Below are 57671 nucleotides of genomic sequence, written 5' to 3' on the forward strand. Positions count from 1 at the left end.
TGACCTCCGCCATGGGGCGGCCTCGCTGATGCTGGCGGCCGGGGTGGAGATGAAGGTGGTGCAGGAAACGCTGGGCCACACCTCCAGCGCGTTCACCGCCGACACCTACACCTCCGTCTACCCACAGGTCGCCACCGCGGCGGCCGAGAAGACGGCCGCCCTGCTGTTCGGTGAGGAAGACCAGGCCGAATCGGGCAAACTCATCTCGCTGAGAAGCTGAACAGTCGGATTAAGCATCCGGCCCCGCATTCGCCGCCTGCTCGCGGCGAGGCGGGGCCGCTGCTCTTTCGCAGCAGCCGGAGCTGGCGAATGGATCATGGTGTGTGCGGGGTTGGTGCGCGCGAGCACGCAGGGAGCACACAAACGCTAGACGAAAATTCTAGAACGTATCCGATCCCGCATCACCGCAGGTCAGGCCATGATCAAAGCGCGCCCTGCAGGATTCGAACCTGCGACCGTCGGATTAGAAGTCCGGTGCTCTATCCAGCTGAGCTAAGGGCGCTCGAATTCGGCGTCTGACCAGCACGTCGGCCGACCAGGTGAGACGGTAGCATAATCATACACCGGTCGAACAGTATCGGATTTGGAGAGGCTCATGGCGCGATCCCGAAGACAGATACTCCCTTCGTCTCCCCTGCTCGACATGGTGTCCTCCTGGGAATTGTCCCTTCAGGCGGCTGACAAGTCACCCGGAACGATCCGCAGTTACCTCGACAGCGTACGCGTCCTGGCCCGGTTTCTCTCCGAGCGCGGACTGCCCGCGGAGGTGGAGGCGGTCGGCGCCGCGGACGTGCGCGCGTTTCTCGATGCCAGTACGGCCACGACCAGTCCGGGGAACGCGCACAAGCATTTTCGGAACCTGCGGGTGTTCTTCAACTGGCTGATCGCCGAGGAAGAGCGGACCACGGGGACGCCTATGGCCGGGATCGATCCGCCCAAGGTGTCCGGTCGTACGGCCGAGTTGCTGGCTGATCGGGAGCTTGCGGCGCTGCTGGAGGTCTGTTCCGGCGGGTCTTGGGTGGATCGGCGGGATACCGCGATCGTGCGGGTGCTCATGGACAACGGGATGCGGCTGTCCTGGCTGGCGGGGCTGCGGCACAGTCCAGACGTCAAAACCATGACGGGCGGCGAGCGGGTCGGGGATGTGTGGTTGGATCGGCGGCTGCTGCGGATCGCCCGCAAGGGGGAGGACGCGTATCTGGTGCCGATCGGGCCGAAGACCGCCGCGGCGATCGACCGGTATCTGCGGGCCCGTGCGCGGCATCCGCACGCGGCGTCGCCCTGGCTCTGGCTTCCGGTACGCGGCATCACGGCCGAGGGTGGCGAGCGGCGGCTGACCGCCACGGGGATCCAGCAGATGCTGGAACGGCGGGGACGGCAGGCGGGGATCTCGGGGCGGCTGCATCCGCACCGGTTCCGGCAGACGATCGCCCTCGGCGACCGCCTCTAGCCAGACTGAACCTAGCCAGACCAGAACCGGCGGAAGCCAAGCGTCAGTCCGTCAACGCGATCACCACCCACATGAACGCCGCCCCCGCCAGCGTCGCCAACAGCGTCGGAGCAGCAGCGCGGCTCGTGGTGTGGGCCTCGGGCAGGATGTCGGACGTCGCCAAGTACAGCAGGAACCCGGCGAACATCCCCAGGTACGCCCCCAGTATCCCGGCCGGGATCGCCACCAGAGACGTCAAAGTCGCCCCCGTCACCGGTGCGAGCGCATCCAGACCCAGCAGCAGCACGGCCCGGCGGCGCGCGTTCCCGTACAGGGAAGTGATCGTGTACGTGTTGAACCCGTCCGTGAAGTCGTGCGCGATGACGCCGATCGCGACGGCGACGGCGAGCGTGGTGTCGGTCTGGAAGGCGGCGCCGATCGCGGCGCCGTCGAGGAAGCTGTGGACGATGAGCCCGGCACCGGCGACGAGGCCGACGCCCGCGTGCGAGTGGCGGTGTGAGGCGTAGTCGCCTTCGTGGGCGTCGTGCATGCCCATCGAGCGTTCGACGGCATGGATGCCGAGGAACGCCAGCGCGAACATGAGCATCGGCACCGGCACCCCGCCGAGCTTGGCCGGGTCGCGCGAGAGCGCCTCCGGCAGCAGGTCGAACGCCACCACGCCGAGCATGACGCCGGCGGCGGCGCCGAGGACGAGGTGACGGCGTTCCTTGACGCGATGCGCGACCAGCCCGCCGAGCAGCGTCATCAGGAATGCCGCGAACGACAGCAGGATCGGCATGAGGCTCCACGCTAGGGGGCACGTGTGCGCCGCAGAGTCACGACACGCTAAAACGCCAGGCGGGAGGGGTATAAAAGGGTCTAAGCTGTCGTGGCATGGTCGCGACGCTCCTGCACGAGATCCCCTTGCAGGGCGGGGATGTGACAGACGGGGTGGTCCGGGTCGGTGACACCGTGCGCAGGCCGGTGAGCCCGTCGACGCCCGCCGTGCACGCCCTGCTCCGCCATCTGGAAGCCGCCGGGTTCGACGGCGCGCCGCGCGTGGTGGGCATGGACGGGCTCGGGCGGGAGATTCTCACCTATATTCCGGGTACGACCGGGCTCGGCCTGGTGACGGTCACCGACGAGGCTCTGATAGGAGTGGCCGAGCTGCTGCGCGACTTCCACGACGCGACGGAGGGCTTCCCCCTGACTCGCGGCGGCTGGGAGGGCGGTTCGAACGACGACGCAGCACCGGAGGTCATCGGTCACTGCGACCTGACCCTCCAAAACGTGATATTTCGCGATGGAAGGCCCCGGGCGATGATCGACTTCGATCTGGCCCGGCCGACGACCCGGCTGTTCGACGTCGTCACGACGCTCAGGCATTGGGCTCCCATCGCCGACCCCGTCGATCTGGCTCCGCTCGATGGCCGAGGGTCTGTCCAAGGACGAGATCGCCGCGAAGCTCGCCATCAGCCCGCTGACCGCCAAGACTCACATCACCCGCCCCCGCTGAAGTCGAACGTCCGCGACCGGGCGCAGTTGGTGATCCTCGCGTACGAGACCGGTTTCGTACGGCCGGGATCTTGATGGGGTGTTGCGGTTGGCCCAGCTGACACGACTATGTGGGTATGAGGGTGCGGGCCGGGCTGTGGTGGGTGGCGTCGGTAGTGATGCCGGTCGCCGTTGCCGTGGCGGGTAACCAGATTCTCAACGACGGCATCTGGAGCGGGCTCTGGATCGCCATCGCGCTGGGGCTGGCAGGGGCCGGTGCCGTGGTGGCGCAGCGGGCGAGCCGCCCGCCGCAGGCACCGACGACGCTGGACGCGGTGGCCGCCCGGCTGGCTGGGGAGGTGCACAGGCAGTGGACAGCCGAGGCCGCCTGGCGTCGCGTTCAGCCGGTGCCTTTGCAGGTGCGCTGGTCGAGCACCGGACGGCCGGTCGCGGCCGGGCGGGAGGTGGTGATCGACGACGACAGCGGCGCGAGCTGGGCGCTGTTGCCGTTGACAGGGACGGCGGAGGAGACGGTCGCCGCCTTTCGCGCCCTGCCACATCGGCAGCTGGTCGTGCTGGGCGAGCCGGGGGCGGGCAAGAGCGTGCTGGCGATGCTGCTCACCCTGGGCCTGCTGAAGGAGGCCGCGGCGGGCGGGCCCGTGCCGGTGCTGCTCCCGATCTCCTCGTGGAACCCCGCGCTGGAGCCGGTCGAGGCGTTCGTGATCCGGCGCTTGGGTGAGGACTACGACTTTCTGACCGTACGGGACGGCGACGGCCCGGCCTGGGGGCGGGCGCTGGTCGAGGCGGGCCGAGTGCTGCCGGTGCTCGACGGGCTGGACGAGCTGCCGGTGGCGGCGCATGTACGGGCGGTAGAGGAGCTGGACCTGCTGGCCGCGGCGGGCCGACCGCTGGTCGTCACCTGCCGGAGTGAGGAGTACGAGCAGGCGATCAGGACCGGCGGCCTTGTGCTGTCCAGGGCTGCGGTCGTCGAGATCGAGCCGGTGGGCGTCGAGGAGGCCATCGCCTTCCTGTCCCATCCGGCCCCGTCCCGCGCCCGCTGGCAGCCGGTGTTCGAGCACCTGCGCGCTCAGCCCACCGGGATGCTGGCCACGGTGTTGTCCACGCCCTTCATGGTCTGGCTGGCCCGTGCCGCCTTCCAGGCCACGAGCACCGAACCCGACCGGCTGATCACGATGACCGATCGGAGCGAGATCGCGGCCACGCTCATGGACGGGTTCGTCGCCGCCGAATACCGAAGCCGTCCGGCCGGGCCCCGGCGCCGCTACCGGCCGGAGCGCGCGGCGCGCTGGCTGGGGCGGCTGGCCTACCAGCTGCGGGAGACCCGCCTGCGCGACTGGTGGTGGTGGCACCTGGCGGTCAATCCCAACCCCAAATACCCCGATCTTGCCGAGACCGGGCGGGCGATGGCGGCCATGCTCGTGGCCGGGGCGCCCCTGGTGGCGGCGGTGGGCGGTTTCGCTGGTCTGCGGGCGGCGCTGGCGGGGTGTCTGGCGATCGGGTTCGCCGCCGCCCGGACGTTCCGCCCGTTATGGCCGGGCACGTACCCGCCGTCCCCGCGGTGGCGCTATCGCACGACGCAGGCCGACCGCACCCACAGGCGAAGGCGCGCGGCCCTGTTCGGAATCGTGTTCGGCCTAGCCACGGGGTTTGTGGCGGACGCGTGGGCGGCGGCGTTGATCGCCGTGCCCGCCGCCACGCTAGCCACCGTCGTGCTGCCGTGGGCGGCTGCGCGTACCGAACATCCCACACCTCGGCTGACCTTCCGCGCCAACCACCGCAACGCCGTCCTGGCCGCCGCGCGGCACGCGCTGATCGGCGGCCCGGCCTTCGCGCTCGGGGCCCTGGTAACCGGCCCGCCCGGACGGGTGGCCGCCGTGGCGGGGGCCGCGGCACTGGTGTACGCGGGCGCCGCGGCCTTCGGCGCCGGATGGTGGACCTGGACCCGGTTCCGGATCATCCACCTGTTCCTGGCGGCCCGCGGCAAGCTGCCCTGGCGGTTGTGGGCCTTCGTCGAGGACGCGCACCGGCGCCAGGTGCTGCGCCAGGCCGGATCTGCCTGGCAGTTCCGGCACGCCCTGCTCCAAGACCACCTCGCCGACGCCTACTACCTCGATCACCTGGGCGGCCGCGCCAAGGTGGGAGGTCCGCGGGCCCGGCTCGAGCTGGCGCGGCTCCTGGGCGAGCGGGGCCGCATCGACGAACTGCGCGCCCGCGCGGATCAGGGCGATGGCTTCGCCCGCAGTGCCCAGGTCGGCCTTTTGCGGAAGCAGGGCAAGATCGGCGAGGCCATTGCCATCCTGCGGGAGCAGGCCGACGCGGGCAACCTGCCCGCCGCCTACGGCCTGGCCTCGCTGCTGGCCGAACAGGGGCTCGTGTCCGAGTTGCGGGCCAGGGCCGAAGCCGGTGACCTGTACGCGCCCCAGGAGCTGGCGAAGCTGCTGGAGGCACAGGGCCGGCTCGACGAGCTGCGAGCCCTGGCCGACGCCGGCGTCAAGTACGCCGCGTCCGCGCTGGGCAGACTGCTCGCCGCGACAGGGCGGCACGAGGAACTGCGCACGCGCGTCGAGGCGGGCGAAGGGGGCGCGGTCGCCGCTCTGGCGAAGGTGCTGGCGTGGCAGGGCCGGGTCGAGGAGTTACGCGCCCTGTCCGATGCCGGCTGGCGAATGGTCGATCGCCTGCTGGCCGAGGCGCTGGCCGCGCAGGACCGCGTCGAGGAGGCCGTCACTGTCCTTCGGGCCCGCGCCGACGACGGCGATCGCAAAGCGGCCGACCAGCTGATCGACATGCTGATGGAACGGGACCGGATCCAGACGCTGATGCCGATCCTGGAGGACTACGCGGGGCTGAGAGGTTCGGAGGCCAACGTCGCGACGGCCGAACGGCTGGTCGCACTGGGACACGTCGAAGAGGCGATCACGTTCCTTGACGCCTGCGTCAACCCCTCCGGGTACGGCGTCCAGCACGTCGCCGGAGCGCTGGCCAACCTGCTCGCCGCCCAGGGACGCCTGGACGAGGCGATCAACGTCCTGCGGACCCGCGTCCACCCCCTGTACAGTCCCAACGCGGACCAGCAGGTGGTCCACCTGCTCGCCGAGCATGGACGCGTCGACGAGCTGAGGGCGCAGTCCGATGAGGGATCCTGGAGCGCCACGGCCAGGCTGGTCAATCTGCTGGTCGAGCGGGGGCAGACCGAGGACGCCATCGAGATCCTGCGAGAGGTCATCGCGAGGGGCAGGATCGCACCCTTCCTCTCGGCAGACCGGCTGGTCAAACTGCTGATCGGTACCCACCTCCTGGATGAGGCGTTGACGCTGTTGCGCCAGCGGGCCGACGCCGACGACCCGTATGCCACGTATGCCTCCAGAGAACTTGCCCGGCTCCTGGGCGTCGAGGGCCACGTCGACGAACTGCGGGCACGTGCTGCGGCCGGAGACGCGTCCGCCGCCTCCGAGCTGGCCAGGGTCCTGGACGAACAGGGGCTGACGCAGGAACTACGAGCGCGGGCTGACGCCGGAGACATGTACGCGGCGCGGCGCCTGGGCCGCATGACCTGAGCGAATTGTCGGAGCCGACGGCTAGGGTCGCGGCCACGCGACCGCGACGGCATCGGCTCATCCACCAGCCACCGAATCATCGCCATCAGCTGCGGAAGGCTCGGGCCGGCCCAGTCCATGACCTCGGCAGTACGACAAGTACAAGGCGATCCGGCCCGCGTAGGTCTTCTCGGTGTTGAACGCCCGGCCCGCCCCGCGAAGCCCTGCCAGGAACGCGCACGCCTCGACATGCAACTCGAGGTCCTCGTCTACCACCACCCACGACACCGACTCATCGGAGGCCACCGCTCGTTCAGCCCAGCAGTGCCGCACGGCCGCACCCGACCTGCCCAACATGCCGTACGGACCCCCCAGATACTGTGCGCCAAGTAGCCGCCAACACTACTTGAAGCACTTGCTGCACGACTGAGAGTCACCAAAGATAACTGGAATCCTGTCCGGGGCGGGCGCGGCGTTCCTGGCGGACAAGATGCCGATCATCGCCATCGTCCTCGCCGTCGCCGCGGTCCTGGCCTTCACCATGGCCGGCCACCGTAAGGCCACCGGCGCGAGCGGGTGCGGCGACTCGTGCAGCAAGGACACCGGGGGAGGCGGATGCGAGTGCGCATCCAACCGTGTCTGGCCTGGCAGGGAGCTATACGGTACCGACCATGATGATCGTCCGGTCCCTGCTGCTATTCAGCCTCGCCGCCATCGCCGAGATCGGCGGGGCCTGGCTGGTCTGGCAAGGCGTCCGCGAACACCGGTGCGGCTGGTGGATCGGCGCCGGGATCATCGCCCTCGGCCTCTACGGGTTCGTCGCCACCCTCCAGCCCGACACGAACTTCGGCCGGATCCTCGCCGCCTACGGTGGCGTCTTCGTCGCCGGATCTCTGGCGTGGGGCATGATCCTCGACGGCTTCCGCCCTGACCGCTGGGACATCGCCGGCGCGCTCATCTGCCTCCTCGGCGTCGCCGTCATCATGTACGCGCCTCGTACCTGAACAGCCCTGCGTCGAGCAGTGAGGCCGGACGATCCCTGCGATCAGGCCCCGAGAGAACGGCTTCCGCCTCATTCACCATTCGGCAGGTTGTGATAGCCGGGCCTACCAGTATCCGGTGAGGCAGTGAGCACTGCACGACGGTACAGGATCGCCCGCCAGCACAGAGCAGAAGACGCCGAGGAAACGGCCATAGCGGCCGTGACGCTGGTAGACGCGCTCGTCCACCAGCCGCCGCGCGCTGGCCAGCTTCAGGACATGCACCGCGCCACCACCTTCGAGGCCGGTAACCCCCACTCGATCGCCCGCAAGGAGTTCGAAACGATGGCCCAAGCCGCCGACGAGTGCATCACGACCGTCGCCGGCATCGACAAACCCGGCCAGCAGGCGGTCCGGCACGGGAACAACAGTCTGCTCGCCCAGATGATCACCGACCTGGAAGCCCGGCTCACCGAGCCGGCGGTGGGCTGACCAAGGCAGCCTTCGCGTCGTGGGTCGGAGCGAGAACACCCCGATCCGGGCCTACGGCGTGTAACGACCTCATGAACCACAGCAACAATCCGGAGCACCATGATCAAACCTCGTTCGGCTCCGGCATCTGGCCTTTTCTCCCACCCTTGGCGTGATCGGTCAGGGCGTCGATCCACTTGCCGAAGATGGCAGGGTTTTGCGCCACATCCCAGCGCTGCAGCATGGAATCGTTCGTGAGATCAATGTCTGCCACCACCACGCCCGGTTCGTCGCCGTCCGTCTCGCTCATGATCCGGCCATCCGGAGCGATAATCCGAGTCGCCGCACCTCCCTGCCGTCCCTCCGCCCTGCCACAGACATCGGCCGCGATCACCCAGCAGTCGTTCTCCACGGCTCGGGCGATGAGAGCCGACCGCGTCCGCACTCTCCACCCGCGGGTGACCTCCACGGGAAGGTCGTTGTTCAGCGGGCACGCGAGAATGCGAGCTCCGGCCAGCGCCAACAGCCGGGACGGCTCGACAAAATTCGCGTCATTGCAGATCACCACGCCGAAGGCGCGCTGGTCGTGATAGAAGAGCGGCACCTCCTCGCCCGGGGTGAAGGCCGGCTCGCGAGGAAACAGCTTGCGCACGACCCCGAGCAGCTGCCCCCCGCGCACCACCGCCGCCGAGCTGAACAACAGCCCGTCGGCAGCTCGCTCGGTGAAGCCAGCCACCACCGTCAGGTGCGCAGGGCAATCCCGAAACGCCGCGACCAAATCCGGGTAAGGCGCCGTCATCGCAACCGCGTCCGCAGCAGGCCGGGCAGAGCGCATGCCGCCGAAGTAGCACTCGGGCAGCACCAGCAACTCGGCCTTCTGCCGCTCGCACAACTTGATTGCCTCATGAAGGCCGCCCGCCTGCCACCCCTCTAGCTCTGACTGCAAGGCTGCAACGCGCACAGGTCGAGATTAAGGCCTTGACCGCCGTCGGCGACTCGCCGCCCGTCACGCTGACCACGCCGAGCAGGAGGCCGACCGGGAGCGCACCGCCCGCGAGCAACTGACCGAGCCCCGCGACAGCCAGACCTCACTGTTCGAGGAGCAGAGAGCTATGGGCCGAGTTGGAAGGCCGGGTCGAGCATCTGCGCGCCGAGGCGGAGCAGTTGCGCGCCGAAAACGGCCGGGTGGAGTTGACCCGGTTTGGTGGACTCCTTCTTCCGGGAACCAGGGTTCCCCAGAGACCAGGAGTCCACCAAACCGTGTCAACTCCAACCCATCGTTCGCCGCCGACGTCAAGGCCCTGCTCGGCCCAGACGCGATCTCCCTGTAACCGGCGGTCACGACGCCTCGGGTCCCCGCGACGGGCGCGGGCGACCAGCTCGTGGGAGCGGCGAGCGGCGTGTCATGGACGGGGCAAGAGATCACCACTCTTCATCGCCCCCGCTGGGCGCGTGGATCACTCGGCCCGGCGTGCCGCGGCCGAGAGCGACTCGGCCATCTCGTCGACGTCCATCCTCATCAGAGAGCCGATCAGATACTCGCGGGCTTCGGCGACCGCCAGCCGGGAATCGCCGACCACGCAGGCGGGCGGGAGCGTGGCCCGCATCTGCGGGTCCTTCAGTGCCAGCGCGAGGATCTCCGCGGTGAGCTGCTGCGCCGCCCAGTGCGGGGTCCGCTCCTCGATCGCGACCGTCAGGTGCAGCGACGGCTCTTCCCCGACGGTATAGGGGGAGTGCAACCAGCCGCGAGGCAGCCACAGGACATCGCCCGGCTCAAGCGTGAAAGCCTGCTCGGGAGGGGTGTGCTCCAGGAAATGCCGCTGCTGCGGGGTGAACCCGACGATGGCGTTGGAGCCGTATGCGCGGACGGGGTTGTCGATGCACGGGGAGTGCACCGGCCACGCTTTCCGGCCGTGAAGCTGGACGATCAACGTCAGGTAGGGGTCGTAGTGGTAGGTGAGGCCCTGCCCGCCCGCAGGGGTGAGATAGGCGTTGGTGTGGACGCGGTAGCCGAGCTCGTGGGTCAAGGCGGCGTGCAGCTCGGCGATCGCCGGCTTGAACCTCTCCAGGTCACGCAGGGAGAGCGTCCCGCCGTTGTCGAGGTGCGCCCGGACCGCTCCCCGCCGCGGCATCCCCGGCAGGTCGTCGTCGGCGTAGCGGCACGGGTCGGTGATAACGCTGTCTTTGACCAGCACGACATGGCGCAGGGCGAGGCACTCTGCGTCGACGAACTGATCCACCTCCTCCAACGTCAGCAGGTGGCTGAAGGAGACGGGGTCGCGCCGGTACCGTCGCGGCTGGCGCGGCCACGCGGTCATGACGTCGCCGGGGTCGTCGATCAAAGATTTCAGCATCAAAGGCTCCTGTGGGTGGGGGGTGCTCAGCGATCTTGTTGCGGGCCCCCAGTCAGACGTCGGTGCGAACGAGCGGGTCAGGCGTGATCGGTCGGTCACCGCCGGGCGGGGCAGGTGATCGGGGAAGGGGCGTCACGCCGTAAGCGCGGGCGATCAGCTCGTAGGAGCGGCGGCGGTTGGCGTCGCCATGCACATGGCAGGAGATCATCACCTCGTCGGCCCCGACGGCGGCCCCCAGATGTTTCAGCTGGGCCGCAACGTGCGTCCCTTCGCCGATTACCCGATGCGACAGCCACTCCTGCAGTCGTTCCTCCTCCGCCGGGTCACGGGGCCGGGACGCGGAACCGGTGGGCGCGGGAAGCGGCCTGGAGCCGCTGCGCAGCACGGCGAGACCCGCCGCGCAGGCCAGGAGACGCGCATGCTGCTCCTGCTCGGCCGCGACCACGTTGACCGCCAGCATGACGTACGGCTCCGCCAGGACGGCCGACGGACGGAAAACCGCCCGGTACGCCTCGATCGCGGGCCCGGTGCGGGAGGCGTGGCGCAGGAACACATACGGCAACCCGAGTTGCCCAGCCAGCCGCGCACCGCCCTCGCTGGTGCTCAGGAGCCACAGCGGTGGCCGTCCCGCTCCGGGGTTGTGGGCTGTCCCCGGCTGCGCCCGCACCGTCGCGTACCGGTGTCCGGGCGGGAACGAGGCGTCCAGGAACTGGGTGAGCTCGGCGAGTTGCCGCGCGTACTCGTCACCGGCCGGTGCGGCGGCATCGCGGCGCAGCGCCGCTGCGGTGACGGGGTCGGCTCCCGGCCCCCGGCCGACACCCAGATCGATCCGGCCAGGGTGCAGGGCATGCAACGTGCCGAACTGCTCGGCGATGGCCAGCGGGGCGTGGAGGGGGAGCATCACCCCGCCCGAGCCCACCCGGATGGTGCGGGTGAGCGCCGCGATGTGGGCGATGAGGACCGCCGGGGCGGAACCGGCCAGCCCCGGGGCGCCGTGATGCTCGGCCACCCAGAACCGGTGACAGCCCCAGGTTTCTGCGTGGCGGGCGAGTTCGGTGGCGGCGGTGAGGGACCGGGCGGCGCTGCTTCCGGCATCGATGGTGGCCTGATCGAGGATGGACAACCGGGCCGGGCTGCCGGCCGGGTGCACATCGGTGCCGGTCACGGGCATCTCCTCACGTGCGGGGGTTGAGGTGCGGATCGGATGGGTGAGGGCTGCAGAGGGCTGCAGTCACGACAGCAGCAGGACGGCATCCCACCGGGTCGTAACGGCCGGGGCGGCCACCTCGCCGAGATCGGCGAGGACCAGGGCGAGACCAGCCGCACCGATCAACAGGCCCGGCTGGTCGGATTCGACGCCTTTGTCGGAGTGCCGCCACCCGAACCGGAGCCCGGGGTCGAATTCCGCCATGACCCTCTCGGCCGCCCGCCCCGCCGTGACCTCGCTGTCCCGGATGGCGCTTTGGGCGACCCCAGCGGCTCCATGGCACAGCGTGGGTCCCTCGGTGTCCCACGGCCGGTCGGCCAGAGAATCGAGGGCTGTGTGGCCCACTGCGCTGATCGTCTCATCGCCGATGGCCTCGCCGGCGCCGATGAGGACCTGGCCGATCCCGGCCGCGCCGTAACACCAGGCGTCCCGCCGTCCGCGTGTGCTGACAACCCGCATGTCTCCGGCGAGGTTGTCCGCGGTGACCTGCGGCGGCCAGTTATCGCCGGAGCGCCAGCGCAGCAGCCACCCGGCGGCGGCCCTGATCGCCTCATGTTGCCTGTCCTGGGTCAGCCCGGCGCGCTCGCAAGCCGTCAGGAACGCCAGCGGGCCCGCGATGCCGTGCGCGACCCCGGTGTTGGCTCCGTCGGTGTTGTGCGGGTCGGCGATCGCGGCCGGGTGTTGCGGAGGGGGCCGCCACCAGCCGGGACGGGGACCGTCACAGATGAGCATCATGTCCAGGAGGGTGTCGCGGGCCACCTCTAGGCCAGGGACGGCGTCGCGGTGCCCGGCGGCGTCGGCGGCGAGAAGCACCCGGCCGATCCCGGCGAGGCCGTTGATCACGTCGAAGGTGTGCCAGTGAGCGCCCGTGCCGCCGGCCGCGACGTGGTTACGGTGCAACTCCGCGATGTGCAGGGCGCGCTCGGACAGCCAGCGGACCCCGCGCGTGATCGCTTCACGGTAGCGGCCGGGGTCGGGCAGGTACCCTGCCCCAATGATCATCGACGCGGCGACGGCGCCGGGGCCACCGTAGATGCCGTAGATGCCGCTGCCCGAAGCGGTGACCAGCCGCACCGCCTCGCCCCAATGCCGCCCTGCGGCATCGGCGAACGCGGAGTCGACCGCTGACAGGCGGGCATGCAGCAGCGCGGTACCCGCCAGACCGCTGGACAACGACGAGCAGATCAGAGGGAGAACTCTGGCGTCGGCGACCACGTCGCAGACGGCGAAGGGGTCCAGGAGCCGCTCAGCGACGGTCAGAGCCTGCGCGGCGGCGCGGCCAGCGGTGGCGGGGCCAGCGGTGGCGGGGTCTACCGGGACACCAGTGGTGATCATGATGTTCTCCTGTCGGTAGTGCCGGGGTGGAGTCGTGCGGCGCGCAGCAGGTCTGTGGCCAGGAACCGGACCATGGCCTCATCGAACACACCGGGAACCATCCGGTTGCAGTGCAGGTGAACCAGGTCGGAGGCACAGCCGGTGCGCCGATGCGGCGGCAGCGTCTGCCGGTAGGCGCGCAACGCCGTGGTCCTGTCGATCCACGCGGCCCGTCCGCCGCCGCCGATGAGGTCCGGGACCGCGCCGGGAACGCCGGGGGTGTCGGCGGCGCGGACCCTCGCACGTAGCGCGTCCGCGCGGCGGTGCTCGTCCCGGTCGAGCCGCCCACCGGCCAGGGCAGCCACAGCGCCGTCGGCCATGTGCCGGGCGATGGCGGCGGCGGACACGGCGGCGGCAACCAGTCGGCCGTCCTCGTCTGGACGCGGATGCTCGAGCGTGGCCAGGACCAGGGCGCTGTCGGCGCAGAACACCTCTTCGGCGGCGTCGATCGATCCGAGCCCGCCGTACCTCTCGATCTCCTGCTCGTACGGCTCCACCGTGAACCCGCCCGACAGCCGCTGCCGGTGCAGGTCCTGCCCCCACTGCCTCAGCGCGGACAGCAGGGTGCCGCCCAACTCGCTGGGACGCCCGTGGAAGCGGATCCGCAGATGCGAGCCGTGTGACTGGTCGTGGAAACGCAGCCAGAACCAACGGTCGAAGCAGTGCGCCAACCGGCCGGTCAGCGCGCCCAGACTCGCCAGGACCGTGTCCTGGCAGTGGGCGGGGGCGCGCACCGCCAGCGACAGCCACGGCCCGCCAGGCAGATACAGTCCGGCACCGGGCGGCCGGACCGCCGTGACCGCACCGGGGGCCGGGGGCGCGGCCGGTTCCGCCCGGCGACGCAGAGACACCACCACCTCCAGCACGTGCCGCCCTGCCGGGCCACAGGCCACCGCCTGCACGGCGTCGCAGCCGCCGAGCGGTTCGGTGACCGCGCTCACGCCTCGCCCGATGTGGCGGCGCAGCAGTTCCCGGTCATGGCGGTGGGTCAACTCCAACGGCAGACGCCGATCCAGGTACTCGGTCACCACCGTCGGCGGCGGAGCCGGCACCGTGGTGGCCCGCCACGTGTCCAGGGCGTCTGGCCACGTCTTGCGGGAGGCGGCCGCGCCGACCAGCCAGGGGGGCAGCACCCACCGGGCGGGGGCGAGCAGCGTGCGGCCGAACCACACCGCGGGCTGCCACGGCCCATGCCCGGCCTCCCCCCACGACCAGGGGTGCCAAAGCCGTTCGCCGCCGTGGCCGACCAGGCGCAGGAACTGCGCCAGCGGCGGAAGCAACTCCGGGGAGATCCGCGAGTACAGCACCGGGACGATCTGACGGCCGCCGCTGGCCGACCGCAGCACCAGGTGCCGGCCGTTGGAGCCGAGCAGCAGGTCGTCAAGGCCGATGTCGCCGGTTCGTGGCGGCACCCCGACGGGGATCCGATACGCGGCGAACCCGGTCTCCGGCGCGACCGATTCAGCGGTGTGGCTGCGGGGCAGCGCCACAATCTCCGCGACCGCGACCGTGTCGCAGCCGCCCGGCACAGCCGTCGTGCCGGTCGCGCCGGGGAGTAAAGCCGCGAACCGTCCGGTCGTCGCCCCCGCGTCCTGGGAGCCGCCGTAGGGGCACACCGCCAGGAACAGGCGGCCCGCAGCCGCGTCCGGCCCGGTCGCGGCGAGCACCCGGACACAGACCTCAGCGGTGTGAGGCGGCGTGCCGCCGGTCCCGGCGCACAGCTCCTCCACCGTGCGCCGGTCCAGGACGACCTTCGAGCGGCCCGAGGTGAGGGCGTCGGCCACCAGGCGGCTCAGCACGGCGGTGCGCTCCGCACGGGGCGCGGGCTCGGCGGTGGTGAGCGCGTGCGGGGGCAGGCCCAGGCCGATGACCGGGTCGGTGACCTCACGCAGCGGCACGAGACGGTGCAGGCCGTACCGCTCGCGGAACGCCTGATGGTAGACCGACAGAGGAGTCGCCCCCCAGCCGATCCGCCACAGCAACCCGACCGCGTCGGCGGCGGCCCGCCCGAGGGACTGCGGGAGGGTGACCACGGCGTCGGCCACGGTGTCCGCCCGCAGCGGCCGCTCAGCCCAGGCCAGCTCATCGGCCATGTCCCGGGCCTCGCACAGCAGCGGAGCCCGATCGAGGGCACCAGGGGGGTGCCGGTCAGCGTCGGCGAGCAGGGCCCGCAGCCGAAGCAGACCCGGCCGGGCCGGAGCATCCGCCGGTAGTTTGCCCAGCAGATGCCCGAGCGGATCATCGCGCACGTCCTCGGGCAGCAGGTCATGCAAGAGAACTCCGGCGCGGATCATGCTGGTCACCACGCCGGTCACCGTGGCGGGGGCGACGCCGGGCCACCGCTGTTCGACGCGTTCGATCGTCTCCCGGGCGGGAGCTCCGCCCTGGCAGGACTCCGCCAGCAGCTCCGCAGCCGGCGTGGCGCGGACGCTGACCGGGCGGGGGCCGGCTCCCTGCTGCCCCCGGCGTTCGCTCTCGTACCGGTCGCCGCGCCGCGCCAGGGTGGGACTGGTGGTGAGAGTCAGTCCCGCCAGGACCTCGGGGTCGTCCATGAGCTGGTCGGCCAGGGCATGCAGCCACGCCGGGGACGGCGTCGTGACGGCCCGGTGACCGGTGCCCACCCGCAGGTCCGCCGCCTGAGCGGCGAAAGACGCCACGGCCACTCCGGCGAACACTCCGTGCGGCGTTGCGCGGGCATGCGAGCGGATCGCGTAACCGCGCCCCGTCGGGTCCGCCCCAGGATCGCCGACTGTGTGGCGGGTGGCGAGAAAGATCCCCTCCGCCAGGAGCGGATCATCTGCTGGGCCGTCAGCTGAGCGCAACGCGATCCGGGCCAGCGCCGTCGGCTGAGGGATGAACAGTCGGACCACAGCACGTCCCTTCCTGCACGCACAACCACACGAAAACGGGGAGAGCCCCGTCACCGGGGGCCTAGCAGGCGCCCCGGTGACGGGCAGTCAGACCAGGCGGCTAGTACGCGCAGTTGGGCGTCGTGCCGCAGCCGTTGTCGGTGGTCATTTCCTGCGGCCTGTCGGCCTCACCGACGCGGGGATCGATGTCGAACACATTCGCGATCTCCGTGTCCGTCAGCGCAGCAACCATGGAACGCACCTCCAGCAGTGGCGGGACAGCCGATCGGCTGATCGGCTGGGCAGCACTTCCAGAGGCTCCACAAAGCTCTGGAAGTGCTTGTTCGTTACCGCCTGGCAGTTGCTGCCAGGCGGTCTCCTCGTTCAGCGAAGCGCTCACTCAAACGCAAGCGAACGGGAGCTATGAAGGGTCACTCGGCGCGGCGTGCCGCGACCCGCGTCAACTGTCCTGACATGAACCCCAGCGGCTTCGCCATGTGACCTTCTCGCAACGGCGCGCACTCTGCCGGGCATGGTCGAGCGTGGTGCCGATCAGATCCGACCGGTTCACCAGCGCCAGCTCGGCCCGCACGGGCGACCCGCTTGTCGTGGCTCATTGGCTGCTCCTTCCCTAGCCAGGGACGGCGCGTGGGGGGCTGATCACACGATGAGCCGCAGGAGTACATCCCGCTAGGGGAAGCCGCGGTGCGATGGGTGCGGTTAGACGTCGAGTTGGTGCGCTTAGTGCGCTTTATCGTCGAGACGCTGCTGCGCCGCGTACATTCAAGGTCCAGCCCGCCTGTGCTTCGCCACCACCGCCGATTGCTGTTGGAAGGCCACTACATGGCACGCCCCGCCGCCGCTGACCGTCGGCCCCTTGTGCCGAACGAGTCGCTCAAACTGTTGCTCGACGAAGTCGGATGGCGCCCCGAGACCCTTGCTCGGAAAGTCAACGCAGCTCTCCAACAACGTCGCAAGAGTCGCCGCGTCCACGAAAAGACGCCCTACCGATGGTTGCGTGGCGAGATCCCACACCCTCCAGTCCCCGACATCGTGGTAGATCTGCTGATCGACGCCCTCAGGCAACCGGTGCGCTTCGACATGGTGTGGCCCGAAGCAACCCACCCCTGCCCGACGTGGCTGTGGCCCGATGAGGACCCTGACGTACCGTGGGACCACATGGGGCTGCAGAAGCTGCTGGGAGAGTGGTCGCTGAGCATGCTGACACGACGCACATTCCTGACCTTGACCGGCACCGCGCTGACCGGCCCCGCCTGGCAATTGCTGGACGCCCCCACCCCTATCCCAGCACGGACCGGAAAGGGCACCCAAGTCCCGCCCCCGTTGATGGCGCTCATCGAGACCATGGTGGTCAACGCCCAACAACTCGACGAGCGACACGGCAGCGCCGCCGCCGACTTCGTCGCCAGCCAGTTCGCCATGGTGAACCGCCTTGTACGAAACAGCACCTACGACGGCGAGACCGGGCAGCGCCTATGCGCGGCACTTGCCCAACTCGCCCAAACCTCCGGCTGGATGGCCCAAGAAGCCGAGCAGGACGGTCGTGCGCAACGCTGGTACAGGATCGGCGAGCTCGCCGCTCACTGCGCAGGCGACCATGGCCTCACCGCCAGCATCATGGCGTTGATGAGTAACCATGCGACCACGCTCGGCCAGCACCATGACGCGCTCCAACTCGCTGCGGCCGCCACCGAAGCAGCAGACCAGGCCCCCGCTGCTGTGCAAGCGCTCATCGCCGCCCGCAGCTCTCTGGCGCACGCAGGCGCGGGCGATCTCCCTGGGGTCCAGCGTGCCCGTGACCATGCGGCAGAGCTGGCCGAAATCGCTGACCAGCATCCTGATCAGCGACCGACCTGGGCCGGGTACGTCACCCGGACCGAACTGGATGCCATCACTGGGCGCGCCCTCGTCATGCTCGCGCGCCACATCCCCGGCCGCCGCCGGAAGCTCCTGATTCGCGACGCCGAAACGCTCTTGCTCGAGCGTGCCTTAGACCCGTCCGAGGCCCACCAACGGTCAGCGCTACGCCACGGCGCCTATCTCAGCCTTGCCCACTGCCAGGCCGGCGACCTTGATCAAGCCGTGTACACAGGTCATCTCGCGCTACAACGGCTACCTATGGTCACCTCAGCCCGCTGCCTTGCCCTGCTGGCCGAACTCCGCAGTGACCTGGCGCCTCACGCCCAGCGATCCCGTCAGGTGCGGACTCTGATCAGCGAGTTGGATGCACAGGTGCCCCGCTCTCCCGGGCGCTGAACCTGCTCGAGCTGCTGCTCAGCCGCTATGACCTGTTCCTGCTCGACGAGCCGGCCAACGACCTCGACCTCGACGGGCTCGACCGGCTGGAGGGCTTTGTCCACGGCCTGCGGGCCGGCACGGTGGTGGTCAGCCACGACCGGGAGTTCCTGGCCAGGACCGTCACCAAGGTGCTGGAGCCCGATCTGGCCCAGCAGCAGATCCGGCTGTACGGAGGCGGCGATCTGGGAGCTCCCCATATGGAAGAGCTGCGTACGACGGTGGGAGCCGCCGCGATCATCGTCTCCTGTCACGTGCCCGGCGGTATCGACCGCCACCGGCTGTTACGAGCTGATCGTGCACGCCTACGGGCGTGGCGCCGCTCACAAACTGATTGCCTCCGGGCCCAGCAATGCCTTCACATCGCCAGCGAAGGACGGATCCGCCCTGACCGGGTAGTCCGGCACCGCGCACACCACGGTCTTTCCCGTCGGCCGGCGCACGTTGATCCGCAGGGGCACGGTGCCCTGGTGCGTCTTGAGGATGTTCCGCAGATCCTCCAGCAGGGCCGCGGTGATGCGCTCCTCCCGCAACGTGAGCGTGATCGGGTGGCCGGTGTCGCTGGAGACGCCGGAGACATCGATCGGGGTCAGGTCGTTGGCGAAGATTGAGATGGCCTCGTCCCGGATATTGACCATTCCGCTGACCGACACGACGGCGTCTTCCCGCAGTTCCGGCGCGTACAGCTCGTAGTTCTTAGGGAAGAACAGGCATTCGACAGCACTGTCCATGTCCTCGACAACGAGGATCGCCCACACGTTTCCGGCTTTGTTGACTCTCTTGTCGACCTTGGTGATGAGCCCGCACACCTTGGTATCGGTGCGGTCTTGGCCGTTTTCGAGGAGGTCGGCGATCGTGGTGCTTCGGTTGCGGGCCAGGAGACGTTCGGCGCCGGCCAGCGGATGGTCGGACACGTACAGTCCGAGCATCTCCCGCTCGAACTGCAACAGGGTCTTCTTGTCCCACTCGCCCGCCGGGACCTGCACGTCGAACGTCAGGTCTTCGCCGCCGTCGGCCCCGCCGAACAGGGAGTCCTGGCCGATGGCCTCGTTCTTCTTGATATCGATGATGTCGTCGACGGCCTGCTCGTGCACCATGACCAGCCCCTTGCGCACGTGCCCGAGCGAGTCGAACGCCCCCGCCTTGACCAGCGACTCGATCACCCGCTTGTTGCAGACGATCGCGGGCACCTTGCGCAGGAAGTCCTTGAAGTCGGCGAAGCGGCCCTTTTCCTTGCGCGCGGCGATGATGCCGTCGACGACGTTGCCGCCCACGTTGCGGACTGCTGACAGGCCGAAGCGGATGTCGGTGCCGCGCGGGGTGAAGTCGAAGTCGGAGTCGTTGACGTCCGGCGGGAACACCTTGATGCCCATGCGCCGGCACTCGTTGAGGTAGAGGGCCGACTTGTCCTTGTCGTCCTTCACCGAGGACAGCAGCGCCGCCATGTAGGCGGCCGGGTGGTTGGCCTTGAGGTAGGCGGTCCAGTAGGCGATGAGGCCATAGGCAGCGGTGTGGGCCTTGTTGAAGGCGTAGTCGGAGAACGGCAGCAGGATGTCCCACAGCGCCTTGATCGCCTCGGCCGAGAAGCCGTTGTCCAGCATGCCGCGCTCGAAGGTCTCGAACTGCTTGTCCAGCTCGGACTTCTTCTTCTTGCCCATCGCGCGCCGCAGCAGGTCGGCCCGTCCGAGCGAGAACCCGGCGACCTTCTGAGCGATGGCCATGACCTGCTCCTGATAGACGATCAGGCCGTAGGTCGTGTCGAGGATCTCCTTCAGCGGCTCCAGGAGTTCCGGGTGGATCGGCGTGATGTCCTGCTGGCCGGTCTTGCGCAGCGCGTAGTTGGTGTGCGAGTTGGCGCCCATCGGGCCCGGCCGGTAGAGCGCCAGGGCGGCGGAGATGTCCTCGAAGTTGTCGGGGCGCATCAGCCGCAGCAGCGACCGCATGCCGCCGCCGTCGAGCTGGAAGACGCCGAGCGTGTCGCCCCTGCCGAGCAGTTCGTAACTCGCGCGATCGTCGAGCGGCAGCTTGAGCAGCTCGATATCCTCACCCGTGGTCGCCTCGATCATTTTCAGGCAGTCGTCCATGATCGTGAGGTTGCGCAGGCCGAGGAAGTCCATCTTCAGCAGGCCGAGCGACTCGCAGGTCGGATAGTCGAACTGCGTGATGATCGCGCCGTCGGAGTTGCGGCGCATGATCGGGATGTAGTCGGTCAGCACCTCCGACGACATGATGACGCCGGCGGCGTGCACGCCGGTCTGCCTGATCAGGCCCTCCAGCCCCTTCCCAAGGTCCATCATCGCCTTGACGTCGGGGTTTTCCGCATACAGGCTGCGCAGCTCGCCCGCCTCGCCGTAGCGGGGGTGATCCTCGTCGAAGATGCCGGACAGCGGAATGTCCTTGCCCATGACGGCGGGTGGGAACGCCTTGGACACCTTGTCGCCCAGCGCGTATGGATAGCCGAGAACGCGGCCGGCGTCCTTGATGGCGGCCTTCGCCTTGATGGTGCCGAACGTAGCGATCATGGAGACCTTGTCGGCGCCCCACTTCTCGGTCACGTAGCGGATCACGTCGGCTCGCCTGCGGTCGTCGAAGTCGATGTCGACGTCGGGCATGGAGACGCGCTCGGGGTTGAGGAACCGCTCGAAGATCAGGCCGTGCGCCAACGGGTCGAGGTCGGTGATGCCCATCGCGTACGCCACCAGCGACCCGGCTGCGGAGCCGCGGCCCGGCCCGACCTTGATACCGTTGTCCTTGGCCCACATGATGAAGTCGGCGACCACCAGGAAGTAGCTGGGGAAGCCCATCTGCTCGATGATCCCCATCTCGTATTCCGCCTGTTTGCGGTGTTCCTCGTCGTAGCCCTCCGGCCAGCGGCGATCCATGCCCTCCCACACCGCCGCACGGAAGAACTCGCTCTCGGTCATCCCCTCGGGGATCGGGTAGGTCGGCATCAGGTTCTTGAACTCGAAGAATCCCGCCGGGTCGACCTTCTCGGCCACCAGCAGCGTGTTGCGACAGCCCTCGGCCCACAGCTCGGAGGAGTCGATGGCGCGCATCTCCTGCGCCGACTTGATGTAGTAGCCGCTGCCGTCGAACCGGAACCGGTCGGGGTCGGACAGCTGCTTACCCGTCTGGATGCACAGCAGCGCGTCGTGGGAAGCGGCGTCGGACTCGTAGGTGTAGTGGGAGTCGTTGGTGACCAGCGGCGGGATGGCAAGGTCTTTGCTGATGCGGGTCAGCCCTTCGCGGACCCGCCGCTCGATGTCGAGGCCATGGTCCATGATCTCCAGGTAGAAGTTGTCTCGGCCGAAGATCTCCTGGTATTTCGCCGCCGCCGCCAGCGCCTGATCGTATTGCCCGAGCCTGAGCCTGGTCTGCACCTCGCCCGACGGGCAGCCGGTCGTCGCCATCAGCCCGTCGGCGTGCTCGGCGATGAGCTCGGCGTCCATCCGGGCCCACTTGCGGACGAATCCCTCGGTGTAGGCGCGGGAGGACAGCCGCATCAGGTTGTGCAAGCCCGTCTTGTTACGCGCCCACATCGTCATGTGCGTGTAGAAGCCCCCTGCGGAGACGTCGTCGGGCTTCTGGTGGGGCTCACCCCACAGCACGGGCTTCTTGTTGTACCGCGATTCAGGCGCGACGTACGCTTCGATGCCGATCACGGGCTTGACGCCGGCGGCCGTCGCCTGCCGGTAGAAGTCGTAGGCGCCGTGCATGTTGCCGTGGTCAGACATGGCCACGGCGGGCATGCCCTGCCGCTGCACCTCAGCGATCAGTGTTCCGTTCTTCGCAGCCCCGTCCAACATCGAATATTCGGTATGAACGTGCAGGTGAACGAAGGTGTCGGCCACGGCATTGGCTCCTTGTGGACTCGTGCGTACCCGCAGGCTTGAACCCTACTAGCGCGGGGAGTCAGAAGACCTGGGCATCACCCACACTGGGTCCAGGCCGGTGCTCGGCCTGGACGATGCCAGCGTCCGTCATCGGGTCGCTGCTGGTGCGCAGGCTCGGCGGCGCGCCGCCGAGCTCGTCCGGCCGGGCGCAGAACCCGCCGTTCCAGCACCAGGCTCCACGTCGGCCGGTGGCGTGGCAGCCACGAGACGAGGCTGATTGACGGAGGCTTGTTCGCGTCACAGACGCCGACAGTACGATCTGGTCAACTCTTCAATCGCGGGAAAGGTGAACCGTCCGGAAATGTCCCCGGAGGGCGAGCCGCACCCCGGCAGGAGCCGTCCTGCATCCACGCGTTGGTCAGTGCCAGGTCATGACCAGTTGCGTGAGACGTTTGCGGAAGATGCGGCCCACGGCAGGCGCTGGCGGGGCAGCGTCGGCGGAGTGGAGGGTGAACGTGGGCAGGGGGTGATCTCGCCAGTGGCGGTCCCAGGTCTGCACATGGTCGTAAAGTCGGTGGGCGAGTTCGGCACCAGCGCGGCCGTATCCGCAGGTGCCGAATTCCCAGCGCTGTTCAGCGGCCTCGCCGTTGCGCGGGGTCCGGATGGTGAGGTAGGCGAAGCTGTCGCGGGTGATGAGCATGGGGCAGTACCACCGCATGGCAGGCCGGGGAATGCCGCAGTCGCGGTCCGGGTCCTGCCAGAACATGCCGAATCGGTCGTCCACGGTCGCGATCCACAGGTGCATGGAGTCGAACGGCTCCCCCCGACCGGCCGTGACGCCGGTCCACAACTCGGTGCGATCGCCGGCCAGCGCCTGTTCGAGGCCGGCGACATCGAGCGGTGAACCGTTTTCCAGCGTCAGCCGGACGGCTCCGTTCGCGAGGACGGGCTCTTGATCAGGGAGCTTGCCAGCTCCTTGGACGGGTACGAAGCCGCACACCGTGGGGTTCAGCCCGAGAAAGTGGTCGCCGTCGCGAACGAAGGTGAAGGACCGGCTGATCGTGGAAAAGCGCAGCGGCACGATCATCCGGCCGCCCGGGGCCAGGAGATGTCCCCAGGGCACGTCATAGACGCCGACGGTGACAATGATGGCGTCGAAGCCGCCTTGTGGCGTGTGTTCATCGGCGGCATGCTCGGCATCGCCGAGGACGACCTTGACATGGGCGTAGCCGGTCTCGGCGAGGAAGCGGGCGGCCCGTTCGGTGACGAACGAATCGATGTCGACGGTCACCACCAGCCCATCGGGGCCGACGATCTCGGCGAGGAGGGCGGCGTTATAACCACCACTTCCAATCTCCAAGACCTTCGCGCCCGGGCGGAGGTCGGCAGCTTCGAGCATGTTGGCTTGAAGCCAGGGGGCGCTGATCGAGCTTGTCGCCCTGCCGTCCTGGCCGCGCTTGGTGACGACGGCGTCCTGGGCCGAATATGCCGCGGCGAGCGGTGCCTCGGGAGCGAACCTCTCGCGCGGCACCCTCGCGAAGGCCGCTTCGACCCATGGGGAACGGATCCAGGCGCCTTCCTTGAGTGCGGCCACCATGGTGGCTCGCAGGCGGGCGGCGTCGGGCAGCAGGGCGTCGGTGGTCACCGCAGCGAGGTTACCCATGCTGAGCGGCAGTGTCAGAGATTCGGGGTACGGGAGAGCCTGGTTCACGCTGACGCAAAGCAGTGGTATCTCTCCCACGCGGGACACCGCCTTGGCTTGGCCTCTGATCGCTTGTAATGCCGCACTGGCTGCGATCGAGGCCGACGTCTACCCGGCCGTGGGCAGCGGGCCGTACATCGCGGTCGAGCAGAAGAAGGACCAGTACGTCAAGCTCAAGGCCAACCCCGACTACTGGCTGGGCAAGCCCAAGATCGATGAGCTGCAGTTCATCTTCTACGACAACCCGCAGGCGGCGATCGCGGGCCTGAAGAAGGGCGACATCGACCTGATCGGCCGCATGACGCCGCCCGACTTCGAGTCGATCAAGGGCGACCCCAACATCGAGCAGTGGAACACGCAGGGCCCGCCGCGCCGCGTACCTGGAGATCAACCACGGCGCCACCACCACGGACGACAAGCCCGTCGGCAGCTCGCTCGGTGAAGCCAGCCACCACCGTCAGGTGCGCAGGGCAATCCCGAAACGCCGCGACCAAATCCGGGTAAGGCGCCGTCATCGCAACCGCGTCCGCAGCAGGCCGGGCAGAGCGCATGCCGCCGAAGTAGCACTCGGGCAGCACCAGCAACTCGGCCTTCTGCCGCTCGCACAACTTGATTGCCTCATGAAGGCCGCCCGCCTGCCACCCCTCTAGCTCTGACTGCAAGGCTGCAACGCGCACAGGTCACCCACTTTGCCGCTCAACACCTGTCCTCAGAGTGGGGCCAAACACACTGGTGATCAAGATGTCGAAGATCGCCAAATAGGGGCCAGGACTCGTTGGCGGAAACCAGCCAACCTACTTGCCTCACGGTGGCTTAACGGTCTTCAAGCGGCTGACCAGCTACTTCGCTTAACAACTCCAGATAAGGGTCGCATCGACAAGGTCGGCCCGCAGGTGGTCCGGCACGAGAACAACAACCTGCTCGCCCAGATGATCGCCGACCTGGAAGCCCGGCCCGCCCAAGTCGACGATCCTCGGACCCCACGGCCCTCCACGCACGCCCTAGCGTCGGGAAACATGGAGCTTCCCTACCCGAGCCTGCGTGGAGGCGGAATTCAGACTGCGGCCGCGCGACTGTTCTCGGCGCGGGCCCGCTCGTAGCCGTATGCCAGGTACTGGGACCAGTGCGCGCCAGCACTGGCGTTCGGCGAGATCCGGTCGAGCGCCACCATGCCCGCCATGATGGCCGCGCACAGCTCGTCTCGGACTTCGGGGAGTGTCGCCGTGACGGGGCCGTCCGTGCTCCAGCCCTTGGAGCGCCGGTACAGTTCGGCGGCCTCGTTCGCCTCCTCGGACACCTTGGTCACGAGCAGGAGTTCCGTGGTGGGGTCGGGCGCGTGGCTGCGGCGCTCGTCGCGCTCACGCAGGGCGCAGATCTGGGTCCACATCGTGTCCATGTCCATGTGTTTCCTCCAAGCCGTGAGTTTGGTGTGTCGGGTAGGCCGGGCGCTGAGGTTGGCGGCCGAGCTGCCAGACCTCCCACCCGGCGATGAGCCATGGGCCCGCCGCGACGGCGTTGCGAACGTCTACGAGCACCTTGCGGCGCACCAGCTCGGCCGCCTCGACGGGCAGGCCCGGATCGTGGGTGAACTCCTGCCACTCCGTGCCGATCACGACGAGGTCGGCCGCCTGCAGGGCCTGGTCGAGGGAGTCGGCGTAGATGAACTCGGGGTGCAGCTTGCGGGCCGCGTCCAGGGCTTCGGGGTCGTAGATGACCGGCACCGCGCCGTGCTCGACCAGCCCTGCTGCCAGGCGGAGTGCGGGCGAGTCACGCACGTCGGAGGTGCCGGCCTTGAACGCGGCGCCGAGGAAGGCGATCGTGTGGCCGTTGATCGGGCCGCCGTTGGCCTTCTCGACCAGTTCCACCGCGGCCTTGGCCCGGCCGGCGTTGACCTGCTCCACGGCCGTCAGCAGCCCGTGTGCGTCGTGCGCGCCGAGCTGGCCGACGCGGTGGGTGAACGCGGCCACGTCCTTGGGCAGGCAGCCGCCGCCGTAGCCGATGCCCGGCCGCATCCCGCCGTGCCCGATCCGCTTGTCGATGCCGATCCCGTAGGCGACCGTGTTGACGTCGGCGCCGGTGATCTCGCACACCTCCGCCATGGCGTTGATGAAGGAGATCTTCGTGGTCAGGAACGCGTTCGCCGCGCTCTTGAGCACCTCGGCCGTGGCCGGATCGGTGATGATCAGCTCCACGCCGCCGCGGGCGAGGATCGGCGCGTACACCTCCTCGATCGCTGCCCGCGCCTCTGGCGAGGAGAGTCCGGCCACGATCCGGTCCGGGTACAGCGAGTCCTGTACGGCGTGACCCTCGCGTAGAAACTCCGGGTTCCACACCAGGTCCACGCGTGTGGCGGGCGCGTAGTCGTTGATGATCTGCTGGAGCTGCGCCACGGTGCCGACCGTGACCGTGCTCTTGCCGACGATCGTGACGGGCCGGGGAGGTAGCAGCGGCAGGAGCGCGTCGATCGCGCCGGCTACCTGGGAGGTGTCGTAGCCGCTCCCGTCCGCCCGCAGCGGGGTGCCGACCGCGATGAAGTGCAGGTCCGCGAAGTCGGCGGCCTCGGCCAGGTCGGCGGTGAAGCGGAGCCGGCCGGTGGCGGTGTGCGCGGCGAGGAGCTCGGCGAAGCCCGCCTCGTAGAAGGGAGCGACACCGGTGGCCAGCACCTTGCACTTGTCCGGGTCCAGTTCCACACCGATCACTTCGTGGCCGAGTTCGGCCATCGCGGCGGCATGGGGAGCGCCGAGGTGGCCGCAGCCGATCACGGAAATGCGCATCATGATCCTGTTCGTCCGATTGTCGTGTGGGGCGCACAGTCATGTGCGCCCCAAGAAGCTATCCCGAACGGCAACCGCGAACCGGCACCCTTCAGGAAGTCGAGCCGACCTTGAGGTCCAGCAGCCCGCACAGCCGGGTCAGGGCAGGGATGGCGGCCTGGCGGACGATGACGTCGCCCTCGCGGGCCCCCTCGATCGGGTACTCCTTGAAGGCGCCGTTCTCCATGAGCCCCTCCGGGTCCACGAAGAAGATCTTCATGCCCTTGTCGCGGGCGCGGGCCTGGACCGCGCGCCGGTCGGCGTGCAGCCCGACCACGAGCAGCGCCTTGGCCTCATCCAGGAGCGGCACCGGCGGGATCTTCTGGTCGTAGCGCCGCACGAACGCCTCCTCCAGCCCGGCCCGTGCGGACAGGACGTCGAAGTTGTGCGTGATGACCGGGCCGACGAACACGCCGGCGTCGTGCAGCGCCTTCAGGGCGTGGTGGGCGGGCGTCGGCTCGGCGAGGAAGCACGCCTTGAACATGCGCACCAGATCGGCGGCCTTGTCCTGCGCTCCGAGCAGCATCTCCTGCACCAGCGTGTCCGTCTCCGGGGTCATGGTGAAGGCGTGCGCCTGGGTGAGCGAGTTGTCCTTGCGGGCGGTCACCCGGTAGACCTCGTGCAGGAAGTGCAGCGGCGGGATGTTCGCCTCGATGCTGGTGCCGCATCCGACCTCGACCTGGAACGGCAGGTAGTCGAGCAGCTCGGACAGGTCCGGCGCGAACGCGGGCTCGCCGCGCTGTTCCTTGACTCGGATGCCGCCCGCGAGCACGTCCCAGGGCAGGTTGCGGACGACGCGTGGAACCTCGTAGCCGTCCGAGATGAAACAGACGTCCACCGACCGGAATCCGTCCGGGGTGTCGCGGCCGGCCCGCTCGTCCTGTGGATGCTCGTCGTAGTCGGTCACGGTGAAGCGCAGGTCGCCCTTGCTCCAGTACCCGTCCGGCTTCTTGCGCCAGCCGCCGGCGCGCAGCCAGACGTCGAGGCTCTTGAGGTAGACGTCGATCTCGGCCTTGGGGGAGGTGATCGAGTGGGACAGGTACAGATCCGATAACACCAGGCGGGGGACGGGGAAAGTCCAGTCCAGCCCGTACTGGTAGCGGTAGTGGACGACGCGGCGCCGACCCTGGCTGTCGGTGTCCCAGCCGGACAGGGCGGCGTTGGCGGGTTCCTGGGTGCGGCGCCAGATGCCTTCCTCGATCGAGCGGGCCCGCTCGTGGCGGTCTCCGGCGAAGTGCTGATCCCAGGTCGTCACCTGCTGCGGGGTGAGCTGCTCGATGACGGAGTAGGGCAGAAACATGGTGGTTCCTCCTTGCGGGTGTGGGAGGTGGGGATCGCTAGATCATCATGGGCAGGCCGACGAGGAGTTCTCTCGTGGTGCCGGCCTGCAGCGCCTGCAGGCACTGCAGGATGCGGGCCAGCTCGTGGTCGATGACCAGTTCCCGGACCGTCTCCTGGTTGACCCATCGAGCCTCGACGTAGCCGCAGCCATCGGTCACGGCGACGTCCACGTCGCTGGGCAGCGGCACGTGGTAGACGAAGTTGACGCCTTCGTGGAACCGGCCGGGCCACGCCGGCGAGTGGTCGACGGCGAGCAGCGCGCCGGCGGTGACGCGCAACCCCAGCTTCTCGGCGATGAGACGGCTGAACGCCCGCCTCGGGAGCTCGTTGGCGTCTGCGGTGCCACCCGGAAGCCCCCAGCGTGACACCTCGGTCCAGTACGAGCGGCTGATGATGACGAACTCGCCGTTGCGCTCCAGCAGCGCGAGGGTACCGATGCGGCGCGGCGGCGGGTCGTTGAAGTAGTCGGGCTTTGCGGCGTCTGCCATTCGGCTTCCCCTCTGTCGGCCTTGACTGTCCGCTGGCACGAGATGTTGTCGCCAGTGGCAATTGACGCCCTGGCCAAGGACACCTACGGTCCGGGGCAAGGGCACGCCGTGCCCTTGCCTGGCGCGACAGCTAGGGAGAGAGTGAAGGTGCGAGACTCCTGAACATCCTCGCGGGAGACGCAGTGTCGCAGCCTCATGAAACTCACGTTCAACAGATCCGCGCCCGCGCGGCAGCTGGTTACGGCGAGGAGGTGCCCTCCCAACTCCTCAACGACGTTGCCCAGGACATCCACGCCTGTTGCGGTCACAGCCTGCTCAAGAGTGCCCGGCTCGCGCGAGGATGGAGCGTCCCGGAGGCGGTCACGCAGCTGGCTGCTGTCGCTGAGGCGGCAGAGCTGCCGGCTCGGGGAGTTGACGAACGGGCTTGGCGGCGCTGGGAGAACGGCAAGCAGCCTGACGCCGACTACCAGGATCGGCTGGCCCGCTTGTTCAGGACCAGCCCGGTGCAGCTTGGGTTCGCCGCCGACTACACGCCATGCTCAGGGGGTGATCGTACGAATCGCCGTGATGCTCTCCGGCTGGGCGCGGCTGCTCTCCTAGCTCCTGGGCTGCTGGCCAACGCGGAGTTCGAGGCGCGGGAGCTGACCCGTCGTAGCGAGGAAACCGACCTCGGATTGAGCAGCCTCACGCACCTGCAACGGGTGATCGCCGAGTACGGAAGGCATTACGCCCGCTACAGCGCCGACAAGCTGTGGGATTCCGCGCTGGGTGACCGCCGTCACGTCGCCGAACTGCTGCTCCGGCACCGCATGACGCTGAAGCAGCGCCGCGAACTGTACGTCTCCGCAGCCTGGCTGTCGCTGGTGCTGGCGTGGGCCGCGCACGACCGTGGGCAGGCGCGGACGGCGCTGACTTACGCCGCGGATGCCCGCCACCACGCCGATGAGGCCGACCATCCGGAGGCGGTCGCGTGGGCATGGGATGCCGAGGCGACGACGTGGCTGTACGACGACCAGCCGGACCAGGCGCTGCGCGCTGCACAGGCGGGCGCAGCATTGGCGCCGGCCGGGAGCGCCGCGCAGACACGGCTGACGGGGCAAGTGGCTCGGGCGCACGCCCGGCTGGGCCATGCCGGTCCGGCGTCGGAAACGTTGACGGTGCTGCGCGGCCTGGCGGAGCGGCACGCGCCGCACTCCGTGGGCCTGTTCAGCGCGGACGCGGTCCGGGTGTGGTCGGTGGCCGCGACCTCCTGTCTGTGGCTGGGCGACGCCGGGCAGGCCCGCACGTTCGCATCGCAAGCGATGGAGGTGTATGAGCAGAACCCCCACATCTCGCCGACGAGACGGGCGATCACCGCGCTGGACCTGGGCATCGCGTGTGCTCGGCTGGGAGACCCAGAGCAGGCAGTGGTTCATGGCTTGGAGGCGATCGCGACTCCACGCCATGCCGCAGCGATCGTGACACGCAGCGCAAGTCTCCAGGCCACGTTGGAGCGTGACTACCCTGGCGCGGCTGTGGTCGCGCGGTTCCGCCAGGAGATGGCCGAACTGCCCAGGGCGTGATCGCACATAGCGGATCCTCCCGCTCCGCCGCTTTCCGCCGGAGGCGCAGCGCGGCCCCGTAAGCAAGGAAGCTGCCAGACGCCGCCATCGGCGAGGTTTCCGCCAATCAGCAGGATGTAGCAGGCGCGAACCTCGCCCATGGTCCGAGAACTTCCTCGACTTCACCGCGTGGTCCGGTCAGGCCCAGGCAGGAGTTCGCAAAGCTCCACCAGCTTGAAGGAAAGCCTCCAAGCCAGCGGGGGATCGACCCGGGATACTCGATGCCAACGCGATGGGTAAACCCGCAGATCACTGTTGATGCGGCGCTGTCAATAATTTCCGTGTCACCTGGTACAGGTAACCGTACGTCGGGCCCCTACGCGCGAGGCCGGATTCACCGACGAGGCGGGGGCGCTGATGCACCACAACGGCCTTACCAACGAATTCGACGACATCACCGAGCGGTTGAGCGCAGCCAGCGAGGAGGAGTTGCTGGCCATCCTCGCCGAGGCCGACGCCGCCGATGAGGCGATGCACGCTCACCCGCCCCAGCTCGGCTCAGCGCGTCCCGTCGCGGCCGGCGCGATGGAGGTGACGCTGCTGGGCGCGCTGGGGCACCGGTACGGGATGCTTGCCGGGGGCGCCGGTGGGTTGCTGGTGCGGACTCGGCAGACCTGCGTGATCGTCGACCCGGGGCCCGCCGCTCTCGGTCTTCTGCTTCAACTCGCCGGTCAAGGACGGTTCGACTTCGGCGACGTCGACGCGGTGCTGGTTTCCCACTTCCACCCTGACCACTACACCGACGTCATTCCCTGCCTGGAAGGTGCGATGAGCGCCAGGGGGCGACGGGGTCGGGTACTGCTGGCCGCCAACACCACGGTGATACGGCAGTTCGCCGCGTTCTCTCCCTTCCACATGGGGCGGGTCGATGCCGTCACCCTCACCCATCCTGACGGCGAAGGCGACGGAGAGCCGATGGTGAAGCTCACCGACCTCACCGTCTATGCCACTCCGGCCCTCCACCACGAACAAGGCGACCAGACCCGGACCGCGATCGGGTTCGCCTTCGACACCCCCGGCGGCGGAATTTGGTACACCGGTGACACCAACCTCTTCGATGGACTCATCGACGCTGTTGCGGCGCTACAGCCAGAGACGGCGCTGGTGATCGCCCACGTTGGCGGCACCAACCTTCACGCCTCGCCAAAGCGGGCTGCGGCCTGCCGCTGGCATTTGCAGACCCGCGACATCCGCGTCATCGCCGCCACGCTGCGTCCGGCGTGCGCCATTGTCCAGCACTACGACGCCGCGTACGCCACGGCGCGCTACCGGATCGCTCAGGCGATCTGGCTTCAACGGCAGCTACGCGTCGGGGGTGAGCCGACCCTGATCCTGCCCGGCAGGAACGGCCTGCAACTCACCCTCGACGGGGAGCATCCACTTCACCGGGCGGTCGTCTTGAACGATCCGCCCTTGGCCCTACCGCAGCCTTAAACGCATCTCTCCTCGCGTATCTCTTCAACTCGCCATTGCGCGGTGAGGTCGTCACGGCACCCATTGTGGCAGCTCTGCTCCGTCCGGGGAGGAGGGCAGATCGTTATCTGAGAGGGCGTTCCGTGAGCATCTGTCCGTGATGTCGCAGTGTGATCGTACGGATTTGTAGCGTTACCGCCGGTCGGTGGGTTCGGATGTGCTGGGATAGCCGCGTGACTGAGCGCAAGCCATATCCCAGCGACTTAACCGACGCGCAGTGGGCGTTGCTCGAGCCAGTGCTCACGGCGTGGAAGGCCGCGCACCCGTCCGTCAGCGGCCACGAGGGCAACTACGAGTTACGCGAGATCGTCAACGCCATCCGCTACCAGGGACGGACCGGCGTCCAATGGGACTATCTCCCGCACGACCTGCCGCCCAAGAGCGCGACGTACTACTACTTTTCGAAGTGGCGCGACGACGGCACCGACAAGACGATCCACGACCTGCTGCGCTGGCACCTGCGCGAGAAGAAGAAACGATTAGCCGACCCGAGCCTGGTCGTGCTGGACACTCAGAGCGTCCACGTCGCGGCCGGGGTCCCCGCCTCCACCACCGGAAAAGATGCCGCCAAGCGCGTGCCGGGCAGAAAACGGGGCCTGGCGGTAGACGTGCTGGGCTTGGTCATCGCCGTGGTCATGCTGGCCGCCTCGGCGCATGAGAACACCGCCGGGATCGCCCTGCTGGATCGGGTTGCCGCCGGCACCGAGGGCACGGTGACCAAGGCGCTGGTCGACCAGGGATTCAAGAACGCTGTCGTCGCGCATGGCGCCGACCTGGGGATCGACGTGGAGATCGTCCAGCGTAACCCCGCGGACAAGGGGTTCGCCCCCCAGCCGAAGAGATGGGTCGTCGAGCAGACGTACGGCATCTTGATGTTCCACCGCCGTCTGGTCCGCGACTACGAGCACCTTCCGGCCAGCTCCGAATCACGGGTGTATTGGGCGATGACGGATGTGATGTCCCGACGCCTGACCCGTGGCACGGCCCCGTCATGGCGGTGGACATGACCGGACCCGACGTGTGCCAGTCCGACCCCGGCAGTTGGCTCCTGGACCGGATCGACGCCCGCGAGCACTCCCTGACCTGCCAGATCGAGCAGACCCAGGCGGAGATCGACACTCTTACCGCGCGTCTGGGCGAACTCAGCGAGGCGATCGAGCACCTGCGGATCAGCCGTAAGATCCTCATCTCCCTCGCCGAGGAGGGTCCCGTCCCGGCCGAACCGGTCGCGCCGCCGCCGGCTCTCCCCGATCACCCCGCCTACCAGCAGATTCTCACCGTCTTCGGCGAGGCCGACGGCTCCCTGCGGGCCCGTGACCTGGCCCTGGCCATGGACCTGCCCCTGATGCAGAACAACATCCAGAACGTCCGCGCCAAGCTCAAACGCCTGGCCAGCCGCGGCATCCTCGTCGAGACCGAACCGGGATTGTTCACCCAGCCGCGCCCATAGCCCGATCGGGGAGCCTTCGAACAGCCGACCTATCCCAACGCCAACGACGAAAGGGACATCAGCTCGCGGAACGCACTCTGAGGTCGTCGTGAGGTGTCAGACACGTAAGGCATGTGGGGGTGGTGCGCACGTGGCTTACGGATATCCAGGGGTTTTCTGTCACGTCGGCCACGTAAGGGACGTGCCGTGCTCCAGACTCCGCCCTGAACAAACGATGGAAGCGTACGCAGCGCAACAGTCGAACCGTCCGTCCCCACGGTTTGTTCATGGGAACGTGGCACGCTGGTGTCCGACAAGACCCGCACCGTCATCTGCTGGAGGTTCCGTGTCGGAGGCTGACTACGGTTACGACTGCCTGCGCCTGCGCGCCGTTCGGGAGACGCAGGGGTTGACCGTGGCGGAGATCGCGGCCCCTGCCGGTCTGTCGGAGCGGGCGGTGAGCTTCTACCTGGCCGGCACCCGCCGCCCTCGCGCTCCGGTCCTGCCGCGGCTGGCTCGTGCGGTCGGCTTGCCCGAACCTCTCGACCTGTGTGACCTGCGCGACGGAGAGCGGATCGTGCATCTGCGCGTGCGAGTGGGCAAGAGCCGCGTCCAGATCGCCGCCGCCCTCGGGTGGCACCCCGACACCTATCGGGACTGGGAGCTTGCCGGACGGGCCGAGGACAAGATGAGCGGCGAGCAAGCCTGGGAGAGCGATCCGGACCAGCCGGACCGGGGTCGCTGGGCACCCGTGCCGTTCTTCGACCGGGACGTGCTCCAGCGCGGGGGCATGGTCGACGGCGACTGGCGGCCCCCGGTGTACGGGCCCTACCAGTACGGCAATCCCAACCACTTCGCGTCGTTCGAAGTTCCCGCCGAACGCCTCCGCCAAGCCCTCCAACGCACCCGCGAGGACCGAGAAGCGCAACTCGGTGAACTCCTACGTAGCTGACGCGCCTTACACCTTCCCGAGCCCCTGACCAGCGCGTTCGCTCATCTACTCCAGATAACGATCGCTCCCGAAGGAGGTGTACGCGACGCTCGGCCCGCCCGAGTGGCTGATACTCGATCCGCACGACCGCCCGCTCATATCCAGGTGTAGTTACTGTCCGTGACGGGGGGAAGCCAGGCGTTTCCGATGGGCGAGTGCGGAGTCGGGAGCGCGGTCAACGCGGGACCGATGAGGGGAAACAGAGGTAGCTCCTTGGCCTTGCGGTAGTCGGGCCATTCGATGACGCCCAGTTCCTGGCTGCCGTCCGGGAGATTGTCGTACTCGTTGGTGGCGAGCCGGCCCTTGACCTCGGTAGTGATGTGGCATCGGAAGATCATGTGGATCTTCCGTGGTGGCGGGGTGGGGCCGGGCCGAGTGACCATCTGATCTTGTATCCAGCACAGTTCGGGTGGGGTCGCGTCGTCGAGGTCGAGGCGGAGTTCCTCGTCGAGCTCCCGGCGTAGCGCGTCGAGTAGTGCCTCCGAATGCCGAACGTTTCCGCCCGGCAGCGTGTAATGGATGGAGCCGGTGCGGTCGCGGCGGATCAGCGCGACATCGTCGCCGCAGAACACCAGGGCGCCGGTCCGGATCTTCACGCGGGAGAAAGGTGTGGGGGTGGGGTCGGTCATACAGGCCAGTATTTCCCCGCGCGGGCGCGGACGTGCCGCACCGCTCAGAGGGAGATGGAGGGCCTTGATGTCTCCGGCGAACGATGATTCCGCGGCCACGAAGTAGTCCGGCAACGCCGCCACTACGATTTTGCCGCTGGCTCGTCGTAGGTGGATGTGGACCGGCACCTTCCCCGGGTGCATTTTGAGGATGTTGCGCAGTTCTTCTACCAAGCGGGCGGTTACGCGCTCCTCTCGCAGTGGGTGATCCGAGACGTACAGGCCGAGCATCTCTCGCTCAAAGTCGAGCTTGGTCTTCTTGTCCCACTCGCCTTCGGGGATGGTGACGGAGAACGTCGTGTCGTCGCCGTCGCCGGCAAGGGCGCCGAACAGCGAGTCCTGGCCGTGAGCCTCGTTCTTCTTGATGTCGGTGACGGACTCGACGGCCTGCTCGTGAATCATGAGCAGACCCCTGCGTGGGTGTTCGAGGGAGTCGTACGCTCCGGCCTTGATCAGCGATTCGATGACCCGCTTGTTGCAGACCGTCAACGGCACCTTGCCGAGGAAGTCATTGAAGTCCTTGTAGGTGCCCTTTTTCGCACGGTCCTTCACGATGCCCTCGACGATGTTCTCCCCGACGTTGCGCACCGCGCCCATCCCGAACCGGACCTGGGTGTCGCCGACCGCGACGAAGTCGAGCTGGGAGTCGTTGACGTCGGGCGGGAGTACCTTAATGCCCATCTTGCGACATTCGGCCAGATAGATGGCCGCCTTGTCTTTGTCATCCCCCACGGAGGTCAGCAGCGCGGCCATGTATTCGGCGGAGTAGTTGGCCTTGAGGTAGGCGGTCCAGTAGGCGACGAGGCCGTAGGCGGCAGTGTGGGACTTGTTGAACGCGTAGCCGGAGAAGGGCACCATGACATCCCACAGCGCCTTGATGGCCTCATCCGAGTAGCCGTTGGCCTGCATACCAGCTGAGAACTTGTCCCACTCGGCGTCCAGGACCTCTTTCTTCTTCTTGCCCATGGCCCGGCGGAGCATGTCGGCGCCACCGAGGGTGTAGGCGGCCAGTTCCCGGGCGACGGCCATGATCTGCTCTTGGTAGACGAGCAGGTGGAAGGTTGTGCCCAGGATCGGCTCCAAAGCCTTTTCCAACTCCGGGTGGATGGGGTCGATGTCCTGGCGGCCGTTCTTGCGGTGCGCGTAGTTGGTGTGCGCGTTGGCTGCCATCGGACCCGGCCGGTAGAGGGCGAGCACGGCGGCGATGTCCTCGAATCGGGTCGGCTCCATCAGTTTGAGAAGCGACCGCATGGGGCCGCCGTCGAGCTGGAACACGCCCAGAGTGTCGCCGCGGGCCAGCAGCTTGTACGTGGTCTCGTCGTCGAGGGGCAGGGTCAGGGTGTCGAGTTTGACGCCCCGGTTCTGTTCGATGATCTTGATGGCGTGGTCGATGATGCCCAGGTTCCGCAGCCCCAGGAAGTCCATCTTGACCAGGCCCATGTTCTCGCAGGACGGGTAGTCGAACCCGGTGATCACCACGCCGTCCTTGGCCCGCTTGTGCATGGGGATCAGGTCCGGCCGCGGAGTCGAGGACAGGATGACCGCGGCGGCGTGCACGCCGGTGCCGCGGATCAGGCCCTCGACTCCGCAGCCGGCGTCGATGACCTTGCGTACGTCCAGGTCGTTCTCGTACAGGGCGCGGAGCTCGGCGCCCTCGTTGTAGCGGGGGTGATCCTCGTTGAAGATGTCGGCGAGCGGGACGCCCTTGCCCATGACGTCCGGCGGCATCGCCTTGGTGATCTTGTCACCCATAGCGAACGGGTAGCCGAGAATCCGGCTCGCGTCCTTGACTGCGGCCTTGGCCTTGATCGTGCCGAACGTGTTGACCTGCGCGGTGTACTCGCTGCCGTACTTCTCGGTGACATAAGCCACCATGCGGTCGCGCTGGCGGTCGTCGAAAGCTGGCGGCCGACGACGGTCAGCCCTGCTCGGAAGGGAGCCCTTCCATCCCCCACTACTCCCGCTGGGAGAACGGCCACGGCATGCCCGGCAGGTTCTACCGCCGGTATCTGGCGCTGTGGTTCCGTTGCCCCCTGGACAGACTGGGGCTGGCGGATGAGGACCCGATCGTTACTCTGATGGGACAGGCACCGGATCCCGACCTGGAGGACGATGTGGACCGTCGCCAGTTTTTCTCTCTCGCTGCCGCCGCGCCCATGGTCTGGAGCCTGGACAGCACCCGCTCACGCACGGAGGCCGGGCTGCGCCGTGTCTTGCCCGCGGGAGACCTCGACCACTGGGCCGACGTGACAGCCGGACATGTCGCTTCCTACGACACCATGCCGCCCCAGACCCTGCTGCAGGCCCTTCGACCCGATCTGGACGAGATCGCGGACTTCGCCGACCGATACCCCCACCAGCGTGAGCTCCACCTGATTGCCTCGCGCCTGTGCGGGCTCGTCGGCGCCGCCAGCACCGACCTGGAGCAGGATCGAGCCGCCCGCGACTGGCTGCACACCGCCAAGCGGTACGCCGATCTGTCCGGCGACACCACTCAACGCTATTGGATCGCCATGGCTCAGGCGATGAGCGCCTTCTACGGCCCCACACCGCAGATGGTCATCACTATCGCCGACCGTGCCCGCGCGACGCTGGGCGACGCCCCGAGCGCGCCAGCCGCTCAACTGGCTGGGCTGGCCTCGCGTGCCCACGCCCGCCTTGGCCGGCGCGAGAAAGCGGCCCGCGAACTCGACACCGCGCACGCCACGTTCGACCGGCTCACCATAGAGCAGCGGGACGAGCCGTTCTTCGGCTTCCCCATGGCGGAAATGGCCATGTACAGCTCGCAGGTCCTCAGCTTGACCGGACAGCAGGGCGCGTGGGATGCGCAAGACAAAGCGCTGGCTGCCTACCCACATGACGACCCCATGGACCGGCCGCTCATCCTGCTGGACCGGGGCCGCTACCTGATCCGCAAGGGTGAAGCTGGGCAGGCCGCAGCCGTAGCCAGCGCCGCTATCACTGCGGTTCCCGCGCAACTGAGGGTGCCGCTCCTGATGACGCAAGCTCGCCAACTGGGCGATGCCATCGCCCAGGTCGCCCCGAAGGCCGCCGCCGATCTGCGCGAAACTATCCTGATCTGAAGGGCAGGGCTCTCTCGTCCTGGCATGCCACAAGGGCCCGCTCTATGCGGAGCTTCGCGGCCGGGCTCGCCGCTATCAGTAGGGCTCGCGCGTGGGCGGCATGCCCGGAGGCGTCGGCTCGCCTGGCGAGGGCGTCCTGCCGGTTGGAGCTACGGTGCTGCTGTTCGGCGCGGTCGCGGGCGGCCGCCAGGGCGCGTGCCTGCGACGGCCAGGGCGTGACCGGCTGACCGTCCGCGCCGAGCCAGTGGGCCAGCCGGGACCGCAGCCACGCCGGCAGCCAGCGCGGCCGGTCCGTGTGCGGGTGCTGCGTCCCGTCGACGCGGTGGTTGATGGCGTGCCGGATGTCACTGGTGGTGGCGCCGGAGGTGAACGCGGCCCGCAGGAGGCTGCGCAGGTGCCGGGCCGTCAGCTGGGCCAGCAGCGGATCGTCGGCGCGCAGGCGCTCACACGCGGAGAGCATGTCGGCCTTGGTGCGCGGCGTGACGGCGGCCGGCCACAGCTGCGCCGGTGACGGGGCCGCGGGTCGTTCGCGCGCGCCCGCGCTACGGGAGGTCTCATCTCCTACATCAGCAGGTGGGGGTGAGGGGGTCCGAGTTTGATCCACAGGTAGCGTTTCGACAGGCCACGGCACCTCCTCCAGTGCGTCGCCGACGTCGGCGGGGATGAGCGCGGGGGAGTGGTCGAGTTCGTCGGCCAGATCCTGCAGGAGGGCCTCGGGCACGGTGAGGACGTACTGGGCGGCGAGGTTGCCGAGGCCGTCGTCGTCGAGTCCCTGCCGGGTGCCGCGGCGGTAACGGGGCGTCGACCCGGCGACGGCCCGTACGAGCAGACCGCGGGTGAGCAGCCAGGCGATGCGGTCGGCCAGGACGGTCCGGGACACGCGAGCATCCGCGGCCATGATCGCCCACGTAGCGCCCTTTGCCGGCGCGGTCAGCATGGTCCGCGCCGTGCGGGTGGCCAGCTGCCACACGACGGCGTCGGTGCCTCGACGCCAGTCGGCGCGGCGGCCGCCGGCGTCCGGGTGCGCGGCGACGATGCGCAGCCACTGGGCGCGCGACGCTGCGCGGGTTATCCCGTCCGGGATGACCACGTCGCCCGCCGCGGCGGGCATGCTGGCGCCGCGGGCGCGGCCTGCGGCGATTGGGGAGATGGGTTCGGGCATGGGTAGCCGACCCAGGGACTCGTGCATTATCCTGGCTCTCGATCTTCGATCGGGCACGGCAGAGCCCCCCAGCGGGGGACACCACCGGGCCGGGTTGAGTGGGAAGGTCTCCGCGCTGGGTTCTCAGGCCACGTTGCGCGGGGGCCTTCTGCGTTTGTGGCCGCCGCTCGCGCGGCGGCGGCCGTCTCTCACGTCGCCGTCTAGGCGCCTCCTCTTCTTGTGCCACCACGCCAAAGCAGGCCAGATGACACAAATAGGCCATTGGTAACTGTGCTGCACTGAACCTTACGAGATGTGGGGAGAACGATCAACGCTCGTTCCCTCCGCCCCGCCGCCGGGCAGCCGCGACGGCACGCCCGTAGGCAGATCGGCCGACCGGCGCGCCTCTCACACCGGTCCCCAGCTCGCGTCACCCGGCCAACGCCAGGAACAACTCCAGCTGCTCCGGCGCCTCCCGGTCCCGCCGGCCGGGAATCGTCTCCGGCCACGCCCGGCCATCCCTCAGCGGCCGCGGCACCACCCGCTCCGGGTCCTCAGCCGCCCCCACGTCGTCGAACGCCCCCTCCTGGCCGTGATCGTCCGGCGCCGACGGCCACGGAGCGTCCTGCCCGTACGTCGCGTCGACGGGCCGTTCACTGCGGGAAGCGGGCTGCTCCCATGAGTCGACCAGTTCGTGCCAGATGCGGCGGTGCTCGCGGTACTGGGCCCGCCGCTCGGCTAGTTCGTCGTCCGCGCCGAGCTCGGCCGCCACCTCGCTCAAGGGGCGGCCGCCGCGTAGCCAGCCGCCGCGCTCGCGCACGGCCAGCCCGTACCCAGCCAGAAGTCGCAGCGCCTCGACGGTCGCTGACCGCGACAGCAGCGCGGCCCGGGCCACCTCGCTCGAGCCCGTCTCCCACGACGACAGCGCCTCGAACACCAGCCCCGCCACGGCGCCAAGCTCGTGAAAGGCGGGGTGGAGGATGTCGATGTGGCCGCCCCGCCATCGGATCCATCTGGCTTGCGCCCGGTACACGGCCGGCACGACGAGCCGGTAGCGGTCAGCCTCCTTACCTCGGCCCGCCTCTTCCAGCACGACCAGCGGATCGTCCTCCTCGCGCAGGAACCGCAGGTGCCGGGAGATCGTCGTGTAGTCCGGGCCCACCAGCTCCGACAGCGACCGCACGCCGAACGCCGGCGTCGTCGAGCCGCTCATCCGCGCCGCCACGGCCATCCCTCGCAACAGCATGCGGATCGTGGGCGCGGCCCGGCCCCACCGGGCGACACGCTCGGGGTCGCGTTCGGCCACCCACACACAGGTGCGCCAGCGCAGGATCTCCTGCCAGCAGTTCAGCACCCGCTCGTCGGCCTCTTCAGGGGCGGGCGTCCGCAGCCCCCACATGTTCAGGTTGTGCTGGCCAGCGACGGTGATGAACGAATCTACTTTGTACAGGAGCCCGCCCCGGTCGCCCTCCCCTGAACCTCCGACCTTCTCCGGCACCGACCCGGTGGCCCCGGTGGGGGGAGCGGGGGTTGTGGAAGGGTTACTCGGGCTTGTGTTGCAGCTGCGGGCATGGCGGTGCATGGCCGTGTCGACGACGGCTTTCCACCAGTCCCAGCGCAGCCGGCGCGACCGGTTCGATGCCCGCCGCGACTCCAGCAGCCGCTCCAACCCGGCCCAGTCGCCGGCGCGCATGCGGGCGACGACGTCGCCGTGGCGTAGGCCAGCGGCGGCCATCGAGTTCAGCAGGCCAAGCCGTGGCTCGGACGCCGATCGGGCGCCGCGGCGCTCCCAGTCGCCGTGGCGAGCCAGCGTCTCCATGCCCGGGGGGAGAGGTCGGGGGCCGCCCTTGCGAGGCAGCCAAGGGTGTCCGTTCTCGTCGAGCGGCACATCAACGACCTGGTCGCATGCCGGGCAGGTGCGACCGGCGCCGCCCGGGCCGCTGTCGGCGGCCGCGGCCTCGTCACCAGCGGAGGCGCTCTTGCCGGCGGGGGAGTTGTCGACCGCGGCGAGCTCCGCGGTGAGTTCCTGATGCAGCCGCAGCCACACGCTGGGCCCGCAGGGGCGCCGCAGGACCTGCTCGGCCTCCTCCACCGGGACGGTCAGTAGCACGTAGCCGGTGATCTCGCTGGCGACCGTCTTATGCATGGCGCCCGGCGGTCGAATCTGTCCCGATGAGCACATCGGCCTGACGTCCAGCGTGGTGAAGCGAATCGCGAGCGCCCGCGTCAGCCGGGTCAGCTCCCGCCGCGGCAGCAGCCGCTGCCAGCGCACCCACACGTGGCGGCCGCCGCTGGGGGAGCGGACGGTGACGGCTCGGCCGCCGCACCGCTCGACGAGCTCGGCCAGGGCGGCGGCTTCCCACGCCACCAGCGCGACCGCGTCCTCATGGCGAAGGCCTTGGGCGAGGGCGGCGTCGACGTCGAAGTCGGCCGCGAGCACGCGGCCCTCGCCCTCGTCGGTGAACAGCGCCACCGTGGACGGCATAGACGGAAGCTTCGGCCGATGCACGGCCAGGGGACGCGAATGCTTACCGTCAGGAAAGGATTTTCCTCCGTCCGGTGACAGCCGGATCCGCAGCCGCTGAGCGACCAACGGCACGATCCGCGCGTACGTTTCGGCCGCGATCGCGCGGTCCGTCGCACCTCCGAACAGGGGAAAAGCCCCACTCCGAGGCGTACGGGCCGCCTGGCCGGGTATGAAGTTGTCCGAGCTGGCAGTGCCGGAATCGCCCGAATGCGACACGCCGATTGCGGGCATGACTGGCACAGCCAGGGGGCCATCGTCTATCGTGGCTCCTAGCTTCTGGACACCGGCACGACGAAGGCGCCAAGGTCACAGGATCTGTGGAACGAGCAAAGCGCTCGTGAAACGGACTTCTGGACCGGCAACGCTCAAGCCGGGCCGGAGTGCCATTCGGGTCCTCGCGCAGCAACCGCCAAGTAGTCGCGCGAGGGCCCGCATCATTTTGCGGGCGGTTTTCCGCCGCTGCCCTTACATGAGGGCTCTCCTCTCGATCTCCGCCAACAGATGGCTCACGCTGCGACCGCGTCCTCGGCCAGGTTCTGCTGCGGGTTATCGTCGTCGATCAGCGCAAGAGCCTCCTGCGCTGATGCAGGGGCGCGGGCCGCCAGCTTGTAGCCCTCGTACCGAGCGGCCATCCGCACCAGGTACTCGTTGAACGACATACCCTGCTCGTCCGCGCGCTCCTTCATGAGATCGCGCAGGTCGTCCGGCAACCGCAGGGGAAACGACTTCTTCCCCAGCGGCACCCCCAACTTGGGGTCGGGTCCACGTCTGCTTCCGCTCATGGTTCGCAGTTATATCGAATCCCTGAATCACTAATCCAGCGTTACGGCGGCGCGTCGCGGAACATTTTCGAAGCGTTACTTAATGCACCCCCGCCGCATCCGTTTCTACCAGCTGGTTCCCTACCCGCCGCCCGGAGAAAAGGCCAGGTCAGGCCAACAGCGGTGTACGAAGTACTTAACAACGGCGCCCTTGTCCCGATGGAGGCGGCGCGGCGCGAGGGCCGGTGCAGCATCTGGCGGCCACCAGCGTGAGACCGACCGCTGGCAGGCGTACGCCGCCGGCACGGCTCTGTGGCCGGGCCGCCCTACGGCCGGCGGCGGGCCCGCTCGTATCCTGGACGCGATGACCACCTCCAGCATCTCTCGGCCCAGGCCATGACCGCCGACAGCCAAGCCGCGTCGTTCACCGAGGCCGCCGCCTTCCGCGCTCTCCAGCTCGCGTGCGAGGCAACGGGGCTGAACTGGTCGGGCGCCACCCTGCTCGGCCCCGTCGGCGACAACGGCGTCTTCAGGCTTCCCAGCGAACGCGTTGTCGCCCGGATCGCGTGGGGCATGCTGGCGCTGGCCTCGGTCGAAAGGGAGCTTCGCGTGGCCGCGTGGCTCGCCGAGCAGGATCTGCCAGCCGTGCGGCCGTCCTCCGTGGTGGCGGACCAGCCGGTGCTGTCGGACGGCCGGGTGGTCACGTTCTGGGAGGAGATCCCCGCCCCGCAGCAGGGGCAGCCGGCCGAAATGGGCGCGCTGCTGCGGCGCCTGCATGCGCTTCCCGCCCCACCCAAGGGGCTGCTGCCCCCGTTCGACCCGTTCTACCGCCAGGACTCCCACATCCGTGACGCCACCGGCCTCCACGAGCAGGACAGGCGCTTCCTCATGACCGTCCTGGAGGAGCTGCAGGCCGCCTACGCCGCCCTGCCGTTCGCCCATGCGCCGCGCGCCATCCACGGTGACCCGCATCGGAAGAACCTCGTCCGCGGCGCCGACGGCCGCACCGTCATGCTCGACCTGGAGCGGTTCGCCGTCGGGCCGATCGAGTGGGACTTGGTCGTGCCAGCGGTCTACCACCTGGTCGGATGGTACAGCGACGCCGAATACGCCGCCTTCGTCGAGACGTACGGCTGGGACATCACGCAGTGGGAAGGATTCTCCACGCTGGCCAGCGTGCGCCAGTTGCGGATGACGACGTGGCTGGCGGGCCGAACCGGGCGGGAACCGCGGCTGATCCCCGAGGCACTCAACCGTATCGCGACGCTACGCGACCCGGCCGCTCCCCGCCGTCCGTGGACGCCAGGAACGTGACCGGCCCTCAGGCGGCCCGGGGCGGCGACGTCGGCAGCACACCGCGAGCCCGCCTTTCTGAGCGCTACGCGAGAGCGAGGGCGTCGTGCCACTGCTCGCGAAAGTCAGCGACGATCGGCAGGCGCGCGTACGGGGCCAACTGGCCGTTAAACCGATCGATGTAGGTCTGGACCCGCAGCGACTTCAGCTCGCCGGCCATGGCGAGCGCCTCAGTGGCCGTCGCGCATGCTTGCTCCACGTCTTGCCTACTAGGTTTGGGCGAGGTGACATGAACACCAGCTTGGATCAGCCGGCAGAACGTCCGCGACCGGCGATAGGTGGCGCTCGACTCGCTGAGCGCGAGGCCAGTGTGAACAAGGGCTTCGCGCGTATCCCCCAGGGCAGCGAAACAATGGCCGAGCTCGTCATGAAATTCCGCCACATCGAAGTAGCCGATCCAGTCGGGATCTTCTCCTTCTCGCCGCCGGGAGAACGCCCGCTCGGCTTCCTTCAACGCGGCGTAGCAGTTGCGCTGGTCACCGAGGCTGGCCAGCGCGCGGGCCTCCATCGCGCAGTACATCGCATGCACGGTCGGCGTCGCCCAGCCGGCGGCGCCGTACTTGGCGGCCCGGGCCAAATCGACCGCCTCCTCATACTCGCCGACGAAGTTGGCCTGGTGGGACGCCAGGGCGAGCACCTTGCCGCCCAGCGGCCGGTCGTCGGCCGCATGGGCGAGATTGAGCGCCTGCAAGTAATAGCGCCTGGCTGTCCCGTGCATGGCCAGGTCGTACGCCATCGCGCCCACCTTGTACGTCAACTGGGCGGCCACGGCGAACAGGTCCTGGCCGACGCGGTCGGTGTACGCGCCATGCAGCAGGGATGCGACCTCGCCCTGCAGAAACAGCACCGCCGCTTTGCGGGCGTGCCCGCCCCCATAGCGGTGGTCAAGAGTTTCGAACCGGCGCAGGGTGGCGCGTACTGCCTCCACATCGCCGGCGGTGACATGACGGGTGCTATTTGTCTGCCCGGCCGGGCCGGGCGGCAGAGCGACGAGCCACCTGCCCATCGGTGTCAGGAGCATCGACGCCGGCACCTCATCGAACTGCAACCAGTCCGCTTGGTCGAGGTCACCCACCCACAGCGTCTGGGCGGAGGCCAGCATGTCGGCTCGGGATGGGATGAAGTCCAGCCCTGCGCTGATGCCGGCAGAGACGCCACCTGGTGAAGCAGCGCGCCCGAGGCCTCGCCCCGGCACCACCCGGCTGATCCTCGTGTGCTCCGGGCTGCCCACGGAAGACAACGACGCTGACCGGCCTATGGCGGCAAGAAGCGATTCCAGCCGACGGTGCGCGTCTGCGTCGGCGCGACGCAGTGCCACGTCAAGCAGCGCCTGTGTGTCGGCCGTCGGGCGCGTGAGCGCCCCAAGTTTTTCCCAATAGGAAACCGTACGCGCAGCTACGCCGACAAAGTCGGCGAAGGCGCGCACGCCCAACCGCAACGCCTTGCGCAGCGCGATGGCCTCTGCGCCCGTCCATTCCACGACCGTCGCCACATCCATATGGAAGCACGCCCAGACGCCGAACTGCAGAAACTTGCGACGGAATTGCAGCACCGCTCCTCTCCCCAGGCCGGAGCAAGGCTCGCATGATCAATGCACGCACCCCTCACCAGGCAAACGCCGACGACACCTCGGGACGCCCCATGACTCATGTCGAACAGCGCACCCCGCACGGTGTCGTATGCGGTTACCTCCGGCTCATCGGAGTGCCGCCCAGGAAGGCGACAGGTCTTCGCGCGGCTCTGGACGACTACTGCCTCCGGCACAACCTGTTTCTGGCAGCGGTATGCACCGAACGCGGCCGGCCCACGTGCGGCCAGCCGCCGATCGCGTTCGCCGCGCTGCTCGACATCATCGCCATCCCCGAGGTCGTGGGCGTCGTGATGCCATCGCCTGCGCATCTCGGACCGGCGAACCTCGCTGCCGGACGTGAACAGCAGATCCGCGACGCAGGCCGCCGTCTGTTCTTCGTCCGCGGCCGACTGCGCAACCAGGCCCCAGCCATGTGGCGCCCTGGAAAGTGAACGAGCTGCGTCACACCACCGCAGCGGCGTGGCCCAGCCCATCGGATATCGGAGATCCGACATGATGAACAGTAGAACAGCGCCAGCTTCCGCGGCGGCGTCATACGCGTCCCCTCTCGCAGGCACCGTGACCGCCGCGCTCAGCATGGCGACAGCTGGCGACCCGGCTCCCGGCTATGGCGGATTCCGCCACGCCGGCCGGACCCGGACGCCGGGCGAGTCGTCCATCGCCCTCCTTTACTGGTCGCTCGATCAGGGGCAGACGTGGTCATGCGGCGGCGAGCTGCGTGTCCCGACCGGGCATCCTGAGGCGGCCGCGTTCGGACTTCTTCTGGCGCTCAAGGCACTGCCGCTCCAACCACCGGGCCTGCAGTGGCGCGTGGACACGTGGCACCTGCCCCCGGACGCGGCCGTGCCCGCAGGCCCGCCCACGGCGAGCCTGCGCAGCGACGACCTCGCCGACCAGTTGACCACCGGCCACTTATGCCCGCTGTGCCGCTCCACACCCGACCCGGGACAGCGATGAACTCCGACCTGCCCGGCAGCACGGCGCAGCCCGTCCAGGCGACCCCGCCTCCCGACGAGTCGGCGGAGCGGGCCGGAGCACCTGCGGGCATCGACCCGAACACCCCCAATGTCGCCCGCATGTATGACTACTTCCTCGGCGGCAAAGACAACTTCGACGCCGATCGGCAACTGGCCGAGGAGCTCAAGAAGGAGCTGCCGGAGGTGCCGGAGGCCGTCCGCGTCAACCGGAAGTTTCTGGGCCGAGCTGTACAGGCGCTGGCTGAGGAGGGCATCAGCCAGTTCATCGACTTCGGTTCCGGCTTGCCCACAACAAACAACGTGCACGAGATCGCGCAGGCGATCCGCAAGGATGCGTGCACCGTCTACGTGGACTGGGACAAGCAGGTCGCGGTGCACGGTCGTGCGCTGCTTGCCACCGACGACCGAAGCGTCATGATCCACGAGGATGTGCGCAACCTAGCGTCGATCCTAGCCATGCCCGAGGTCATCGGGCTGATCGACTTCGACCAGCCCGTCGCTGTGCTGGCCGTCGCCTTGCTGCATTTCCTGTCCGACGATCAGGAGGTAGCCGCCATCCTCGACGTCCTCCGCCGAGAGCTTCCGGAGGGAAGCCGTGTGGTGCTGTCTCACGCCAGCCCGCGAGATGTGCCGGAGGCCAAGGCCAAAGCGGGGATGAAGCTCTACGAGCGCGCGAACGCGTCGATGACGCTCCGCGACGACGACCGCATCCAGTCGCTCTTGCCGGGCTGGACATGGGCGGACCCTCCTGGGCGAATCGTTCCCGTCGCGGAGTGGCGTGCTTCCGACGCGGAGGCGAAGCTGGACATGACTCGGGGCAAGTTCGTCGGCGGTATCGCTATCCCGCCCCCGCGCGAGCCCACCCAGACCGTTACGGCATCCGCGTGACCAAGACCTCATGTGGCACATGCGCTCCAGCCGCAGCACACCGTGCCACGCCCCCAAGGGAGCCCGACCCCCCACCACCCCCGGGCTCCGCTGGCCGCGGGGCAGGCAGACCGCACACCTTTCGCCTGCCTCGCGGCCCACTTCGTCATCTGACCTCGTGCCGCACGACATCGCCATGCCCGGACGTGCCCGGCCTGGTGCGTCACCCCCGTCCGGGCGAGCAGGAGATGCGGGAACGCGGCCGAGGCGGCGCGACGAGGCCCGCCGCACAACCGCGGCGAACGCTTCGACACCCCAGACAGCACTTGCAACCTTCCAGAACGGTCGGCCGAGGAGTTGTCCGAGGCGCCATGACGGCTTCCTGCCCCACGGCGCTCCCTTACGGCCTGCTGAGTGGCATCACCGCCACGCCCGCCGCCTCGACACCCCCGCCACCGCCATCCACCACCCGACCCCACCAGGGACTCCCCTCATGACAGCCACCGACCAGCCCACCGACCAGATCACCGACCAGATCACCAACGAGCCGAAACCCTCCAACGACGCGGAGCTGCCGCAGCGGGTCCGCTCCAAGACCGCCCCCGCCCACCAGCTCGACGGCCTCGACGTCTCCCCGTTCGAGCTAATCCAATTCATGATCGACTCCGTGTCGGACTTCGCCTCCCTGCATGCCGCAGTCGACCTGAACATCTTCGAGCTCCTCTCTCACGAGGAGCTGACCAGCTACGAGTTGGCGCTCGCCTGCGACGCCGACCCCGGCTCGACTCACCGGCTGATGCGCTGGTTGCACAGCCGCGACTTCGTCGACACCTACGGCCAGCGCTACCAACTCACCGAACTCGGCGAGGCCCTCACCGCGGCCGCCGAACGGTCCCAGCGGCACACCGTTCTGGTCAGCGGATCGTCGTACTGGTGGGACGCGGTCCGCGGCCTGGCCGACACCATCCGCGCCGGCCAGCCCGCGTCGCCCAGCGGTCTGTCCCCCTACGACTACCTCGCGCGAAATCCCGACCTCGGCAGGGAATTCGACCTGAGCGCGGACGCCCACAGCGCTGCGGTCGGCCAAGACCTGGCGGCGATCAGCGACTTCGCCGCCGTGCGAACCATCGCCGACCTGGGCGGCGGTCTCGGCGGCGTGCTAGGCAATATCTTGACGGAGCACCCTCACCTGGGGGGAATCCTCGCCGACCGCGAGGACGTCCTCGACCGCGCCCGGGACCGTCTGGCCAACGAAGGGCTAGCCGACCGGATCCGGCTCGCCCCAGGGGACTTCTTCGACCGCATCCCCGAAGGAGCGCAGATCTACCTGCTGTCGTCGGTCCTGCGCACCTACAGCGACGCCCAATGCGTCGAGCTTCTGTCCGCAGTTCGCGAGGCCATGGCATCCGCCGACGAGGACGGCGCCGAGGTGTGGATCGTCGAAGGCATGCTGCCGCGGCTGCCCGGGGCTCGCAGCCGCTGGTTCAGCACTGACATGCGCATGCGGGCGCTGTTCTACGGCGACGGAGTCCGCGTCCCCGAAGACTTCCACCGGCTGACGCGCCAGGCCGGCTTCCGCGTCCACAAGAGCAATCGGCTGCCGTGCGGGCAGACCCTGATGATCGCCCGAGCGGACAGCTTGTAGGTATCCGCGGCGACCCCGGCCCGCAGGTTCGCCGCCCATCCATGCTCGCTTGCGACGCCCTGCGCTTCGACGAGCTGTCGCTCGATGTGTCCAATGACGCCGAACGCGCCTCACCAGCCCAGATCGCCGGCGAAGCGCTGGCCAAAGGCGCTGAATACTCCGCCGTATGACGACCGCCTCCTCCTCTGATCAAGGACAGTCATGACCCCCCCAGAGCTTGTGACATGGGCGCTGCTGGGCGGCGTGTTCTTAGTTGCCGCCGCCCTCGCCACCGTCGTCGTCGCGCTGATCGTTCAGATGCGCGCGAGACCCGCCGCAGTTCACAGCGCCACGGCCACCGCCGAGCAGGCCAAACTCGCAGCCGAGCAGCAAGCACGAGCAGCACAGGGCCAGGCGAAGGTGAGCTGGCAGTGGTATGAGGCCGCCGTGGCAGAGGCGGGCAATCTCGTCGACCGATTGCGCGCGTTAACCGACATCGAGGCCAAGGGGCACACTGACGTGGCCGTGCCCGGCCTGCTCCATCGGGAATTTGCCACCCTGCCGCTTCAGAAACACCTCCAAGCCGCTGAACAGCAGCTTCGTGAGGCTGTGCGGACAACCCGGACGCGCATCGGCGCCTCGGCCCGCGCCGGCGTGCGGGGGACCTCCGATGAGGTTCAGATGTTCCTGACCCGGCTCCAGATGAAGATCGACGAAGCTCTGGACGACTTTCCGGCCCATTCCGCCTTCCATCAGAGCTTGATCGGGATCGACCACGAAGCCACCCGTGCTCTGCACAGCGTGCAACGCCTTCGCATCCTGGCCGGCTCGTGGCCGGGCATCCAGCGGGCCGACTCCACCTTTCGGGAGATCGTGGAGAGCGCCCGCGGTCGTATCGGCCCCTACGATCGCGTCCGCTACACCTACCTGCCTCAGGCGGGGGAGGCGTGGGTTGAGGGTCGGGTCGTCGAGCCCATCGTCGTCGTGCTGGCCGAGCTGCTGGCCAACGCCACGAGCTACTCCAGCGACCCTGTCGACGTCCACGTGAACGAAGTCCGGGCTGGCTACCGCATCGTGGTAGAAGACTCGGGCTATGGCATGAACGCCTTCCAACTGGAGGAGGCGGAACGGCTGCTGTCACACCGCACCGAGTTGGACGCGGCCAGCCTGGAGGACGAACGCAAGCTGGGATTCCCCGTCATTGGGCGCCTGGCATGCGACTACGACATCCGCGTCGACGTCAGCGCCCCCTCCACAAGCGGAGGAGTCAAGGCCGTCTGCCTCATCCCGCACAGCCTCATCACCGCCGCCCCATCCACGCACGAACCTGCCGAACACGCCGCGCTCGAACGCAACGACGAGCCAGTCCATGACCAGGAGTTGGCCGTCGTCGCCCCGCCCTCAACCAACGGGCGCGCCACCACACCCCTGGGACTGCCCAAACGCCAGCGCCGCCCTGACGCCGCCCCGCCCATGCCGGGGCCCGCGACCCAGGAAGCCGTCACCGACACCCTCACCCCCGAGGCGGCAAGCGACGGCATGGCGCGGATGCGGGACGCGTTCCGCAGGGGGTACGACACCATCGACAACGACACCCAAGGACACTCCCAGCCATGAGCGCGCAGCAGCCGACAGCCGACACCACCGACATGACCTGGCTTCTCAACAAGCTCGTGCACGAGCAGCCAGGCGTCGTCCACGCGCTGCTGTTCACCACGGACGGGCTGGTGCTGGCGCACTCTGGCGCGCTGACCCGGGACAACGCCGACCGCGCCGCAGCGGCCCTGTCCGGCATCAAGTCGCTGCACAGCGAACTAGCCGCCTTCTGCGGCATCCCGATGAACCACGGAACTCCCGCCCCCCTGCGCTATGTCATCAGCGACATGAAGGACGTCACCATGCTGCTGTTCGCCGCCGGCCCTCGCACCGGCATCGGCGTGGCCGTCCGCGGCGAATCCATGAGCCACCAGGTCAGCGCCGCCATCACAGCAACACTCAAGACGATCACCGGACTGCGCCCCGTGCTGGACGCCCGCGAGCGAAACGACCCGACATGACCGGCCCGCGGCACCGGCGCGCCGGCATGGTGCGCTCCCACACCGCCACCGACGGCAACGCCACACCAGCACCCGGTCGTCTCGATGACGCCACCCTGCTCCTGGCCGACCCCAACCGCCCGCGCACTGGCCTGGCCGCCCAGGCCCGCCGGGTGATGGACCTGTGCCAGCCCGGCGTGCTGTCGGTGTCCGAGGTCGCCTACCACCTCCGACTACCGGGCGCCGTCGTCAAAGTCATCGTCTCCAGGTTGGTCAACAGCGGACACCTCGCCGCCCGCGCCCCGTTCGTCCCCGCCGCTGGACAGTACAGCGAGGACCTCCTCCAAGAGGTGTTGCATGCCCTCCAAAAACTCTGACCGCTACGTGCCGGCCACAGCCCAGCCGGTCAAGATCCTCGTACTCGGCCCATTCGCCGTGGGCAAAACCACCTTCGTCAACACGGTCTCGGAAATCCAGCCGATGCGCACCGAGGAGAAGATGACACACGCCGGGCAACTCGTGGACAACCTCGACGACCTGCGCGGCAAAACCACCACGACCGTCGCCATGGACTTCGGCCGCCTCACCCTCAGCCAGAACATCGTCCTCTACCTGTTCGGCGCCCCTGGCCAGCAGCGTTTCCGCGGCATGGCCCGCTCCCTCATGGAAGGCGCCCTGGGCGGGCTCGTCCTTGTAGACACCCGCCGCATCGACGAAAGCTTCGACGCCATCGACCAGCTGGAAGACGCCGCACTGCCATACACCGTCGCCGTCAACACCTTCGACGGAGCCCCCCGCTACCGCGAAACCGACCTGCGCGACAGCCTGAGCATGCCCGCGCACCGGCCGCTGGTCAGCCTCGACGCCCGCCAGCTCGGCTCGGCCAAACAGGGACTGATCTCCCTGGTCAGCCACATCCTCGACCGTTCCTGCCTGGAGCACGCCCGATGACACACCCTGTCCCTGTCGCGCGGCTGTTCGGCGCCGCCTTCGCCGCCCGGCCCGAAGACGCCTACGACGCGCTGCGCGCCGCCGGTCCCGTGGCCTGGGCAGAGATCGCCGACGGCGTCCACGCTCTGGTCGTCACCAGCCGCCGCGCCGCCATCACCCTGCTCAACGACACCGCCACCTACAGCAAGGACAGCCGCCTATGGACGGCCCTGGAGCAGGGGCACGTTCCAGCCGACAGCCCAGTTCTCGCCCTGATGGCCTTTCGGCCCAGCCTGCTGTACGCCGACGGCGACCACCACGCCCGGCTACGACACGCCATGAACGACTGCCTGGCCCGGATCAACCTGCACGAGCTGCAGGAAATCACCCAATCCCACGCCCGGCAGCTCATTGCCGACTTCGCCCACCACGGTCACGCTGAGCTGATGAGCCAGTACGCCGACACGCTGCCGCTGCTCGTCTTCACCGACCTTCTCGGCTGCCCCCCGCAGCTGGTCGGCCGCATGGTCACGGCCTGCCAAGGCATGATCAACGCCGGGCCGGCGGCAGCGCAGTCAGCAGCCGATCTCGCCCATTGCCTGGCCGAGATCATCGGTATGAAAAGCCGTCAGCCCGGCCACGACTGCACCTCCTGGATGCTGACGCACCCTGCCCAGCTCACCCACGAGGAAATCCTGCACCAACTCGTCGTCCTCGTCGGCGCCGGAACCATCCCCACCGCAGCCTGGATCGCCTCCGGCCTTCGCCTGCTGCTGTCCGACGGCGACTACGCCGGCAACCTCACCGGCGGCGCCGTCACCGTACGCCGCGCGATGGAACAGGTGCTGTGGGTGCGCTCACCCATGGCCAACTTCTCCGTCCACTACGCACGCCACGACACCAAATTGCACGACGTCCCCATCCCCGCCGGAGCACCGATCCTCATCAGCCATGCCGCCACCGGAACCGACCCGAGCATGCCCCACCTCGGCTACGACAACCGCTCCCATCTGGCCTGGTCGGCTGGCCCGCACCGGTGCCCGGCTGACAGCCAAGCCGCCGTGATCGCCCAGACCGCCATCGAAACGCTCCTCGACCAACTGTGGAACCTCGACCTGACCGACAGCCACGCCCCCAACCGGCACGGACCCTTTCACCAATGCCCCTCCGAACTGGGTATCCACTTCCGTCCCCACCCGGCCAACGCCTTCGCCACCGCGTCCACAGGGAGGCATTCGTGAAACCCACACCCACCATCCTCGACAGCACCGGCACCAACCTCTACGCGCAGGTCGACCATCTACGCGACGGCGGGCCCGCCGTGCCCGTCCATCTGCCCGCCGGCCTCACCGCTTGGTCGGTCAGCCGCGGCGACGTGGTCAAGAAGCTGCTGACGCACACCGACGTCTCCAAAGACGCCCGCACATCCTGGCCGGCCTATCGCCCCTACGCCATCGCCTGGCTGACCGCCTGGGTCGATGTCATCAGCATGTTCACCACCGACGGCGCCGACCACAATCGCCTTAGGAACCTGGTCAGCAAGGCATTCAGCGCCCGCCGGATCGACGCGATGCGCCCCGCCGTCGAAACGATCGTTACCAGCCTGCTCGACGACCTGGCCACCGAGCCGCCCGGCCAGCCGGTGGACCTCCGTGCCCGCTTCGCCTACCCGATCCCCACCGGCGTGATCTGCGACCTGTTCGGCGTCCCGGAAACGCAACGCCCCCACATGCTGAGCATCATCGACTCCGTCCTGGACACCAGCCTCACCGCAGAACAGGCCACCGACGTCCAGCGCGACATGTTCGCCGCGATGCACACCCTCCTCGACGCCAAACGCGCCGCGCCCGGCGACGACATGACCAGCCTGCTGCTGACCACCCAGCAATCCGACGGCGACAAGCTCAGCGTCGACGAACTCATCAGCACCCTGATCCTCATGATCGGAGCAGGCAGCGAAACCGCAGTCTCCCTCATCGACCATGCGATCGTCGCCTTACTGACGCACCCCGACCAGCTCGAGACCGTCAAGGCAGCCCCCGAACGCTGGAACGACGTCATCGAAGAGAGCCTGCGCCAGCACCCACCGATCATGCACCTGCCGCTACGCTACGCCACCGCCGACATCGACCTGGGCGAGGGCGTCATCATCGGCAAGGGCGAACTCATCCTGATCGCCTTCGGCGCGCACGGCCGCGACCCGCAGGTCAACCCTGAACCCGACAGCTTCGACATCGACCGGCGCGAGCGTCAGCACCTGGCCTTCGGCCACGGCCCCCACTACTGCCTCGGAGCGCCCCTGGCCCGGCTCGAAGCCGGCATCGCGTTACCCGCCCTCTTTGGGCGATTCCCCCACCTGCGCCTGGCCCACGAGCCACACTCGCTAAAGCCGCAACCATCCTTCATCGGTAACGACTATCGCGCACTGCCCATCATCTTGAGGCCAGCCCCCTGAGTCGTGGTCCCCACCCCGCCGTGGTTGTGAACCCACCGCTCCAGCCGCGACAGCCGCCCTGGCATAAGCCCGAGCCTGGGCGCCGCGGCCGTGGGATGCCAACGCTGAGCGCTATCCCGCAGCCGTCAGGTTCCGCCCCACGAATGCCAACACCCGGTGAAGAACACGCCCATGGATCCCCCTCTCACTCCTGACGGCGGCTATTACGGCTGGCTGCCTAGCATGGAGAGTGCCGAGTTACGCGATCACTGGAAGTGGTTGGCGCGGCGCCTGCACAGGACAGCGCCCGCAGCGCATCCCACCCCAGGCGCTCGACCAGGGCAACGAATACCGTAGGGCGGCGTGGTCCTTGCGCGGCCGAGATCTGGGCGGCGGTGTGGCGGGAAGCAGCCCCGGCGCGTCACCCCATGGAAAGAAGCCGACGTCATCGAGGTCGGCGGTCTCCAGGCGTATCTGGTTGGGGTGGATCAGCGTGCCACCATCGATTCTGTGCGAGATCGGCGCCAGATGACCTCCTTGAGGTGGCCGAGGCTGCTCTGCTCGACGGCATCGGGACCATCTCTCGGTCAGGAGTGCGTGCAGCATGATTGATCCGCCTACACACCGATCCCACCCCGACGCACAGCCGGCTTTCCAGACGCCCCAGCGACCCAGCGGTGAAGTCGGCGAGGTTACTCGCACCTGCCGCGTACTAGTCGGCGCCTGGCCCGTAAATGATCCTGACAAGAGGTTGTGGTGCCGGCTGCCGGAAGGTCCGCTATGACAGACCTGCGCACGAGTTCAGCCCCCGACCGGTTACCGCTGTACCGCCCGGAGCGGCTGCCGGGGTTCTTGGTGAGTTTGGACGGGCCGAGCGGCGTCGGCAAAACCACCTGTAGCCATCTCCTCAGCGCTCAACTGAGCGAGCGCGGCGTGGAAGCGGTACGCACCACGCAGCCTTCATCCTCACCCATCGGCGCCTTAGCCCGTTCAGGCACGCAGGACTTCCACGGCCTGGCGCTGACGTGCCTGGTCGCCGCCGACCGTTACCACCACATCGCCACGGTGATCGAGCCGCACCTGCGGGCCGGGCGGGTGGTGGTCTGTGATCGCTACATCCCCTCCGCACTGGTACTGGATCGCCTCGATGGCGCCAGCGCACAGTTCATCACCGCCCTGTACGCGCCTGCGCGACGCGCCGACTTGGCCATCTTCCTGCTCGGCGATCCCGGGCGGTGCCTGCGGCGGGCCCGCGCGCGAGGACAGTACAGCCGCTTCCACCACGAGGACCTGGCCTCGGCCGAACGTGAGCACACTCTGTTCGTCCAGAGCGCGAAGCACACCTGCTGCGCAGGCACGCCGACGATGATGCACGACATAGGTGACCAGGACGCCGCCACAGTCGTCGACACGCTGGTCGCCCACGTCATCGCGGGGATCGCCGCCCGCCCTCGCCCGCCCCTTCCCCCGCCAGAGGTGACAGCGTGAAGGTCGCACTGCTCTACCCCGAGGTCTACGACATGGCGCGATTTCGGCAGGAACGCAAGGAGTTCCCGCCCTTCGGCGTGCTGTACCTGGCCGCCGTGGCCGAACAGGCCGGTCACCGCATCGAGATCCGCACGGTGGCACCCGATCACACCTCGTTGGACCTGACCGGCTTCGACGCGATCGGATTCAGTCTGGCCTCCTCCGCCACCTACGGCCTGATGATGCGAGCCCGCCACGACTCTCGTATCGACCCCGGAACACTGATCATGGCCGGGGGAGTGCACGCCAACTTCTACCCCGCCGAGTCGTTACGCGATCTGGCCGCCCACGTCGTGTCCGACGGCGAGTCCGAAGACACCTTCCTGCAGTTGCTCGACCACGCGGGCGACAGAGACTTCGGCACCGTGCCGGGCGTGCTGTTCGAGCACGACGGTCGGATCAGGCGTACCGCGGCTCAGCCGCTGATGAGAAATATCGACGATCTGCCGCTGCCTGCCCGCCACCTGCTGCCACGCCAGGACATCGTCTTGTCCGACCGGCTGGCCGGCACCGACACCCAGATGGCGCACGTCATGTTTAGCCGTGGTTGCCCATTCCCCTGCTCCTTTTGCGCGGTGGGACAGCGCCGCATGCAATACCGCGGCGGGAACAGCGCTCGTGCAGAGCTGCGACACCTCATCGACGCCTACGGCATCGAAGGGTTCGCCATCGTCGACGACAACTTCATCGTCAACAAGGCCAAGGTCGGCGACATCTGTGAGCACATCGCCGACCTCGGCCTACGCTGGTCCGCCCTGTCGCGGGTCGACACCGTCGATCAGCCGCTGCTGGAAGCGATGGCGGCCGCCGGATGCATCGAGGTCAAGTACGGTGTGGAGTCCGGCAGCGAGCGCCTGCTCAAGGCGATGCGCAAGAACACCACCCAGGCCAAGATCCGCGCTGCGATCGAGATGAGTGCCAAGAGCGGCATCTCCGCCAAGGCGTTCATCATCCACGGCTTCCCCGGCGAGAACCGGGAAAGCACTCGAGAGACCATCGCCCTGCTACGCGAACTCCAGCCGATGCTCGGGCGCGTCTCGCTCTTTCGTTTCGTCCCTCTTCCTGGCACCGAGGTCTACCGCGACGCCCTGCTGCACGGTATCCGCGGCACCCATCTGCAACCCGGCTGGGACGGCGACTGGAGCGCCTTCCACATCCACCACAATCAGCGACATTGGTGGGGCGACGAGAAAGACTGGGCGGAAACCGAAGCCTCCTATGCCGAACTCCTGGCCTTCGTCGAGCAGACCTGGGGGCCACAGGAATGACTCCACGCATCACCGCCCCCACCCGCCACCTGCGCTGCTACGGTGCCACGCATGGCGCAGCAACCCCCACCGGGCACAGTGGACTCCTACACTCTCAGCCCGAGTGAGGCACACCGGCTGTGGAACTGGATCCTGACCCGTCAAGGCCTAGCCGCGCACACCCGGCAGACCAGCGTGGAGGCGATCGCCTCGGCCACGCTCGGCCTGCACGCCGCCCGGCAGCCCTCGCCGTACGCTACCGTGGCCGCCCGCGCCAGCGACCCCGCCATCGCCCTCACCCTCTTCACCCCGCACAGCCGGACCCGACTTCTCACCGTCCGGTGCATGCGCAAAACCCTGCACACCCTCCCCCTCGACCTGGCCGCCGCCGCGCACTCGGCAACCGTGCGGTTTCGCGAGCGAGACGCGCTGCGCGCCATCACCAATGCCGACCTCAGCAGGACCGCCCTGAGCACGGCCACCACCGCACTTGTGGACCTGCTCGGCCACGACGGGCCGCTGCCCCACCGCGCCATCGAAACCCGGCTGACAGACGCGGGCATCGCGATCTCGACGACCCGGCTGGCACTAAAGCTGGCTTGGGAGCGCGGCGCCGTGGCCTACCTCAATCAGGGACGCGGCTGGAACAAAGAGATACGCACCTTCGCGCTCACCAGCCACGCCTACCCAGACCTCAACACCGAACTGCCGGTCGACGCCGCGACGGAGCAGTTGTTCACCGCCTATCTGGACCGCTATGGGCCCGTCAGCTTGCGTGATGCCACCTGGTGGTCGGGGCTGTCGCAGAACATCCTGATCGACGCCTGGCAGCGCTCCAGCGTCAAGCTCGTCGAGTTGCTGACTCCGTGGACCGATAGCCCGTTGTACATGAGCGCCACCAGGTTCGCGGCGTTCACCACCGCGCCTGACGCCGACTGCACTACGGGCATGGTCTTCCTCGCCCATGAGGATGTCGCGCTGAAGGCCTACTTCCAGACCCGCCGTCGCTACCTCAACGACGTACCTGCGGCCACGGCGTTCAATCAGATCGGCGAAGTGCTACCCACAATCATTGCCGACGGCCATGTGATCGGCACCTGGAGCTGGGATCAGACGGTTTCCCGCGTGCAGCACCACCTGGTGGCACATCAGGCGACCGCCGGGCAGCGCCATCAGATCAACGCCGCCGCCGCCACGCTCACAAAC

Annotated in this window: 49 protein-coding genes, 1 tRNA gene and 3 pseudogenes (2 of these 53 cut by a window edge); 30 read left to right on the top strand and 23 right to left on the bottom strand. The window is 68.5% G+C overall.

Translation table 11 applies throughout. The annotated features are described in order from the left end of the window. Nucleotides 1-220, top strand: the 3' end of a protein-coding gene (locus AB0F17_RS54000; protein ID WP_358041103.1) for a site-specific integrase. The gene continues 503 nt to the left of window position 1, outside the view; the window shows 220 of its 723 coding nt (coding positions 504-723); the start codon falls outside the window, past its left edge; its stop codon occupies nucleotides 218-220. Nucleotides 221-428: 208 nt separating this feature from the next. Here AB0F17_RS54000 and AB0F17_RS54005 read toward each other — a convergent pair. After that, nucleotides 429-502, bottom strand: a tRNA-Arg gene (locus tag AB0F17_RS54005). Between the two features lie 93 nt (nucleotides 503-595). On the opposite strand from AB0F17_RS54005, the gene AB0F17_RS54010 reads away from it, so the two are divergent. Further along, a complete protein-coding gene (locus tag AB0F17_RS54010; protein ID WP_358041106.1) occupies nucleotides 596-1450 on the top strand; it encodes a tyrosine-type recombinase/integrase in 855 nt (284 codons plus the stop codon). Between the two features lie 43 nt (nucleotides 1451-1493). Here AB0F17_RS54010 and AB0F17_RS54015 read toward each other — a convergent pair whose 3' ends face one another. Then, nucleotides 1494-2228: a ZIP family metal transporter gene (locus AB0F17_RS54015; protein ID WP_358041109.1), complete on the bottom strand. Its 735-nt coding sequence runs from the start codon at nucleotides 2226-2228 to the stop codon at nucleotides 1494-1496. A 269-nt stretch (nucleotides 2229-2497) separates the two neighbouring features. On the opposite strand from AB0F17_RS54015, the pseudogene AB0F17_RS54020 reads away from it, so the two are divergent. The 4 genes and pseudogenes from AB0F17_RS54020 to AB0F17_RS54035 form a co-directional block, all read left to right on the top strand. After that, nucleotides 2498-2830: pseudogene (locus AB0F17_RS54020) on the top strand (phosphotransferase); the annotation flags it as partial. 34 nt (nucleotides 2831-2864) lie between these two features. Next, nucleotides 2865-3019 (top strand): annotated as a pseudogene (locus AB0F17_RS54025) (LuxR C-terminal-related transcriptional regulator); the annotation flags it as partial. Nucleotides 3020-3060: 41 nt separating this feature from the next. Continuing rightward, on the top strand, nucleotides 3061-6498 hold the full coding sequence (locus AB0F17_RS54030; protein ID WP_358041112.1) for a hypothetical protein: 3438 nt from the start codon (nucleotides 3061-3063) through the stop codon (nucleotides 6496-6498). Between the two features lie 650 nt (nucleotides 6499-7148). Continuing rightward, nucleotides 7149-7481 carry a YnfA family protein gene (locus AB0F17_RS54035; protein ID WP_358041115.1) on the top strand — a complete coding sequence of 111 codons (333 nt, stop codon included), beginning with the start codon at nucleotides 7149-7151 and terminating at the stop codon, nucleotides 7479-7481. A gap of 102 nt (nucleotides 7482-7583) precedes the next feature. Here AB0F17_RS54035 and AB0F17_RS54040 read toward each other — a convergent pair whose 3' ends face one another. Beyond that, nucleotides 7584-7742 carry a hypothetical protein gene (locus AB0F17_RS54040; RefSeq protein ID WP_358041118.1) on the bottom strand — a complete coding sequence of 53 codons (159 nt, stop codon included), beginning with the start codon at nucleotides 7740-7742 and terminating at the stop codon, nucleotides 7584-7586. Here AB0F17_RS54040 and AB0F17_RS54045 point away from each other — a divergent pair. Then, entirely contained in the window at nucleotides 7737-7949 is a 213-nt protein-coding gene (locus tag AB0F17_RS54045; protein ID WP_358041121.1) for a hypothetical protein, read from the top strand. The two genes, AB0F17_RS54040 and AB0F17_RS54045, sit on opposite strands and share 6 nt — an antisense overlap. Before the next feature lie 103 nt (nucleotides 7950-8052). Here AB0F17_RS54045 and AB0F17_RS54050 read toward each other — a convergent pair whose 3' ends face one another. The 6 genes from AB0F17_RS54050 to AB0F17_RS54075 form a co-directional block, all read right to left on the bottom strand. Next, nucleotides 8053-8889 carry a carbon-nitrogen hydrolase family protein gene (locus tag AB0F17_RS54050; protein WP_358041124.1) on the bottom strand — a complete coding sequence of 279 codons (837 nt, stop codon included), beginning with the start codon at nucleotides 8887-8889 and terminating at the stop codon, nucleotides 8053-8055. Between the two features lie 496 nt (nucleotides 8890-9385). Further along, nucleotides 9386-10282 carry a cupin domain-containing protein gene (locus AB0F17_RS54055; RefSeq protein ID WP_358041128.1) on the bottom strand — a complete coding sequence of 299 codons (897 nt, stop codon included), beginning with the start codon at nucleotides 10280-10282 and terminating at the stop codon, nucleotides 9386-9388. A 52-nt stretch (nucleotides 10283-10334) separates the two neighbouring features. Then, nucleotides 10335-11447, bottom strand: coding sequence for an LLM class flavin-dependent oxidoreductase (locus AB0F17_RS54060; RefSeq protein WP_358041131.1), 1113 nt, complete (start codon nucleotides 11445-11447; stop codon nucleotides 10335-10337). Between the two features lie 66 nt (nucleotides 11448-11513). Further along, on the bottom strand, nucleotides 11514-12824 hold the full coding sequence (locus AB0F17_RS54065; protein WP_358041134.1) for a lanthionine synthetase C family protein: 1311 nt from the start codon (nucleotides 12822-12824) through the stop codon (nucleotides 11514-11516). After that, nucleotides 12821-15733 (bottom strand): lantibiotic dehydratase, encoded by a 2913-nt coding sequence (locus tag AB0F17_RS54070; RefSeq protein ID WP_358041137.1) that lies wholly within the window; start codon nucleotides 15731-15733, stop codon nucleotides 12821-12823. Before AB0F17_RS54070 ends, AB0F17_RS54065 begins: the two co-directional genes overlap by 4 nt. A 100-nt stretch (nucleotides 15734-15833) precedes the next feature. Continuing rightward, a complete protein-coding gene (locus AB0F17_RS54075; protein ID WP_358041140.1) occupies nucleotides 15834-15965 on the bottom strand; it encodes a hypothetical protein in 132 nt (43 codons plus the stop codon). A gap of 491 nt (nucleotides 15966-16456) precedes the next feature. Here AB0F17_RS54075 and AB0F17_RS54080 point away from each other — a divergent pair, with 491 nt between their 5' ends. Then, nucleotides 16457-17989, top strand: coding sequence for a hypothetical protein (locus AB0F17_RS54080; RefSeq protein WP_358041143.1), 1533 nt, complete (start codon nucleotides 16457-16459; stop codon nucleotides 17987-17989). Here AB0F17_RS54080 and AB0F17_RS54085 read toward each other — a convergent pair. The 4 genes from AB0F17_RS54085 to fxlM all read right to left on the bottom strand — a co-directional run bounded on the left by AB0F17_RS54085 (nucleotide 17929) and on the right by fxlM (nucleotide 23506). Then, on the bottom strand, nucleotides 17929-18282 hold the full coding sequence (locus tag AB0F17_RS54085; protein WP_358041146.1) for a hypothetical protein: 354 nt from the start codon (nucleotides 18280-18282) through the stop codon (nucleotides 17929-17931). The two genes, AB0F17_RS54080 and AB0F17_RS54085, sit on opposite strands and share 61 nt — an antisense overlap. Nucleotides 18283-18351: 69 nt before the next feature. Continuing rightward, nucleotides 18352-21879 (bottom strand): DNA polymerase III subunit alpha, encoded by a 3528-nt coding sequence (gene dnaE / locus AB0F17_RS54090; protein ID WP_358041149.1) that lies wholly within the window; start codon nucleotides 21877-21879, stop codon nucleotides 18352-18354. Nucleotides 21880-21940: 61 nt separating this feature from the next. Then, complete coding sequence (locus tag AB0F17_RS54095; RefSeq protein WP_358041150.1) at nucleotides 21941-22162, bottom strand: hypothetical protein; 222 nt, start codon at nucleotides 22160-22162, stop codon at nucleotides 21941-21943. Between the two features lie 117 nt (nucleotides 22163-22279). Then, nucleotides 22280-23506, bottom strand: coding sequence for a methyltransferase, FxLD system (gene fxlM / locus AB0F17_RS54100; protein ID WP_358041153.1), 1227 nt, complete (start codon nucleotides 23504-23506; stop codon nucleotides 22280-22282). Between the two features lie 109 nt (nucleotides 23507-23615). On the opposite strand from fxlM, the gene AB0F17_RS54105 reads away from it, so the two are divergent. Continuing rightward, nucleotides 23616-24005, top strand: coding sequence for an ABC transporter substrate-binding protein (locus AB0F17_RS54105; RefSeq protein ID WP_358041156.1), 390 nt, complete (start codon nucleotides 23616-23618; stop codon nucleotides 24003-24005). A 612-nt stretch (nucleotides 24006-24617) separates the two neighbouring features. On the opposite strand, the gene AB0F17_RS54110 is transcribed toward AB0F17_RS54105, so the two are convergent. The 4 genes from AB0F17_RS54110 to AB0F17_RS54125 all read right to left on the bottom strand — a co-directional run bounded on the left by AB0F17_RS54110 (nucleotide 24618) and on the right by AB0F17_RS54125 (nucleotide 28205). Further along, nucleotides 24618-24965 carry a hypothetical protein gene (locus AB0F17_RS54110; RefSeq protein ID WP_358041158.1) on the bottom strand — a complete coding sequence of 116 codons (348 nt, stop codon included), beginning with the start codon at nucleotides 24963-24965 and terminating at the stop codon, nucleotides 24618-24620. After that, a complete protein-coding gene (locus AB0F17_RS54115; protein WP_358041161.1) occupies nucleotides 24922-26340 on the bottom strand; it encodes a UDP-glucose/GDP-mannose dehydrogenase family protein in 1419 nt (472 codons plus the stop codon). Before AB0F17_RS54115 ends, AB0F17_RS54110 begins: the two co-directional genes overlap by 44 nt. A gap of 88 nt (nucleotides 26341-26428) precedes the next feature. Next, nucleotides 26429-27676, bottom strand: a complete 1248-nt coding sequence (locus AB0F17_RS54120; protein WP_358041164.1) for a hypothetical protein — start codon at nucleotides 27674-27676, stop codon at nucleotides 26429-26431. A gap of 37 nt (nucleotides 27677-27713) precedes the next feature. Then, entirely contained in the window at nucleotides 27714-28205 is a 492-nt protein-coding gene (locus AB0F17_RS54125; protein WP_358041167.1) for an NUDIX domain-containing protein, read from the bottom strand. 251 nt (nucleotides 28206-28456) lie between these two features. Between AB0F17_RS54125 and AB0F17_RS54130 the strand changes: the two genes are divergently transcribed. The 5 genes from AB0F17_RS54130 to AB0F17_RS54150 all read left to right on the top strand — a co-directional run bounded on the left by AB0F17_RS54130 (nucleotide 28457) and on the right by AB0F17_RS54150 (nucleotide 33660). Beyond that, the gene (locus tag AB0F17_RS54130) at nucleotides 28457-29767 is read left to right on the top strand and encodes a hypothetical protein (protein WP_358041170.1); all 1311 of its coding nucleotides are present in this window, start codon (nucleotides 28457-28459) and stop codon (nucleotides 29765-29767) included. A gap of 396 nt (nucleotides 29768-30163) precedes the next feature. Continuing rightward, the gene (locus tag AB0F17_RS54135; protein WP_358041173.1) at nucleotides 30164-31240 is read left to right on the top strand and encodes an MBL fold metallo-hydrolase; all 1077 of its coding nucleotides are present in this window, start codon (nucleotides 30164-30166) and stop codon (nucleotides 31238-31240) included. Between the two features lie 212 nt (nucleotides 31241-31452). After that, on the top strand, nucleotides 31453-32286 hold the full coding sequence (locus AB0F17_RS54140) for an IS5 family transposase (RefSeq protein WP_358041176.1): 834 nt from the start codon (nucleotides 31453-31455) through the stop codon (nucleotides 32284-32286). Continuing rightward, the gene (locus AB0F17_RS54145) at nucleotides 32283-32729 is read left to right on the top strand and encodes a hypothetical protein (RefSeq protein WP_358041179.1); all 447 of its coding nucleotides are present in this window, start codon (nucleotides 32283-32285) and stop codon (nucleotides 32727-32729) included. The genes AB0F17_RS54140 and AB0F17_RS54145 overlap by 4 nt, the downstream gene beginning before the upstream one ends. A gap of 325 nt (nucleotides 32730-33054) precedes the next feature. After that, on the top strand, nucleotides 33055-33660 hold the full coding sequence (locus AB0F17_RS54150; protein ID WP_358041182.1) for a helix-turn-helix transcriptional regulator: 606 nt from the start codon (nucleotides 33055-33057) through the stop codon (nucleotides 33658-33660). Between the two features lie 134 nt (nucleotides 33661-33794). Here the strand turns inward: AB0F17_RS54150 and AB0F17_RS54155 are convergent, their stop codons facing one another. Together AB0F17_RS54155 and dnaE (AB0F17_RS54160) are read right to left on the bottom strand one after the other, a co-directional pair. Beyond that, on the bottom strand, nucleotides 33795-34511 hold the full coding sequence (locus tag AB0F17_RS54155) for an NUDIX domain-containing protein (RefSeq protein WP_358041286.1): 717 nt from the start codon (nucleotides 34509-34511) through the stop codon (nucleotides 33795-33797). 30 nt (nucleotides 34512-34541) lie between these two features. Further along, nucleotides 34542-36266: pseudogene (gene dnaE, locus AB0F17_RS54160) on the bottom strand (DNA polymerase III subunit alpha); the annotation flags it as partial. Nucleotides 36267-36349: 83 nt separating this feature from the next. On the opposite strand from dnaE (AB0F17_RS54160), the gene AB0F17_RS54165 reads away from it, so the two are divergent. After that, nucleotides 36350-37450 carry a hypothetical protein gene (locus AB0F17_RS54165; RefSeq protein ID WP_358041185.1) on the top strand — a complete coding sequence of 367 codons (1101 nt, stop codon included), beginning with the start codon at nucleotides 36350-36352 and terminating at the stop codon, nucleotides 37448-37450. Here the strand turns inward: AB0F17_RS54165 and AB0F17_RS54170 are convergent. The 3 genes from AB0F17_RS54170 to AB0F17_RS54180 form a co-directional block, all read right to left on the bottom strand. Continuing rightward, entirely contained in the window at nucleotides 37437-38612 is a 1176-nt protein-coding gene (locus AB0F17_RS54170) for a hypothetical protein (protein WP_358041188.1), read from the bottom strand. The two genes, AB0F17_RS54165 and AB0F17_RS54170, sit on opposite strands and share 14 nt — an antisense overlap. Nucleotides 38613-39021: 409 nt before the next feature. Then, nucleotides 39022-41076 (bottom strand): helix-turn-helix domain-containing protein, encoded by a 2055-nt coding sequence (locus AB0F17_RS54175; protein WP_358041190.1) that lies wholly within the window; start codon nucleotides 41074-41076, stop codon nucleotides 39022-39024. A 548-nt stretch (nucleotides 41077-41624) separates the two neighbouring features. Next, nucleotides 41625-41900, bottom strand: coding sequence for an Arc family DNA-binding protein (locus AB0F17_RS54180; RefSeq protein ID WP_358041193.1), 276 nt, complete (start codon nucleotides 41898-41900; stop codon nucleotides 41625-41627). 375 nt (nucleotides 41901-42275) lie between these two features. On the opposite strand from AB0F17_RS54180, the gene AB0F17_RS54185 reads away from it, so the two are divergent. Continuing rightward, a complete protein-coding gene (locus AB0F17_RS54185) occupies nucleotides 42276-43193 on the top strand; it encodes an aminoglycoside phosphotransferase family protein (RefSeq protein ID WP_358041196.1) in 918 nt (305 codons plus the stop codon). Nucleotides 43194-43257: 64 nt separating this feature from the next. On the opposite strand, the gene AB0F17_RS54190 is transcribed toward AB0F17_RS54185, so the two are convergent. Next, on the bottom strand, nucleotides 43258-44784 hold the full coding sequence (locus AB0F17_RS54190; protein ID WP_358041199.1) for a hypothetical protein: 1527 nt from the start codon (nucleotides 44782-44784) through the stop codon (nucleotides 43258-43260). Nucleotides 44785-44873: 89 nt separating this feature from the next. Here AB0F17_RS54190 and AB0F17_RS54195 point away from each other — a divergent pair, with 89 nt between their 5' ends. The 14 genes from AB0F17_RS54195 to AB0F17_RS54260 form a co-directional block, all read left to right on the top strand. After that, entirely contained in the window at nucleotides 44874-45254 is a 381-nt protein-coding gene (locus AB0F17_RS54195; RefSeq protein WP_358041202.1) for a hypothetical protein, read from the top strand. 127 nt (nucleotides 45255-45381) lie between these two features. Beyond that, entirely contained in the window at nucleotides 45382-45780 is a 399-nt protein-coding gene (locus AB0F17_RS54200; protein WP_358041204.1) for a hypothetical protein, read from the top strand. Beyond that, on the top strand, nucleotides 45777-46688 hold the full coding sequence (locus tag AB0F17_RS54205; protein ID WP_358041207.1) for an SAM-dependent methyltransferase: 912 nt from the start codon (nucleotides 45777-45779) through the stop codon (nucleotides 46686-46688). The genes AB0F17_RS54200 and AB0F17_RS54205 overlap by 4 nt, the downstream gene beginning before the upstream one ends. 472 nt (nucleotides 46689-47160) lie before the next feature. Next, entirely contained in the window at nucleotides 47161-48312 is a 1152-nt protein-coding gene (locus AB0F17_RS54210) for a methyltransferase (RefSeq protein WP_358041209.1), read from the top strand. A gap of 41 nt (nucleotides 48313-48353) precedes the next feature. Then, nucleotides 48354-48482, top strand: coding sequence for a hypothetical protein (locus tag AB0F17_RS54215; protein WP_358041212.1), 129 nt, complete (start codon nucleotides 48354-48356; stop codon nucleotides 48480-48482). A 31-nt stretch (nucleotides 48483-48513) separates the two neighbouring features. Next, on the top strand, nucleotides 48514-49908 hold the full coding sequence (locus AB0F17_RS54220; RefSeq protein WP_358041215.1) for an ATP-binding protein: 1395 nt from the start codon (nucleotides 48514-48516) through the stop codon (nucleotides 49906-49908). After that, entirely contained in the window at nucleotides 49905-50348 is a 444-nt protein-coding gene (locus AB0F17_RS54225) for a roadblock/LC7 domain-containing protein (protein ID WP_358041218.1), read from the top strand. Before AB0F17_RS54220 ends, AB0F17_RS54225 begins: the two co-directional genes overlap by 4 nt. Then, a complete protein-coding gene (locus AB0F17_RS54230) occupies nucleotides 50345-50704 on the top strand; it encodes a DUF742 domain-containing protein (RefSeq protein WP_358041220.1) in 360 nt (119 codons plus the stop codon). Before AB0F17_RS54225 ends, AB0F17_RS54230 begins: the two co-directional genes overlap by 4 nt. Beyond that, entirely contained in the window at nucleotides 50685-51278 is a 594-nt protein-coding gene (locus AB0F17_RS54235) for an ATP/GTP-binding protein (RefSeq protein ID WP_358041223.1), read from the top strand. The genes AB0F17_RS54230 and AB0F17_RS54235 overlap by 20 nt, the downstream gene beginning before the upstream one ends. Next, the gene (locus tag AB0F17_RS54240) at nucleotides 51275-52498 is read left to right on the top strand and encodes a cytochrome P450 (protein ID WP_358041226.1); all 1224 of its coding nucleotides are present in this window, start codon (nucleotides 51275-51277) and stop codon (nucleotides 52496-52498) included. The genes AB0F17_RS54235 and AB0F17_RS54240 overlap by 4 nt, the downstream gene beginning before the upstream one ends. Nucleotides 52499-52578: 80 nt before the next feature. Further along, nucleotides 52579-53712: a cytochrome P450 gene (locus tag AB0F17_RS54245; protein ID WP_358041229.1), complete on the top strand. Its 1134-nt coding sequence runs from the start codon at nucleotides 52579-52581 to the stop codon at nucleotides 53710-53712. Between the two features lie 759 nt (nucleotides 53713-54471). Continuing rightward, nucleotides 54472-55179 carry a dTMP kinase gene (locus AB0F17_RS54250; RefSeq protein WP_358041231.1) on the top strand — a complete coding sequence of 236 codons (708 nt, stop codon included), beginning with the start codon at nucleotides 54472-54474 and terminating at the stop codon, nucleotides 55177-55179. Further along, entirely contained in the window at nucleotides 55176-56486 is a 1311-nt protein-coding gene (locus tag AB0F17_RS54255; protein WP_358041233.1) for a radical SAM protein, read from the top strand. The genes AB0F17_RS54250 and AB0F17_RS54255 overlap by 4 nt, the downstream gene beginning before the upstream one ends. Nucleotides 56487-56660: 174 nt before the next feature. Next, nucleotides 56661-57671, top strand: partial view of a crosslink repair DNA glycosylase YcaQ family protein gene (locus AB0F17_RS54260; protein ID WP_358041236.1) — the 5' portion only. It continues 90 nt past the right edge of the window; the window shows 1011 of its 1101 coding nt (coding positions 1-1011); its start codon is at nucleotides 56661-56663; the stop codon falls past the right edge of the window.

The organism is Nonomuraea sp. NPDC026600 (genome assembly GCF_040638335.1).
In the GTDB taxonomy this organism is placed as follows: Bacteria; Actinomycetota; Actinomycetes; order Streptosporangiales; family Streptosporangiaceae; genus Nonomuraea.

Coding starts and splice junctions, on each gene's coding strand:
- AB0F17_RS54010 (WP_358041106.1), top strand. CDS start 596: ATGGCGCGATCCCGAAGACAGATACTCCCTTCGTCTCCCCTGCTCGAC.
- AB0F17_RS54015 (WP_358041109.1), bottom strand. CDS start 2,228: ATGCCGATCCTGCTGTCGTTCGCGGCATTCCTGATGACGCTGCTCGGC.
- AB0F17_RS54030 (WP_358041112.1), top strand. CDS start 3,061: ATGAGGGTGCGGGCCGGGCTGTGGTGGGTGGCGTCGGTAGTGATGCCG.
- AB0F17_RS54035 (WP_358041115.1), top strand. CDS start 7,149: ATGATGATCGTCCGGTCCCTGCTGCTATTCAGCCTCGCCGCCATCGCC.
- AB0F17_RS54045 (WP_358041121.1), top strand. CDS start 7,737: ATGCACCGCGCCACCACCTTCGAGGCCGGTAACCCCCACTCGATCGCC.
- AB0F17_RS54055 (WP_358041128.1), bottom strand. CDS start 10,282: ATGCTGAAATCTTTGATCGACGACCCCGGCGACGTCATGACCGCGTGG.
- AB0F17_RS54065 (WP_358041134.1), bottom strand. CDS start 12,824: ATGATCACCACTGGTGTCCCGGTAGACCCCGCCACCGCTGGCCCCGCC.
- AB0F17_RS54075 (WP_358041140.1), bottom strand. CDS start 15,965: ATGGTTGCTGCGCTGACGGACACGGAGATCGCGAATGTGTTCGACATC.
- AB0F17_RS54110 (WP_358041158.1), bottom strand. CDS start 24,965: ATGGACATGGACACGATGTGGACCCAGATCTGCGCCCTGCGTGAGCGC.
- AB0F17_RS54115 (WP_358041161.1), bottom strand. CDS start 26,340: ATGATGCGCATTTCCGTGATCGGCTGCGGCCACCTCGGCGCTCCCCAT.
- AB0F17_RS54120 (WP_358041164.1), bottom strand. CDS start 27,676: ATGTTTCTGCCCTACTCCGTCATCGAGCAGCTCACCCCGCAGCAGGTG.
- AB0F17_RS54125 (WP_358041167.1), bottom strand. CDS start 28,205: ATGGCAGACGCCGCAAAGCCCGACTACTTCAACGACCCGCCGCCGCGC.
- AB0F17_RS54135 (WP_358041173.1), top strand. CDS start 30,164: ATGCACCACAACGGCCTTACCAACGAATTCGACGACATCACCGAGCGG.
- AB0F17_RS54145 (WP_358041179.1), top strand. CDS start 32,283: ATGACCGGACCCGACGTGTGCCAGTCCGACCCCGGCAGTTGGCTCCTG.
- AB0F17_RS54155 (WP_358041286.1), bottom strand. CDS start 34,511: ATGCACCCGGGGAAGGTGCCGGTCCACATCCACCTACGACGAGCCAGC.
- AB0F17_RS54165 (WP_358041185.1), top strand. CDS start 36,350: ATGCCCGGCAGGTTCTACCGCCGGTATCTGGCGCTGTGGTTCCGTTGC.
- AB0F17_RS54170 (WP_358041188.1), bottom strand. CDS start 38,612: ATGCCCGAACCCATCTCCCCAATCGCCGCAGGCCGCGCCCGCGGCGCC.
- AB0F17_RS54175 (WP_358041190.1), bottom strand. CDS start 41,076: ATGCCGTCCACGGTGGCGCTGTTCACCGACGAGGGCGAGGGCCGCGTG.
- AB0F17_RS54180 (WP_358041193.1), bottom strand. CDS start 41,900: ATGAGCGGAAGCAGACGTGGACCCGACCCCAAGTTGGGGGTGCCGCTG.
- AB0F17_RS54185 (WP_358041196.1), top strand. CDS start 42,276: ATGACCGCCGACAGCCAAGCCGCGTCGTTCACCGAGGCCGCCGCCTTC.
- AB0F17_RS54195 (WP_358041202.1), top strand. CDS start 44,874: ATGACTCATGTCGAACAGCGCACCCCGCACGGTGTCGTATGCGGTTAC.
- AB0F17_RS54205 (WP_358041207.1), top strand. CDS start 45,777: ATGAACTCCGACCTGCCCGGCAGCACGGCGCAGCCCGTCCAGGCGACC.
- AB0F17_RS54210 (WP_358041209.1), top strand. CDS start 47,161: ATGACAGCCACCGACCAGCCCACCGACCAGATCACCGACCAGATCACC.
- AB0F17_RS54215 (WP_358041212.1), top strand. CDS start 48,354: ATGCTCGCTTGCGACGCCCTGCGCTTCGACGAGCTGTCGCTCGATGTG.
- AB0F17_RS54220 (WP_358041215.1), top strand. CDS start 48,514: ATGACCCCCCCAGAGCTTGTGACATGGGCGCTGCTGGGCGGCGTGTTC.
- AB0F17_RS54225 (WP_358041218.1), top strand. CDS start 49,905: ATGAGCGCGCAGCAGCCGACAGCCGACACCACCGACATGACCTGGCTT.
- AB0F17_RS54230 (WP_358041220.1), top strand. CDS start 50,345: ATGACCGGCCCGCGGCACCGGCGCGCCGGCATGGTGCGCTCCCACACC.
- AB0F17_RS54235 (WP_358041223.1), top strand. CDS start 50,685: ATGCCCTCCAAAAACTCTGACCGCTACGTGCCGGCCACAGCCCAGCCG.
- AB0F17_RS54240 (WP_358041226.1), top strand. CDS start 51,275: ATGACACACCCTGTCCCTGTCGCGCGGCTGTTCGGCGCCGCCTTCGCC.
- AB0F17_RS54250 (WP_358041231.1), top strand. CDS start 54,472: ATGACAGACCTGCGCACGAGTTCAGCCCCCGACCGGTTACCGCTGTAC.